The 49183-nt window shown below is 65.5% G+C and carries 47 protein-coding genes; 39 read left to right on the forward strand and 8 right to left on the reverse strand.

Annotated elements, in window-relative coordinates:
• The 3 genes from MLGJGCBP_RS32295 to MLGJGCBP_RS32305 all read left to right on the forward strand — a co-directional run.
• Nucleotides 1–635: carbohydrate ABC transporter permease (locus MLGJGCBP_RS32295; RefSeq protein WP_160100715.1), on the forward strand; the 635-nt coding region annotated here is incomplete at its 5' end.
• Nucleotides 635–1513: a carbohydrate ABC transporter permease gene (locus MLGJGCBP_RS32300; protein ID WP_124393969.1), complete on the forward strand. Its 879-nt coding sequence runs from the start codon at nucleotides 635–637 to the stop codon at nucleotides 1511–1513. The genes MLGJGCBP_RS32295 and MLGJGCBP_RS32300, both read left to right, overlap by 1 nt.
• 51 nt (nucleotides 1514–1564) lie before the next feature.
• Nucleotides 1565–2650: an ABC transporter ATP-binding protein gene (locus tag MLGJGCBP_RS32305; protein ID WP_160100717.1), complete on the forward strand. Its 1086-nt coding sequence runs from the start codon at nucleotides 1565–1567 to the stop codon at nucleotides 2648–2650.
• Nucleotides 2651–2672: 22 nt separating this feature from the next.
• Here the strand turns inward: MLGJGCBP_RS32305 and MLGJGCBP_RS32310 are convergent, their stop codons facing one another.
• Nucleotides 2673–3425, reverse strand: a complete 753-nt coding sequence (locus MLGJGCBP_RS32310; protein ID WP_160100719.1) for an IclR family transcriptional regulator — start codon at nucleotides 3423–3425, stop codon at nucleotides 2673–2675.
• Nucleotides 3426–3502: 77 nt separating this feature from the next.
• Nucleotides 3503–4876, reverse strand: coding sequence for an MFS transporter (locus MLGJGCBP_RS32315; RefSeq protein WP_160100721.1), 1374 nt, complete (start codon nucleotides 4874–4876; stop codon nucleotides 3503–3505).
• Nucleotides 4877–5248: 372 nt separating this feature from the next.
• Between MLGJGCBP_RS32315 and MLGJGCBP_RS32320 the strand changes: the two genes are divergently transcribed.
• The 7 genes from MLGJGCBP_RS32320 to MLGJGCBP_RS32350 all read left to right on the forward strand — a co-directional run bounded on the left by MLGJGCBP_RS32320 (nucleotide 5249) and on the right by MLGJGCBP_RS32350 (nucleotide 12886).
• Nucleotides 5249–6364: an acyl-CoA dehydrogenase family protein gene (locus MLGJGCBP_RS32320; RefSeq protein WP_160100723.1), complete on the forward strand. Its 1116-nt coding sequence runs from the start codon at nucleotides 5249–5251 to the stop codon at nucleotides 6362–6364.
• Between the two features lie 54 nt (nucleotides 6365–6418).
• On the forward strand, nucleotides 6419–7303 hold the full coding sequence (locus tag MLGJGCBP_RS32325; RefSeq protein WP_201453249.1) for an isocitrate lyase/PEP mutase family protein: 885 nt from the start codon (nucleotides 6419–6421) through the stop codon (nucleotides 7301–7303).
• Between the two features lie 266 nt (nucleotides 7304–7569).
• Nucleotides 7570–8814 carry a cytochrome P450 gene (locus tag MLGJGCBP_RS32330; protein ID WP_160100725.1) on the forward strand — a complete coding sequence of 415 codons (1245 nt, stop codon included), beginning with the start codon at nucleotides 7570–7572 and terminating at the stop codon, nucleotides 8812–8814.
• Between the two features lie 44 nt (nucleotides 8815–8858).
• The gene (locus MLGJGCBP_RS32335; protein WP_160100727.1) at nucleotides 8859–10094 is read left to right on the forward strand and encodes an NAD(P)/FAD-dependent oxidoreductase; all 1236 of its coding nucleotides are present in this window, start codon (nucleotides 8859–8861) and stop codon (nucleotides 10092–10094) included.
• A 14-nt stretch (nucleotides 10095–10108) separates the two neighbouring features.
• Nucleotides 10109–10480 (forward strand): 2Fe-2S iron-sulfur cluster-binding protein, encoded by a 372-nt coding sequence (locus MLGJGCBP_RS32340; RefSeq protein ID WP_160100729.1) that lies wholly within the window; start codon nucleotides 10109–10111, stop codon nucleotides 10478–10480.
• 71 nt (nucleotides 10481–10551) lie between these two features.
• Nucleotides 10552–11322 carry an SDR family NAD(P)-dependent oxidoreductase gene (locus tag MLGJGCBP_RS32345; protein ID WP_061042879.1) on the forward strand — a complete coding sequence of 257 codons (771 nt, stop codon included), beginning with the start codon at nucleotides 10552–10554 and terminating at the stop codon, nucleotides 11320–11322.
• A 94-nt stretch (nucleotides 11323–11416) separates the two neighbouring features.
• The gene (locus tag MLGJGCBP_RS32350; RefSeq protein WP_160100731.1) at nucleotides 11417–12886 is read left to right on the forward strand and encodes an NAD-dependent succinate-semialdehyde dehydrogenase; all 1470 of its coding nucleotides are present in this window, start codon (nucleotides 11417–11419) and stop codon (nucleotides 12884–12886) included.
• 70 nt (nucleotides 12887–12956) lie between these two features.
• On the opposite strand, the gene MLGJGCBP_RS32355 is transcribed toward MLGJGCBP_RS32350, so the two are convergent.
• The 3 genes from MLGJGCBP_RS32355 to MLGJGCBP_RS32365 form a co-directional block, all read right to left on the reverse strand.
• Nucleotides 12957–13733: a FadR/GntR family transcriptional regulator gene (locus tag MLGJGCBP_RS32355; protein WP_160100733.1), complete on the reverse strand. Its 777-nt coding sequence runs from the start codon at nucleotides 13731–13733 to the stop codon at nucleotides 12957–12959.
• Nucleotides 13734–13880: 147 nt separating this feature from the next.
• Nucleotides 13881–14495: a PaaI family thioesterase gene (locus MLGJGCBP_RS32360; protein ID WP_160100735.1), complete on the reverse strand. Its 615-nt coding sequence runs from the start codon at nucleotides 14493–14495 to the stop codon at nucleotides 13881–13883.
• Nucleotides 14496–14506: 11 nt separating this feature from the next.
• Nucleotides 14507–16132 (reverse strand): FAD-dependent oxidoreductase, encoded by a 1626-nt coding sequence (locus MLGJGCBP_RS32365; protein ID WP_201453250.1) that lies wholly within the window; start codon nucleotides 16130–16132, stop codon nucleotides 14507–14509.
• Nucleotides 16133–16332: 200 nt separating this feature from the next.
• Between MLGJGCBP_RS32365 and MLGJGCBP_RS32370 the strand changes: the two genes are divergently transcribed.
• Genes MLGJGCBP_RS32370 through MLGJGCBP_RS32380 form a run of 3 tightly spaced genes read left to right on the forward strand, consistent with a single transcriptional unit; the run spans nucleotide 16333 to nucleotide 19440 of the window.
• Nucleotides 16333–17406 carry a cupin domain-containing protein gene (locus tag MLGJGCBP_RS32370; RefSeq protein WP_160100739.1) on the forward strand — a complete coding sequence of 358 codons (1074 nt, stop codon included), beginning with the start codon at nucleotides 16333–16335 and terminating at the stop codon, nucleotides 17404–17406.
• Nucleotides 17403–18284: a fumarylacetoacetate hydrolase family protein gene (locus MLGJGCBP_RS32375; RefSeq protein ID WP_160100741.1), complete on the forward strand. Its 882-nt coding sequence runs from the start codon at nucleotides 17403–17405 to the stop codon at nucleotides 18282–18284. The genes MLGJGCBP_RS32370 and MLGJGCBP_RS32375 overlap by 4 nt, the downstream gene beginning before the upstream one ends.
• Before the next feature lie 16 nt (nucleotides 18285–18300).
• The gene (locus tag MLGJGCBP_RS32380) at nucleotides 18301–19440 is read left to right on the forward strand and encodes a 2-methylaconitate cis-trans isomerase PrpF family protein (RefSeq protein ID WP_160100742.1); all 1140 of its coding nucleotides are present in this window, start codon (nucleotides 18301–18303) and stop codon (nucleotides 19438–19440) included.
• 82 nt (nucleotides 19441–19522) lie between these two features.
• On the opposite strand, the gene MLGJGCBP_RS32385 is transcribed toward MLGJGCBP_RS32380, so the two are convergent.
• A complete protein-coding gene (locus MLGJGCBP_RS32385) occupies nucleotides 19523–20269 on the reverse strand; it encodes a dienelactone hydrolase family protein (protein ID WP_201453251.1) in 747 nt (248 codons plus the stop codon).
• Between the two features lie 192 nt (nucleotides 20270–20461).
• Here MLGJGCBP_RS32385 and MLGJGCBP_RS32390 point away from each other — a divergent pair, with 192 nt between their 5' ends.
• The 26 genes from MLGJGCBP_RS32390 (at nucleotide 20462) to MLGJGCBP_RS32515 (ending at nucleotide 47499) form a co-directional block, all read left to right on the forward strand.
• Nucleotides 20462–21715 carry a CaiB/BaiF CoA transferase family protein gene (locus MLGJGCBP_RS32390; RefSeq protein ID WP_160100746.1) on the forward strand — a complete coding sequence of 418 codons (1254 nt, stop codon included), beginning with the start codon at nucleotides 20462–20464 and terminating at the stop codon, nucleotides 21713–21715.
• Between the two features lie 20 nt (nucleotides 21716–21735).
• Nucleotides 21736–23106: an MFS transporter gene (locus tag MLGJGCBP_RS32395; RefSeq protein WP_160100748.1), complete on the forward strand. Its 1371-nt coding sequence runs from the start codon at nucleotides 21736–21738 to the stop codon at nucleotides 23104–23106.
• Entirely contained in the window at nucleotides 23099–24613 is a 1515-nt protein-coding gene (locus tag MLGJGCBP_RS32400) for an aldehyde dehydrogenase (RefSeq protein WP_160100750.1), read from the forward strand. Before MLGJGCBP_RS32395 ends, MLGJGCBP_RS32400 begins: the two co-directional genes overlap by 8 nt.
• Complete coding sequence (locus tag MLGJGCBP_RS32405; RefSeq protein WP_160100752.1) at nucleotides 24610–25101, forward strand: nuclear transport factor 2 family protein; 492 nt, start codon at nucleotides 24610–24612, stop codon at nucleotides 25099–25101. The genes MLGJGCBP_RS32400 and MLGJGCBP_RS32405 overlap by 4 nt, the downstream gene beginning before the upstream one ends.
• Before the next feature lie 192 nt (nucleotides 25102–25293).
• Nucleotides 25294–26907, forward strand: a complete 1614-nt coding sequence (locus tag MLGJGCBP_RS32410; RefSeq protein ID WP_160100754.1) for a class I adenylate-forming enzyme family protein — start codon at nucleotides 25294–25296, stop codon at nucleotides 26905–26907.
• 65 nt (nucleotides 26908–26972) lie between these two features.
• Nucleotides 26973–28106 carry a CaiB/BaiF CoA transferase family protein gene (locus MLGJGCBP_RS32415; protein WP_160100756.1) on the forward strand — a complete coding sequence of 378 codons (1134 nt, stop codon included), beginning with the start codon at nucleotides 26973–26975 and terminating at the stop codon, nucleotides 28104–28106.
• A complete protein-coding gene (locus MLGJGCBP_RS32420; protein ID WP_160100758.1) occupies nucleotides 28103–29347 on the forward strand; it encodes an acyl-CoA dehydrogenase family protein in 1245 nt (414 codons plus the stop codon). The genes MLGJGCBP_RS32415 and MLGJGCBP_RS32420 overlap by 4 nt, the downstream gene beginning before the upstream one ends.
• Nucleotides 29340–30131, forward strand: coding sequence for an alpha/beta fold hydrolase (locus MLGJGCBP_RS32425; RefSeq protein WP_160100760.1), 792 nt, complete (start codon nucleotides 29340–29342; stop codon nucleotides 30129–30131). The genes MLGJGCBP_RS32420 and MLGJGCBP_RS32425 overlap by 8 nt, the downstream gene beginning before the upstream one ends.
• 51 nt (nucleotides 30132–30182) lie before the next feature.
• Entirely contained in the window at nucleotides 30183–30935 is a 753-nt protein-coding gene (locus tag MLGJGCBP_RS32430) for an SDR family NAD(P)-dependent oxidoreductase (RefSeq protein WP_160100762.1), read from the forward strand.
• A gap of 22 nt (nucleotides 30936–30957) precedes the next feature.
• A complete protein-coding gene (locus tag MLGJGCBP_RS32435; RefSeq protein WP_160100765.1) occupies nucleotides 30958–31791 on the forward strand; it encodes an SDR family NAD(P)-dependent oxidoreductase in 834 nt (277 codons plus the stop codon).
• Between the two features lie 53 nt (nucleotides 31792–31844).
• Nucleotides 31845–32714, forward strand: a complete 870-nt coding sequence (locus MLGJGCBP_RS32440) for an enoyl-CoA hydratase-related protein (RefSeq protein ID WP_160100767.1) — start codon at nucleotides 31845–31847, stop codon at nucleotides 32712–32714.
• Between the two features lie 236 nt (nucleotides 32715–32950).
• Nucleotides 32951–33679, forward strand: coding sequence for a DUF5058 family protein (locus MLGJGCBP_RS32445; protein WP_160100769.1), 729 nt, complete (start codon nucleotides 32951–32953; stop codon nucleotides 33677–33679).
• 25 nt (nucleotides 33680–33704) lie between these two features.
• Nucleotides 33705–34442 (forward strand): hypothetical protein, encoded by a 738-nt coding sequence (locus tag MLGJGCBP_RS32450; protein ID WP_160100771.1) that lies wholly within the window; start codon nucleotides 33705–33707, stop codon nucleotides 34440–34442.
• A gap of 41 nt (nucleotides 34443–34483) precedes the next feature.
• On the forward strand, nucleotides 34484–35707 hold the full coding sequence (locus MLGJGCBP_RS32455) for an amidohydrolase (RefSeq protein WP_160100773.1): 1224 nt from the start codon (nucleotides 34484–34486) through the stop codon (nucleotides 35705–35707).
• Between the two features lie 193 nt (nucleotides 35708–35900).
• Nucleotides 35901–37172: an MFS transporter gene (locus MLGJGCBP_RS32460; protein WP_236581493.1), complete on the forward strand. Its 1272-nt coding sequence runs from the start codon at nucleotides 35901–35903 to the stop codon at nucleotides 37170–37172.
• 35 nt (nucleotides 37173–37207) lie between these two features.
• Nucleotides 37208–37504, forward strand: a complete 297-nt coding sequence (locus MLGJGCBP_RS32465; RefSeq protein ID WP_160100775.1) for a putative quinol monooxygenase — start codon at nucleotides 37208–37210, stop codon at nucleotides 37502–37504.
• A gap of 30 nt (nucleotides 37505–37534) precedes the next feature.
• Nucleotides 37535–38422 (forward strand): PaaX family transcriptional regulator, encoded by an 888-nt coding sequence (locus MLGJGCBP_RS32470; RefSeq protein ID WP_160100777.1) that lies wholly within the window; start codon nucleotides 37535–37537, stop codon nucleotides 38420–38422.
• Nucleotides 38423–38579: 157 nt separating this feature from the next.
• The gene (locus MLGJGCBP_RS32475; RefSeq protein WP_160100779.1) at nucleotides 38580–39461 is read left to right on the forward strand and encodes a hotdog domain-containing protein; all 882 of its coding nucleotides are present in this window, start codon (nucleotides 38580–38582) and stop codon (nucleotides 39459–39461) included.
• Complete coding sequence (locus MLGJGCBP_RS32480) at nucleotides 39458–39910, forward strand: acyl-CoA thioesterase (RefSeq protein WP_201453252.1); 453 nt, start codon at nucleotides 39458–39460, stop codon at nucleotides 39908–39910. The genes MLGJGCBP_RS32475 and MLGJGCBP_RS32480 overlap by 4 nt, the downstream gene beginning before the upstream one ends.
• Before the next feature lie 70 nt (nucleotides 39911–39980).
• Nucleotides 39981–40760: an IclR family transcriptional regulator gene (locus MLGJGCBP_RS32485; RefSeq protein ID WP_160100781.1), complete on the forward strand. Its 780-nt coding sequence runs from the start codon at nucleotides 39981–39983 to the stop codon at nucleotides 40758–40760.
• Between the two features lie 221 nt (nucleotides 40761–40981).
• Nucleotides 40982–42229 (forward strand): cytochrome P450, encoded by a 1248-nt coding sequence (locus tag MLGJGCBP_RS32490; protein ID WP_160100783.1) that lies wholly within the window; start codon nucleotides 40982–40984, stop codon nucleotides 42227–42229.
• 24 nt (nucleotides 42230–42253) lie between these two features.
• The gene (locus MLGJGCBP_RS32495) at nucleotides 42254–43492 is read left to right on the forward strand and encodes an NAD(P)/FAD-dependent oxidoreductase (protein ID WP_160100785.1); all 1239 of its coding nucleotides are present in this window, start codon (nucleotides 42254–42256) and stop codon (nucleotides 43490–43492) included.
• Nucleotides 43493–43503: 11 nt separating this feature from the next.
• Nucleotides 43504–43824 carry a 2Fe-2S iron-sulfur cluster-binding protein gene (locus tag MLGJGCBP_RS32500; RefSeq protein ID WP_160100787.1) on the forward strand — a complete coding sequence of 107 codons (321 nt, stop codon included), beginning with the start codon at nucleotides 43504–43506 and terminating at the stop codon, nucleotides 43822–43824.
• Between the two features lie 77 nt (nucleotides 43825–43901).
• Nucleotides 43902–44672 (forward strand): SDR family NAD(P)-dependent oxidoreductase, encoded by a 771-nt coding sequence (locus MLGJGCBP_RS32505; RefSeq protein WP_160100789.1) that lies wholly within the window; start codon nucleotides 43902–43904, stop codon nucleotides 44670–44672.
• Between the two features lie 50 nt (nucleotides 44673–44722).
• Complete coding sequence (locus MLGJGCBP_RS32510; RefSeq protein WP_160100791.1) at nucleotides 44723–46081, forward strand: MFS transporter; 1359 nt, start codon at nucleotides 44723–44725, stop codon at nucleotides 46079–46081.
• Nucleotides 46082–46092: 11 nt separating this feature from the next.
• Entirely contained in the window at nucleotides 46093–47499 is a 1407-nt protein-coding gene (locus MLGJGCBP_RS32515; protein WP_160100793.1) for an aldehyde dehydrogenase family protein, read from the forward strand.
• A 69-nt stretch (nucleotides 47500–47568) separates the two neighbouring features.
• Here MLGJGCBP_RS32515 and MLGJGCBP_RS32520 read toward each other — a convergent pair whose 3' ends face one another.
• The gene (locus tag MLGJGCBP_RS32520) at nucleotides 47569–48690 is read right to left on the reverse strand and encodes a CaiB/BaiF CoA transferase family protein (protein ID WP_160100795.1); all 1122 of its coding nucleotides are present in this window, start codon (nucleotides 48688–48690) and stop codon (nucleotides 47569–47571) included.
• Between the two features lie 28 nt (nucleotides 48691–48718).
• Nucleotides 48719–49183: AMP-binding enzyme (locus MLGJGCBP_RS32525; RefSeq protein WP_160100797.1), on the reverse strand; the 465-nt coding region annotated here is incomplete at its 5' end.

The following is a 49183-nucleotide window of genomic DNA, read 5'->3' on the forward strand; positions in this document are numbered from 1 at the left end:
GGCTCGGCCTGCTGCTCGCACTGCTGCTGGACCGCGCGTTCCTCGGCCGCGGCATCGTCCGTACCCTCCTCATCACGCCGTTCCTGGTGACGCCCGTCGCCGGTGCGCTGCTGTGGAAGACGACGATGTTCGACCCGGTGTTCGGCATCGTCAACTTCGTGCTCTCCCCGTTCGGGGTAGGGCAGGTCGACTGGGTCAGCAAGTTCCCGCTGGCCTCGGTGATGGTGAGCCTGATCTGGCAGTGGACGCCGTTCATGATGCTGCTGATCCTGGCCGGACTGCAGTCCATGCCCCGCGACATCCTGGAGGCGGCACGGGTGGACGGCGCCAAGCCGTTCGCGATGTTCCGCGAACTGACGCTCCCGCACCTGCGCCGGTTCATCGAACTCGGTGCGGTGCTCGGCGCCATCTACCTGATCAACACGTTCGACGCCATCTACATGATGACGCAGGGCGGGCCGGGCACTGCCAGCGCCAACCTTCCCTTCTACATCTACCAGCGCGCATTCCTCGGTTTCGACATCGGGCAGGCTGCGGCGATGGGCGTCATCGTCGTGATCGCGACGATCGTCGTCGCGACCCTGGCGTTGCGCCTGATCTTCAAGAGCTTTTCCGGTAACGAGGAGGCAGCGTGATGAGTACCGACACTGCGGCGGCGCCGGTGGAGTCCGCTCCCGCCGCCCCGGAGACGAAGCGGGCGCGCAAGCATCGCAAGTTCAGCCCGTGGAGTGTGGTCGCGTGGATCGTGGCCCTCGGGTTCTTCTTCCCGGTGGCGTGGATGGTCCTCACCGCGTTCAAGCAGGAGGGCGACGCCTACACGACTCCGCCGAAGCTGTTCTTCACACCCACGCTGGACCAGTTCAAGGCGGTCCTCGACAGCGGAATCGGTACGGCACTGCTGAATTCGGCGTTCGCGACCGCCATGTCGACAATCGTCGTGCTGGTGCTCGGTGTCCCGGCGGCGTTCGCGCTGTCACTGCGGCCGGTCCGCAAGACGAAGGACGCCCTGTTCTTCTTCATCAGCACGAAGATGCTCCCGATCGTCGCCGCGATCATCCCGCTGTACGTGATCGTCAACGACATCGGCCTGCTCGACAACATCTGGGCGCTGATCATCCTGTACACGGCGATGAACCTGCCGATCGCGGTGTGGATGATGCGCTCGTTCTTCCTCGAGGTCCCGGGCGAACTGCTGGAGGCCGCGAGCATGGACGGGGCGAGCCTGTGGACGTCGGTGCGCGAGGTGATCCTTCCGCTCGTGTCACCCGGCATCGCGGCCACCGCGCTGATCTGCGTGATCTTCTCGTGGAACGAATTCTTCTTCGCGGTCAACCTCACCGCCGTCCAGGCGCAGACCATTCCGGTGTTCCTCGTCGGTTTCATCACCGGTGAGGGCCTGTACTGGGCCCGACTGTCGGCGGCGGCAACGCTGGCGGCTCTCCCGGTCATCCTGGCCGGCTGGGTCGCGCAGAACAAACTGGTCCGCGGCCTGTCCTTCGGCGCGATCAAATGATCACCCCGGCAACCACTTCCCCCGACTTCGGTACCCACCAGAGGAGCAATCATGGCTGACATCGCGTACAAAGGCGCATCCTGCATCTACGAGAACGCCGACACGCTGGCGGTCGATACGCTCGACCTCGAGATCGAAGACGGCGAGTTCATCGTCCTCGTCGGACCGTCCGGTTCCGGCAAGAGCACGGCGCTGCGGATGCTCGCCGGCCTCGAGGACATCGACGAGGGCACCATCACCATCAATGGCAAGGACATGGTGGGGGTGCCGTCGAAGGACCGTGACATCGCGATGGTATTCCAGAACTACGCCCTCTACCCGAACAAGACGGTGGGCGAGAACATGGGCTTCGCGCTGAAGATGCGGGGCGTCGGCGTCGAGGAACGCAAGAAGAAGGTGGCCGAGGCGGCCAAACTCCTCGACCTCACCGACTACCTGGACCGCAAGCCCGGCAAGCTGTCCGGCGGTCAACGTCAGCGCGTCGCGATGGGTCGCGCGATCGTGCGCGAACCGCAGGTGTTCTGCATGGACGAACCGCTGTCCAACCTCGACGCCAAACTCCGCGTCCAGACCCGCACCCAGATCGCGGCACTGCAGCGCCGGCTCGGCACCACTACCGTCTACGTCACCCACGACCAGGTGGAGGCCATGACCATGGGCGACCGGGTGGCGGTCCTCAAGAACGGTAAGCTGCAGCAGTTCTCGGCGCCCACCGAGCTGTACGACCGGCCCACCAACGCGTTCGTGGCCGGCTTCATCGGTTCCCCCGCGATGAACCTGATGACGATGCCCATCGTCAGCGGCGGTGTGCGGCTCGGAAACTCGACGCTCCCGCTCGAACGCGACCAGCTGTCGGCACTGCACGCGGCCGGACTGGAGACCGTGACGGTCGGTGTGCGCCCCGAACAGCTCGAACTGTCGACCGGGGACGGCGGCATCGAGGTGATCGTCGACCTCGTCGAGGAACTCGGGAGCGAATCCTACGTCCACACCCACATCGCCGGGGACGGCACCCAACTCGTCGCCCGGTCACTGACCCGCACCCCCGCCCGGCTCGCCGACACCGTCTCACTGCGCAAGCGAGACGGAGCGGTGCACCTGTTCCACCCGGAGACCGGGAATCGGATCGGGGACTAGAGTCCGGGGATCCGCCCACGGGTCAATAGGGGGCGGTCAGGGTCCGGCTTATTCCCGCGGCGGCGGTGCGCATCGCCGCCAACTGGGACTGGGGGCTCTCGTCACGACTGCGGTACACGATGCTGAGGGACGCGACAACCTCGTGCTTTCGGCCGAAGACGGGGACGGCAACTCCCGTCCACCCCGGCCTGCCGTATCCGTCCGCGTAGACGAAGTGTCGTTGCCGGACGTCGGCGAGGAGTCGGCGAAGCTGGTCCGGGTTGGTCACCGTCTTGTCTGTGAGCCGCTCGAGGGGCCGGGACAACACTTCGTTCTGGTACTCCTGTGACGCGAAGGCGAGGAGGACCAGTCCCGACGATGATGCGTGCAGAAGGTGGCGTTCAGCGATGCGTCCGGCTTCCAGGGTCGTCTGGGCCGGTGCGAGTCGCTCGAGGAAGAGCGCTGATTGGCCGTCCAGTACCGCGAGGGTGACGACCTCGTGGACTGCGCTTTGCAGGTCGACCATGAAGGGCAGGGCGGCATCGCGGAGTCCTACCCCGCGATTGCCGTGGGAGGCGAGTTCCCACAGATGCAGCCCGATCTTGATGTCCTTGTCGGATGCGCGGTCGAGGAGGCCGTATTTCACCATTTCCGTGACGAGCCGGTACGTGGTGGGGATGGGCAGTCCGGCGCGGTGGGCGAGGGTACTGAGCGGCATCGACTCGTTGTCCCGGTCGAATGCTTCCAGCACCCTCGTCACACGGCTGATCAGGGATTCACCCTCGGTTCTTGACACAGCGATCCACCTCGGGCGCTCGCAGCCCGCGGTGTGAACGGCTGTCACTGCGTGGGGCTGATCCGATCATTCTTCGTTCATCGAGTCGGCTCCGCCTCCGCTACCTCTCGCTCCCTCGTATCGAGTGCGATGCCGTCGTCTTCGGACAATACTGCCATCTCGCTGGCATTCGGAAGGCCGAGCCAGCCGACGAAAAATCCGCCGATCGCGCAGATCATCACATAGAAGGCCGGTGCGGTGGGGGAGAACTCGGAGGCCAGCCACGTGGCGACCAACGGGGCGGTGCCGCCGAAGATTGCGAAGCCGAGGGCGTAGGGGAAGGCGCTCGCACTGGCACGAATGTCGACGGGGAAGAGTTCGACGACGGCGAGGCCGGCGGCGATCATTGTCGAGTACTGCAGCGTGGCGAAGATCGCGAGTCCAATGGTCGCGACGACGACTCCGTGGCCTGCCATGACGAAGGTGGGGTAGCTCCACGCTACGAGCCCGGCGGCGAGAGTCATAGCAAAGCGCTTCCGGCTGGTCCGATCGGCCAGTCTCCCGATCGGGAACACCGCAGCGCAAGCCACTCCGAGTGAGATGACGACGATGGCGTATGCGCTGGTCTTGCTGTGGCCCTCGAAGTGCATCAGGTTTGTCGCCATGTACGCGACGGTGATGTAGCCCGCGGTGGCCTGGAGGGCTACCCACAGGAAGAGTACGAACATCCTCTTCTTCGCGACCCGGAATGCCTGGACAAGTGGCGAACGGTGGCTGTTGTCATCACTCTTGATGACGTGCGAAATCTCTGCGGCGGCTTTGTACACGTCGGCGTCGTCGACCTTCATCCGGAGGATGAGTCCGACGATGCCGAGCGGGATTGCGAGAGCAAACGGTATCCGCCACACCCACGCGTTGATCTGTTCCGTCGATACCAGAGAACTGATCAACATTGCGGTGAGTGACGCGATCACACTGGCGCCGATGGTGGACGCGATGAGGGGAGTAGCGTTTCTGGCTCGGGTGGCTACTGGTGAGTGCTCCACGACGAGAACGAAGGCCGTGGTCGACTCGCCTCCGGTCGAGAATCCTTGCAGTAGCCGGCAGAGTAGGAGCAGTACCGGTGCAAGGATTCCTACTGCCGAGTAGGTCGGCAGCATGCCGATGACCGCAGTCGCGAGACTCATCATGAGAATCGAGCTGATGAGGACGGTCTTGCGTCCCCATCGGTCTCCGATGTGCCCGAAGACGATCGCGCCGAGAGGCCGGACGACGAACGACACCCCGAAGAGCGCGAAGGTCGACAGCAGACCGACCACGGGGTCTACTTCGGGGAAGAACAGCTGGGCGATGGTAACGGCGAAGAAGCCGTAGAGCGCGTTGTCGAAGTACTCGATGAAGTTGCCGATCGCTCCGGCGCGACGCACGGTGCGGATGTCGGTGGTCGGTCGGTGGTCGATGGGGGATGCCATGTGCCAACACCTCGTTCGGGGACAGGTGGGTGGGAGAAAGCCTGCGGTCATGAACAGAAGGGCGCGCCAATACTCGATCACGAGCGGTTGGGCGTGCGTGAACGCGAGTTCTGCGGGCGTCGGCCTGCGGTATGACCGCTGTCACATCTAAGCCGCGTCTTCTCGCGAAAGTCAAGAGCTGTGAATCACCGCGTCTGTGCGAGGTGGGTCGGAAGCCGAAATGCGCGTTCTCTCTATCTCCCTGCGCACGTGCGAATTTCCCCTGTGCGTACGAAGTGTCGGCGACTCCCGGGGTTGACCGAATCGATGACCAGATCTACCTTAAGGTAGAACCATTTATCGCGAGCTGGGAATCGAGAGAGGCCGACTGTCGTGGCATCCGTATTTGGCGAGGAACAGAACGAACTCCGGCGGGTAGTCCGGCGGTTCTTCGAAGAGAAGTCCAGCGAGGACGAGGTCCGGCGTCTCATGGAGACCGACGACGGTTACGACCGTCGGGTGTGGGCGCAGATGGCCGGGCAACTCGGTCTGCAAGGTCTCGCCATACCCGAGGAGTACGGCGGTTCGGGCTTCACGCAGCTCGAAATGTCGATCGTGCTCGAGGAAATGGGACGCGCTCTGGTGTGTGCCCCTGTTCTGTCGTCGGCCGTGCTCGCAGCGAACCTACTGCTCGAATCCCGTGACGAGGAGGCCAAGACCCGCCTGCTCCCCGTGATTGCCGACGGTTCGGTGATCGCGACGGTCGCGTTGGCGGAGAGCTCCGGGCGGTGGGACGGCGACGGTGTCGCGACCACAGCCGAGCGGGACGCAACCGGGTGGGCAGTGACCGGTGAGAAGCTTTTCGTTCTCGACGGCGGAACCGCCGACGTCGTACTGGTCGTGGCCCGAACGGACCGGGGCCTGTCGTTGTTCGAGGTGAGCGCCGGTTCGTCGGGGCTCACGGTGCGGCCGATGGACACCATGGACCGCACGCGTAAGCAATCGACGATGGTGTTTTCCCGGACGCCGGCCCGGCTGATCGGCGCCGAGGGCGGAGCGGCGATCGCCGTCGAGCGCATGCTCGACCTCGCAGCGGTAGCGGTTGCGGCCGAGGACGTCGGAGGCGCGTTGCGGCAGGTCGAACTGGCCGCCGAGTATGCGCGCACGCGTTCCCAATTCGGCAAGGTCATCGGCAGTTACCAGGCGATCAAGCAGAAACTTGCCGACATGCTGCTCTCGGTGGAGCTGTCGAAGGCGGCTGCCTACCGCGTCGCGCAGGTCGCCGTCGACGATCCCGCCACCCTTGCGGTCGAGGCGGGCATGGCCAAGGCCCTGTGCGCCGAGACGTACGTACAGATTGCCTACGACACCATCCAGATCCACGGGGGCATCGGCTTCACCTGGGAACACCCCGCGCACCTGTATTTCCGGCGCGCGAAGAGTAATGCGTCGCTGTTCGGCACGCCCGCGCACCATCGCGAGCTCGTCGCACAGCGGATGGGCCTGTGAGCTGCGACGCAAGACGTCGCGCCCCGATTTCGACGACACGAAGGAATTCGACAAATGGCTGAAACGACAACACAGCTCCTGCGGCGGCGGATCACGACGGGCCCGCTTCTCGTGGTTCCCGGCGCCGCGAACGCCCTGACCGCGCGACTCGTCGAGGAGGCCGGGTTCGAGGCGGTGTACGTGACGGGCGCGGGAATCGCGAATACCTTTCTGGGTCTTCCCGACATCGGGTTGGTGACATTGACCGAGCTGACCGCGCACGTTGCTGCAATCCGCGACGCGACCGACCTGCCGCTGATCGTCGACGCGGACACCGGATTCGGGAACGCTGTCAGCGTGCGGCGGACCGTTCGTGACCTCGAGCGGGCAGGGGCGGACGGAATCCAGCTCGAAGACCAGCTGTTTCCGAAGCGCTGCGGTCATTTCGGCGGAAAGCAGCTGGTCGGCACCGAGGAAATGGTGCAGAAGATACACGCGGCCGTCGACGCGCGGCGCGACGACGACCTCGTCATCGTGGCACGAACCGATGCTCGCGCGACCGAGGGTTTCGACGCCGCGATCGACCGTGCCGGCGCGTATCGGGAGGCAGGCGCTGACGTCACGTTCGTCGAGGCGCCGCAGACGGTCGAGGAAGTGCACGCCGTTCCGGAGCGTCTGCCGTGCCCGCAGCTGGTGAACTTCGTGGAAGGCGGGAAGACGCCCTTCGTGCCACTCGAGGACCTGCAGGGGTATTCCATCGCGTTGTTCGCGAACGCCGCGTTGCAAGGAGCGATCAAGGGCACCCTGCAGGTGCTCGACGGACTCCGGGCAACCGGATCGTTGGACGCCGTTGCCCACCAGCTCACGGGCTGGCAGGAGCGTCAGCGGCTCGTCGCGAAACCCTTCTACGACGCGTTGGAGGAGCGTTACGCGACGAGGTCTGCCGCCGTCTCGAGCTGACCGGAACGGTAGCCCTGCACATCGAATAGTTCGCACTACACCGGACCGCCGGGGCACTGCCCCGGCGGGATTCGGCGTGCCAAAATAGACCGCTGACCAGCACTTTTGCGGATATTTTCACTCAGTGAAAACGCTATTTGTGTCGCCGGTCACGCTTGCCAGTATGGAGACACGACTTGACGACCACCCGCCGCAGCGGCGCACACGAACGAAAGACGCTGCAATGACGGGCTATTCATTCTGCCTACCCCGAGGGAAGGACCACGATGCCGACAGGCTTGGAGAACCCCACACTTCCGCGGTACTCGCACGAACTCGACTGGCCGGACGGACTCGCGCCGTATCGGATCATCGACGAGGAGGGAACCCAGGGCGAGCCCTACGCGCACTACGCGTGGATGAGGAAGAACGCTCCCGTGCTGCGCGTCCGGCACGACGGGGGCGACGTCTGGATGGTGGCGCGGCACGAGGACGTGCGCCGGGCGATGCGGAAGCCGAAAGTCTTCCGCTCCCAGGTCAACGACGAGCAGCCGCTCGCGTTCCTGACCTTGATCGATGCGCCCGACCACACTCGCCTCCGCAAGGTCGTGTCCGCCGCCTTCACCCCCAAGGCGATTGCAGCCGTGGAGGACCGAGTCCGGGAGGTTGCAGCCGACAAGCTGGACGAGTTGATCGCGTCCGGCGGTGGCGAGGTGGTCGAGAACTATGCGCGACCGTTGACCATGGCGACGATCAGCGGGATCCTCGATGTGCCCATCGACGACCTCGCGAAGGTCGAACTGTGGTCGGACAAGATGTTCGTGTATTTCGCACGGCTGTCCCGCAGCGCCCCGGGCGATGACGACGACGAGGCCTACACGCTGCAGTTCTTCGACTACCTCCGCGACAACTTGCTGCGTCTCTACGACATCCGCAGCGAGTCGGTGGGTGGGCACATCGCCCGGATGTGGAAGGACGACGGACTGCTGTCGGAGAAGGAAGCCACCGAGCTGTGCGGGTTCATCTTCGTCTCCGGTTTCGAAACCACCATGCGGCTGATCGGCGGAGGGTTCCGAGAGCTGAGTTACAACCCCGACCTCCTCGGTCGCCTACGCGAGAACCCCGGAGATGCCGAGCGTTTCGTCGAGGAGCTCGTGCGGATGCGCGGACCGGTTCACCGCGCGGTCAGGCGAACGACGGAGGTCACCGAGATCGCCGGCGTCACCATTCCCGCCGACTCGATCGTCAGACTGCTCATCGCCTCGGCCAACCGCGACGACACCGTGTGGTCGCATGCGGACACTTTCGACATCGATCGTGATACCGAGGGCCACTTCGGGTTCGGCTACGGCGTGCACAGCTGCCTCGGTGCGCCCCTTGCACGGTTGGAAACGCGAGTGACGGCGGAGCTGCTCGGGCAGAAGGTTCGGTCCGTGTCGTTCGACGAGCCCAACGATCTCGTGTTCTTGAAGGGTAACAGCATGACGACCGGTCCGGAGACGCTGCGCGTGGACCTGATCGCCCAGTCGTAGTGGCGGTGCGTCCGTTCGGACCATCGAGGAGAGAGGAGTGCGCGGTGTCGGATAAACGGGTCATCATCATCGGTTCGGGGCATGCCGGGGTCCAGGCGGCCGCCCGCTTGGCCGAACTACACTGGGACGGGGGAATCGTCCTCGTCGACCAGGAGGAGACCGCGCCGTACGAGCGGCCCCCGTTGTCGAAGGAGATGCTGAAGTCGGCGGATCCGACCGCCCTGAGCCTGCTGCGCAAGGACACGTTCTACAGGGACAACAACATCGAACGGATCAGCGGCCGCCCGGTGCGGACAATCGACCGGGCCGCCCGACAGATCGAACTCGCCGGCGGGGTGCGGCATTCCTACCACCGGCTCATCATCGCCACCGGCTCGATTCCGCGCCGGCTCGATGTGCCCGGAGCCGACCTGCCGGGCGTTCACACCCTCAGCTCACACGCGGACGCTCTCGCCCTGCAGAAGGCGCTGACCGCTGGAAGCCGAGTGACGATCGTCGGGGCCGGCTACATCGGCCTCGAGGTGGCGGCAGCCGCCGCCGCGCGTGGATGCGACGTGACGATCGTCGAATTCCGGGACCGGGTCCTCAGCCGCGTGACGTCCGAGATCGTGTCCCGCCACTTCGAGTCGTTGCACAGGAGCAACGGAGCGCGTTTCGTCTTCGGTGCCGGCGTTCGGGCGTTCGAGGGCGACGGCCGGGTGCAGCGCGTAGTCACCTCCGACGGAACGTCATTGGACACCGACATCGTCGTCGTCGGCGTCGGCGTGGTTCCGAACCAGCAGCTGGCGGCAGATGCGGGTATCGCTTGCGACGATGGGATTCTGGTGAACCCCCACTGCCAGACCTCGGACCCCGAGGTGTACGCCATCGGGGATGTCGCGCGTTGTCTGCGCGACGGCGAGCCCCGGGGGCAGCGGCTCGAAAGCGTACAGAATGCCGTCGCCCAGGCGATCACCGCGACGAACCACGTCGTCTCGCAGTCATGTGAGGTCAAGACGGAAGTTCCCTGGTTCTGGACGGTCCAGCACGGTACCCGCCTGCAAACGGCGGGCCTGCGACATGAGAGCGACGACATGGTGGTGCGGGGCAGCGCATCGGCAGGCAAGTTCTCCGTGCTGTACCTGCGAGAGGGGAGACTCGCCGCCATCGACACGGTCGATGCGCTCAAGGACTTCGTTCCGGCGAAGAAGCTGATCGCGGCGGGCGCAGCACTCGACCCGGCCCGCGCCGCCGACCCTTCGATCAAATTAGCCCAATCACAGACCGATATTGCTCAGTGAGCGAGGTAACCGAAATGACCGACATCCGCCGTGCCGACGTCCTCGATCCCGAGGCACCCGATACTGCCGACCCGCGCATCGTGGTCATCGACCGCGACGGCGAACATCACCGACTCGACTGGGAGCCGGACCAGTCGCTGATGGAGGTGCTGAGAGACAACGGTCTCCCGATCCTCGCGTCGTGCGGCGGAACGGCGTCGTGCGCCACCTGCCACGTGTTCCTGGACCCGCAAGTCACGGCGGAACTCGGGGAACGCTGCGAAGACGAGCAGGAACTGCTGGAAGAGACCGAGAGTTTCGACACCGCGAGATCGCGGTTGTCGTGTCAGGTCGAACGGTCGACCGCGCTGGACGGAATCACCGTCACCCTCGCTCCCGAAGAGTGACCCGTCCAGGACCCGATCACCCACCGTGCAATCAGATCACCAACGTACAGAGAAGAACTGAGGTTTCGAGAATGCGACTACCGAACAAGCGCACGATCATCACTGCCGCTGCATCCGGCATGGGCAAGGCCGGCGTCGAACTGTTCGCCCGTGAGGGCGCGGCCGTCGCCGCGATCGACCGCGACGAGAAGGCGCTAAAAGAGGTCGTGGAAGCAGTCAATGCCAGCGGTGGGAAGGCGGCCGGCTTCGTCGCCGACCTGTCCGACAACAACGCCGTGCGCGAGTCGTTCGCGGAAGCGACGCGCTGGCTCGGGGGTCTCGATGTGCTGTGGAGCCACGCGGGAATCCCCGCTCCCTCGGAAGTCGAGAACCTCGACCTCGACGCGTACCAGCGCGCAGCGCAGCTGAACGTCACCCAGTCGACATTGCTCGCCAGCGAGGCCGTCACGGTGATGCGCGCGCAGCAGGGTGGATCCATCGTGTTCACCGCGTCGTCGTCCGGACTCGTCGGCTCCGCTCAGAGCCCGCTGTACTCCCTCTTCAAGGCCGGAATCGTGGGACTGACACGGGGCCTGGCCGTCAGGTACGCCACGGACGGTATCCGGGTGAACGCCGTGTGTCCGGGCATGGTGGCGACACCCATGCTCTACAACGACTTCATGACCTCCGACCCCCGGTTCACGGTTGAGGAGACCGAGCAGAGGTTCGTTTCCGCGATCCCGATGGGCCGCCCGGGTCAACCGCACGAGATCGCCCATGCGGCCCTGTGGTTGGCGTCCGACGACTCCTCGTTCGTCACCGGCGTCCCGCTGCCGGTGGACGGTGGCCTGGTGGCCCGCTGACCCGAGCAAACTCTGCCCCCATGCTGCCAGGGCGTGGGGTTGTCGATCCGTAGACCGCATCGCTCTCGATGCGACATGAAGGAGAAGTCATTCGATGACGATCACAGTGGAACAGGAACAAGCCGGTATCGCCGCGGTGCCGAAAGAGTTGTTCATCGGTGGGCAGTGGGTTCCGGCGACGGGCGGTGCCACCCTGGACGTATTCGACCCGTCGACCGGGCAGGTACTCTGCCAGGTCGCCGACGCCTCGGCCGAAGACGCGATGCGCGCACTCGACGTCGCCGTCGCGACGCAGCCGTCGTTCGCGGCCACCACGGCGCGGCAACGCTCGGACATCCTCCGGAAGACGTATGAGTTGATGCTCGAACGCGCCGACGAACTGGCCCTCATCATGACCCTCGAAGCCGGGAAGCCGATCGACGAGGCCAAGGCCGAGATCACCCTGGCCGCAGACTTCGTGCGCCACTTCTCCGAAGAAGCCGTACGGGTGACGGGGAACTATCAGGTCAACCCGGCCGGTGGCGGGCGGATGATCGTCACGCGCCAGCCCATCGGTCCGGCGATCCTGGTCGCACCGTGGAACTTCCCGATGTCCATGGGCGCGAGGAAGATCGCGCCGGCCATCGCGGCCGGATGCACCTGTGTCGTCAAGCCGGCCAGTGAAACCCCGCTGACGATGTTCGCGCTCGCCCAGTTGTTCCACGAGGCCGGCGTGCCCGACGGTGCAATCAACGTCGTCACGACGAAGTCGCCGCGCGAGGTCATCGAGCCGCTGATCCGATCGGGCAAGGCGCGGAAGTTGTCCTTCACCGGATCGACGAGCGTCGGCGTCCACCTGCTCGAACAGGCCGCGCAAAAGGTTCTGAAGACGTCGATGGAACTCGGCGGCAACGCGCCGTTCATCGTCTTCGACGACGCCGACATCGAGAATGCGCTCGACAGCCTCATGCTGACGAAGATGCGCAACGCCGGCGAAACCTGCACGGCCGCAAACAGAATCTACGTGCACCGTTCGGTGATGGACACCTTCGCCGTCAAACTCGCCGATCGGATGTCGGGATTCTTTTTGGGTCGGGGCGTCGAGGAAGGTGTCACCTTGGGCCCTCTCATCAACGAGAAACAGCAGACACTTGTCGACGACCTCGTCCGGGATGCCATTCAAGCCGGTGCCGAACTGGTCCTCGGTGGCAAGCGCCCGGATCGCCCCGGCTACTTCTTCGAACCCACCGTGTTGCGGGATGTCCCCGCAACGGCCAGGGTCACGCGGGAGGAGATCTTCGGCCCCGTGGCGCCGCTGATTCCCTTCGACACCGAGGAAGAGGTGATCGCATACGCCAACGACACCGACTACGGCCTCGTGTCCTACATCTTCACCGAGGACCTGCGACGCGCGATCCGGGTGGCGGAAGCAATGGAGTCGGGAATGGTGGGTCTGAACCAGGGCTCGGTGTCGAACTCGGCCGCGCCGTTCGGTGGGGCGAAGATGTCGGGACTGGGTCGTGAGGGAGGCAGCGAAGGCCTCGACGAGTTCCTGGAGACGAAGTTCATCGCCATGCAATTGTGAGTCGGCCGCTCGACCGCAGAGACTCGAGACCCACCCTGCGATCGAGCGGGGTGGGTCTCGAGTGGGTTTGTCAGCTCGACGCGTCGAGTCCGAGTTCTTTCGTTTTCTCGGCCTCGACCAGGACCTTCTCGAGCCGTTTCAGGTGTCGGGAAATTTCCGCGATCGCCTTGTCGGCGTCCCGCGCACGCAGATGGTTGAGGATGCGCCGACGGACTTTTGCGATGTCCTTACTGGGTTTGGGGCCGGCTCGATTGAGCCGCAAGTGCACAATCTGGGACAGCGAATCGGTCAGCATGACCAGCACTTCGTTGTGCGTGGCACTGGCGAGGATGTGGTAGAACTCCATGATCTGTGCGGTTCGCTCGAGACCGGCCTCGGTCTTGGACTGCTGCTCGGTGAACGTGATGTCGTCATCGAGTTTCTGGAAGTCTTCCTCGGTCGCGCGCTCGCAGGCCATCCGGATAATGTCGGACGTGAGGATGATTCTCGCCTCGAGAACACTCGCGTGGGACAGGGCTCCGAGCGAGGCCAGATCGGTGATCGCCCGGGACACGACGGTGGGATCGCCGGTCCGGATGAACACGCCGCCGGTCACCCCGAGTCGCGACTCGACCAGTCCCGATGCTTCGAGCGCGCGCAGCGCCTCGCGCACACTCTGTCGGGCGATCCCGAAGATCTGTGCCATGTCGCGCTCCGCGGGAAGTCGGTCGCCCGGCTTGAGCTGCCCTTCGGCGACCGCGTTGCGGACCTGCTCGTAGATGTACTCGAACCCGCGGCGCGTCTGGACCTTGGTGAAGATCGACGTGTTCTCGGCTTGGCGTTGGAACAGCGCAGCGGACTCAGTCATGTGCCCATCCTCGAATAAGTGGACCGAATGTTTTGACCATTGATCTCATTCTACCGACCCGCACGATCGCGAGGACCGAGCCCCGATTCCGCACCGTGCAGTTCCCTGACGGTGCCGAACCGGGGCTCGGAAGTTGCGTCGACGCTGTCATGTCCGAGGACGGGGAGACACCCACAGACCCTCGCCGCGGACACAGACGACGTCCCCGGCTTTGATCTCGCCCGCTGCGAACGTCTTGCGGCCGTCGATCTCGGTGACACGCCCCGTCATCGTCAGCTCTGTCCCGATGGGGAGGGCCTGCTCGTAGGTGATCGTGAGACTGCGCGTGAAGCTGACCGAGTCGAGACGGCTGCGGACGGCGTGCCACAGCACATGATCGAGCAGGACCGCCGCGTAACCGCCGTGCACACGCCCCCGCGGACCCTGGTACGGGAGCGACAGGGTGGTGGTCATCTCGACGAAGTCACCGTCGTGCTCGATGGCGACCAGGGGCGCGAGCGGATTGCGCCGGCTCGTGACCGGGTTCGTGTTGATCGTCGTATACCCCTTGGGGCTGACGAAGGGAGGGTCGGAGGGTGCGTCGGCCGCGTCGAGGAACGACGGATCCGACAATGCGGCCCGCAGACCGTCGACCTCCCGCGCGACGAGGTCGCGCAGGTCGTCACCGGTGCGGTCGAGAAGGCCGGACGCCAGCCGGCGGCAGACGTCGGCAGTGAACTCGGCCAGCGTGCTGTCCGCTCGAGATTCGACGAGGTCGCTCATCTGGTCGCTCCTCATTGCAGCACCAGCGCATGCTCGCGGCGTCCGGATACGCGGGTCAGGAGCGCGTCCGGGTCCTCGACCATGGTGTCGCCACGCCAGGAGACCTGACCGTCGGGGCGCACGAGTACCAGCGCTCGCTCGTACAACTCCGATGCCACGGGGTCGTCGATGTCGACGACCCGCAGTGGGACACCGGCCCGGTCGGCGGCGGCCTGCAACGGTGCCGAGTCCGCTGAGGGGTCGAAGCGGAGCAGGACGAATCCGGGGCCGAATTCGTCGAGGATCGATCGTGACGCGTCCAACCAGACGTGCGGCGCCCGGGATCCCGGCCGGGCGGAGGGCGCATAGCTGGACACCTGCATCGCCGGGAGCGGTGTTCCGTCCGGGACGATCACCGGGGACCCGTCGTACACGTAGCCGAGATGGATGCCGATGCTGTGCCACTCGCGTTTCATCATCTCGGTGTAGTGGTCGCCGAAGGCCTTTCGAGCCGCCCGCGTCTCCGGGGTGTCGTCGGGCGCGAAGATCCTCTGGTCGGGTGTCGTCAGACGCGGTTCGAGCATCCTCTTCAGGTTGTCACCGGCCTCCGTGATGTTGCGGACTGCGACCGGACGCTGTTCGAGTTCGTAGCTGTCGAGCAACTCCTCGCCACCCCAGCCCTGCAGTCGAGCGGCGAGTTTCCATGACAGATTGACGGCGTCGAGGATCCCGGTGTTCATGCCGAACCCCCCGGTCGGGGATGTGAGGTGGGCGGCGTCGCCGGCGATGAACACGCGTCCCTTGCGGTAGTTGTCCGCGACCAGTTGCCGCCGGACCCACGGAAGCATCGACAGGATCTCGAAGTCGAACTCGCGACCGACGGCACGGACGATCGCAGTGCGCATCTCCTCTTCGCTGATCTCGCGCTGCGTGCCGTCACCGATCAGGGAGAAGCGCCACTGATCGCGCCCGTCGATTGCGACGAGGGTGGCCCACGTGCCCTCCGGTCCGATGAAAATGTAGCGGTACGCCGGCGCCGTCGTGTGCAGGCTCGGAAGACCGGTGCACCTGATGATCGCATTGGACGTGTACGTCAGCGCGCCGTCGCCGCTCATCGCGATGTCGAGCGCAGTGCGTACGGTGCTGTCGCCACCGTCGGTACCCACGAGGTAGTCGGCGTCGATGTCGTAGACCTCGCCGGTCTCGCGCGCTTCGACCGTTGCGGTGACGTGGTCACCGTGATCGACGAACGAGAGCAACCGGGTGCGGTACCGGATGTCCGCATGCCCGGTGCTGTTCGCGAAGCGGGTGAGGACCGGATCGAAGAAGTTTTGTGGACAGCGCTCCCGGTGCTGGGGGCTCTGAGCAGGGGAGCGTTCGTCCTGTGGCGCGGCAAACGCCTCGCGGCCGAACTCGAACCCGTTGAGGTTCGTCACCCACGCGCAGTCCTGCACCTGGGCGCGGTTGTACCCGGCGGACTCCACATCGTCCACAATGCCCCAGCGTCGGCAGAACTCCATGGTGCGAATACCGACCATGTCCATCTTGGGCTGGAAAACGGAACCGTCGCGGGCCTCGACCAGCACGGTGTCGATACCCCGCCAGCCGAGATCGCCTGCGAGGGACAACCCCACGGGGCCGCCTCCGACAATCAACACGGGAACTCGTTTCGCCATGTGTCAACCCTTTCTTGTTAAGTGCGCGTCGTGAATTCGCTTGCGTAGCGAAAGATCGGCGACTAGTCCGAGTATGGTAGAACCATTTGGTCACGTCAAGAGAGCTGTTGTGAAACGACGTCGACCGCACTACCATCCAAAATGGTTCTACCAATACGGGCCGATGTCGCGAGGAGAACACCATGACGCACTCCCACACTGCCGTCGCCGGCGACGCCGACGAACGTCGTCGCCTGCGCGCCACCCTGGCCGAAGCCGGACTCCGGATCCAGCAGCCCGACGACCCGCCGCTCTTCACCCCGGCGCCCCAGTCGTCGATGGAGCCGATGCACTGGCGGTGGGCGGATCTGCTCGGCTATCTCGAGGAACTCGGCCGCGTGCTCGACCTGCGACCGGGAGGTGACCGCCGGACTCTTCGGCTGGCCAATCCCGGCCTCGAATACGGAACGACACCCACCTTCTGGGCGTCGATCCAGTACATCCGCCCCGGTGAGGTCGCCACCGCACACCGTCACACACCGGACGCGTTCCGGTTCGTCATGCACGGGAGCGGGTGCAGCACCACCGTCGACGGTGAGAACTACGAGATGAACGCCGGAGACCTGGTGTTGACGCCCGGGTGGGCGTGGCACGACCACGTGCACGCCGGTGACGAACCGATGATCTGGCTCGACGTCCTCGATGTGTCCCTCATGCGGAACCTGCACAACATCTTCTTCCAGCCCTACCCGGAAGAGACGCAGCCCGTCAGCCGTCAGCCGCAGAAGTCGTGGCAGGAGTACGGCTCCGGCATCCTCCGGCCGGTCGGACCGGCACCGAGACCGGCCGTCAACCCTCTGCTCGTCTACCCGAAAGACCAAACCGATATCGCGCTCGGCCGCGCACGGGGCCTCGACCCCGATCCTGCCGACGACGTCATCCTCGAATACCAGAATCCCATCGACGGCGGAGCGGCGTTGCCGTCGATGTCGATGAAAATTCAGATATTGCGCCCGGGCTTCTCCGGTGTGACCCACCGGCACAGCGGAAGCAAGGTCTACTGGGTGGTGGAGGGCGCCGGGACGACCGTCGTCGACGGCAGGCAGTTCGACTGGAACGCAGGCGACTTCCTGGCGATCCCGCCGTGGGCGGCGGTCCGGCACCTGAACGCACACTCCACCGAGGCGCGACTCTTCCGCGTCGACGACAGCCCGGTTCTCCGATATCTCAATGCGTACCACGAAGAGACGGTGCCGGAAACACAGGAGACACGATGAAACTGGCGAGCTTCGACGACTACCGCATCGGAATCGTCGCGGGGGACGACCTCCGCGACATCACCTCTCTGATCCCCGCGGAGTTCGACACCTGGCCGGAGCAGCGGATGAACTGGGTGATCCGGAACTGGCCCACGATTGCCGATAGACTGACGGACGTAGATGCGCTACCGACCGTGTCGATCGCGACCGTCACACTGCGGGGGGCCAACCCTGCTCCGCCGCAGGTGTTCGCGATCCCGGCCAACTATCACGCGCACATCGGAGAGATCGGGGAACGTGCGATCACCAAGGGCGGACGCACGGCCCGCGAGACCGGATTCTTTCTCAAGGCCGCCGGCTCGGTGAGCGGCGCCGGCGAGCCGATCGCGTTGCCGCCCGGCTCCGCCAGGCGCTTCGACCACGAATGCGAACTGGGCGTCATCATCGGCCGGCACGGACGCAACGTGCCACGGGAGGAGGCCATGAAATACGTCTTCGGGTACGCGTGTCTGATCGACCTGACGATGCGAATCGAACCGGGCCAGTTCGAGGAGGACCGGTCTTTGCGGAAGTCGTTCCGCAGCTTCACCCCGCTCGGTCCCTATCTGGTCACCGCGGACGAAGTGCCACCCCTCGACACACTGAGTTCCCGGCTGTCCGTCAACGGGGAACTGCGGCAGCAGGCAAGGCTGAAGGACATGATCATGCCGGTCGCCGAATCGATCGAGTTCATCTCGTCCGTCGTCGACCTGCAGCCCGGCGACGTCATCGCGAGCGGCACCCCCAAGGGCGTCGGCCCGGTCGCCGCCGGAGACGTCGTCACGATCGCGATCGATTCCGTAGGTGAAATGTCGATCGCCGTGGGGGAGTCCGAGCGCGCCCCCCGGCCGTTCTGAGCGAGGGGCCACCTGGATGTACACCGATTACCGCGCCGCCTTCATACGCGGCGGCACCAGCAAGGCACTGGTCTTCCACGAGCGCGACCTACCGGCGGATCGGGCGCAGCGTGATGCCCTCTTCCTTCGTGCGATGGGAAGCCCTGACCCCCACGGACGCCAACTCGACGGGATGGGTGGCGGATTGTCGTCGCTGTCGAAGGTATGCATTGTCGGGCCGCCGTCGGTCGAGGGGGCGGACGTCGACTACACGTTCGCGCAAGTTCAGATCGACCGGCGGGCGGTCGATTACGTCGGCAACTGCGGGAACATGGCATCGGCGATCGGCCCGTTCGCCGTGGACGAGGGGCTCGTGGCCGCCGAGGACGGCAACGCCACCGTTCGGATACACAACGTCAACACCGGCAAGGTCATTGCCTCGTCGTTCGATGTGAAGGCGGGCCGGGCGATCGAGCAGGGCGACTACACGATCCACGGTGTGGCGGGGACCGGGGCGCCCATCCGATTGGACTTCCTCGACCCCGGCGGCGCGGGTACCGGTTCGCTCCTCCCGACCGGGCACTCGACCGACGACCTGGTCGTGGACGGCGCGCCGGCGGTGTCGGCGAGTCTGGTCGACGCGGGCAACCCGGTGGTGTTCGTCGACGCGGCCGCGGTGGGACTGGACGGCACGGAGCTGCCCGAGACGATCGACGCCGATGATCGGCTCATGACCCGGTTGGAGGCGATCCGCCGCGCCGGATCGGTGCGCATGGGCCTGGCGGCCGACGAGCAGTCTGCCGCGCAGAACCGGATGACCCCGTTCATTGCCCTGGTCGCCGCGCCCCGGTCGTACACGACGCTCGCCGGCGACCGAGTCGACGAGAGCGACGTCGATCTGACCGTGCGCTTCCTGTCCAACGGGAAGGCTCATCGGGCGCTACCGCTGACAGGGGCGCTGTGCGCGGCGGTCGCGGCGCGACTGCCCGATTCGGTGGTTCACCGCCACGCGCGGACACCGCGGGACGGAGCGCCGATCCGGCTGGGCTCGCCCTCCGGAATCCTCGAGGTGAATGCCTCGGTTGCCGACAAGGGCCCGAACGCCCCGGTGCGGTGTGAGTTCGCGACGATCTACCGGACAACTAGGCGACTGTTCACGGGATGGGTGCGCGCCTAGCGGGCGCTCCGATCGCACCCGTGACCGATACGGAAAGGCCGCGGTGTCAGCGAATGTCGCTGCACACCGCGGCCTTTGGGGGCTACACCGCCGGTTCGCGCAGACGGGCGGACGTGCGGAGGAAATCGAGCGTCTGCGGCCACGACATCGCCCATGCATCGGCGTTGACCTGTTCGTTGTGCCGTCGGGAATCGCTGAACCCGTGCTTGGCTCGCGGATACAGATGGATGATCGTCGGTGCGTCGGTGTCCCTGCCCTGCAACGCCGCCTGCAGGCTCAGGAAGTTCTCGCGGGGGACCAGCGAATCCTTGCCCGGGTAGTGCACCATCACCGGGGCCGGGATGTCCGCTGCCGCCGCGACGGCGTCGATGCTGTGATGAGGCTGAATCTCGCCCGGCAGGGTGGGATGGTAGGCGACCACACTCTCGATTCGCGGATCGCGGGCGCCGAGAATCAGCGCGAATCGGCCACCGAGGCACCACCCGATCACTCCCACGGACGAGACGCCGTGTTCGGTCGTCAGGTAGTCGACGAGCCGCTGCTGTTCGTCGAGCACCGTCTCGTCGTCGAGCTGTGCGTGCAGCTCGTGCAGTTCCTCGAAGGGGGTGTCGTCGGAACTCTTCCCGTGCCACGGATCCCACGTGAGAGCGATCGCCCCTGTCTCGCCGGCGATCAGTTCCGCGAATTCCCGGACCTGTTCTCCGATCCCGGTGATCATCGGCAGCAGGAGCACGGCCGGGGCATTTCCGGAGGTTGCGTCTGCCGGTGTCACGAAATGTGCCCGAAGTCCGTCGACGGTGACGAATCGACTGTCGAAGTGGTGTGCCACGTATGTCTCCTCTCGCCCGCTGGTTGGCGCAGGCTGCGTGCGGTGTGGGTCGTGCGGTGAGGCTGCCCGGAAACTGCTGGTTGACAGACCTCGCGGAGTCGCCTCTAATGGTTCTACCATATGTCGCGCCTCGCTGTTGCGCATTCTCACCCGCGACCGGCGGCGCTTCCTCAACGATCTGTAGGGGTATCGATGACCATTTCGTCAGACCGCGACCACAACCCGCTCGGCGGACGAACCGAACGATCAGAAGGCCGACTTCCACTGTCCGGAGTGCGAATTGTCGATCTGTCACAAATCGGGGCCGGACCGTACGGCACTTCGCTTCTCGGTGATCTCGGCGCCGACGTCGTGAAGGTCGAGCCGCTCCAGGGAGACAGCTTCCGGTACGTCGACAGCGCCTTCGATCACGGCGAGAGCGCGTACTTCTTCGGCGTCAACCGCAGCAAGCGATCCATCGCCCTCGACCTGAAGAGCCGCGAGGGGCTCGAAGTACTCGAACGGTTGGTCCGCGACGCCGACGTGTTCGTCGTGGCATTTCGCCCGGACGCGGTGAAGCGGATGGGAATCGACTACGACACGCTACGGAAGATCAACGATCGTCTGATCTACTGTTCCATCACCGCATTCGGCGAAAGCGGCCCACGCGCGGATCAGCCGGGCATGGACATTCTCGCCCAGGCGCTGAGCGGCATGATGGGTGTGACCGGTGAGGTGGGCGGCGGCCCGGTGAAGGTGGGCGTCCCCATCGCCGACTTCGTCGGATCGTTCTTCGTCGGATTCGGCGTGTGCGCGGCGTTGCGGCTGCGCGATCAGACCGGCGTGGGCGACAAGATCAGTATCAATCTCCTCGATGGCCAGGTGGCGGCGTTCGCGAACTACATCACCGCCTACGACAAGACGCGCGTGCCGTTCAGGCCGCAGGGTGGCGGGCACCCGCAGTTGGTGCCCTACCAGCCGTTCCTCGGTTCGGATGACAAGCACTTCATCCTGGCGGTGCTCAACGACAAGTTCTGGAACAAGCTGGTGCCGATGCTCGACGAGTACGACGACTTCCGAGACCCCTCCTACACCACCAACACCCAGCGGATCGAGAACAGGGACGAGCTGTGCGGGCGGCTCCAGACGATCTTCAGCAAGCATCCGGCCGAGTACTGGCTGCGAAAGCTCGAGGAGGCGGGGGTGCCCTGCGGCCCGATCCATCGGCTCGAGGACGCTCTCGAAGACCCGCAGGTGCTTGCGAATCAGGCGGTCACCGAGCTGACCCACCCCGAGTACGGAACTTACAAGGTGCCGAACAATCCCATCCGGTTCGAGAATGCCGCCACCGGTCCGTGGGGATACGCACCGCGGCTCGGCGAGCACACCGACGAGATCCTCGGAGAAGTGGGATACCACGAGAACGAGATTCAGGCACTGCGTGACAACGGAATTCTGACGTCGTAGACCGAGAAACGGAGAAGCACGTGAGCGTTGAGACGACACCGGCAACGACAGATGCCAAACGAATCCGAGCGCGTGCGACGCGTGCGGGAGCGGTCGGCAATTTCATCGAGTTCTACGACTTCACCCTCTACGGGTTCTTTGCGATCATCATCTCGCAGCAGTTCTTTCCCGACTACAGCAGCCAGGCGGCACTCCTCGCAACATTCGGTGTATACGGTGGTGCCTTCGTCATGCGGCCGGTCGGCGCCATCGTCTTCGGCCATGTCGGGGATCGGTGGGGTCGCAAGCGGGCGCTGCTGATCGCCGTCGTGCTGATGAGTGCGTCGACCGCCGTGATCGGCCTCCTCCCGTCGTACGCAATGATCGGCGTCGCTGCACCGGCCCTGCTGCTCGCCTGCCGACTGACGCAGGCCTTCTCGGCCGGCGGCGAGCAGAGCGGAGCGTACGTCCTCGTCATCGAGCACTCACCCGTCGCCGAACGTGGCCGGAACGGATCATGGCTGGTCGTCTCGGTCATGGCCGGCGTCGCGAGCGGCGCGATCGTCGCCCTCGTCATGAACTTCGTGACGACGGCCGATCAAATGCAGTCGTGGGGGTGGCGGATCCCGTTCCTGATCGGCGCGCCACTCGGCGTCCTCGGCCTGGTCCTTCGGCTGAAGCTGCAGGAATCGGAGGCCTTCACCGCGGCGTCCGCGGAGGTCGCCAAGCAGGTCGGCCGACACGTTCCCCTCGTCCAGGCCTTTCGTACGGTCAAGAAGGAGATGCTGACGCTGTTCGCGTGGGTGGGACTGGTCTCGCTCGCCGGCTACATGCTGATCGGCTTCATGATCACCCTCATGGTCAAATTCGAGGGGTACTCGATGACCACCGCTCTGCTCGTCATGGTGCTCGGGTTCCTGATCGCCGCGCCCTTCGTGATGGTCCTGTGCCGGTGGTCGGACACCGTGACACGGAAGCGGTTCGCGATCACCCTCGCCGCCGGACTCGCGGTCTGGACTATTCCCGCCTTCGCCCTGATCGGCCACGGACCGGTATTCGCCACCATCGCAATAGCCGGGTACACGACGCTCCTGTACCCGATGAACCTCGCCGCGGGCTTCGCGGTCGTCGAACTGTTCCCCGTCGACGTCCGCGCATCGGCCAGCGCCCTGCCCTACCAAGTCGGTTTTGCCCTGTTCGGCGGTACCGCGTCCCTCATCGCCACCTGGCTGGTCACGAACTTCTCGGCCCTCGCACCCGCCTACTACGTGACGGCGGTCGCGGTCGTCGAAATATTTGTGGCGTGGTTCTGGCTCCCCAACGCGCGGGAGATGACGGTGGTCACCGAGTCCGACGCCGGAGTGCGGTCACTGCCCAAGACCTCCCCCGATCTCAGGAGTGACAATGCGTAGTACATCAGTGCCGATCGCACATCCCGACAGCTTGTTCGTCGACGGGAAATGGGTCCGCCCCGAAAGCGGCGGAGGCATCGACGTCATCGATCCGTCGACGGAGAAGGTCTACGTGCGCGTGGCGGATGCGACCGAGGCCGACATCGACCGTGCGGTCGCCGCGGCGCGGGCTGCCTTCGACGACGGTCCGTGGCCACGACTGACCCACGCCGAGCGGGCGGGATACCTGCGAGCGATGGGCGCCGCGTTACGTGCTCGGGTCGACGACATCGCGCAGATCTGGCCGAGCGAAATGGGCAGCACTCATGCGGTCGCCCACGCGTTCGCCGGCACCATCGGCGATGTCTACGACTACTACGCCGACCTCGCCGACACCTTCTCCTTCGAGGAGCGGTTCGACGATCCGCCGGGAGGTGGTCGTCTCGCGCTGCTGGTCCGGGAGCCGGTGGGTGTCGTGGGTGCGATCGTCCCGTGGAACGCCGCGATCAACATCATGGCGTACAAGATCGCACCCGCCCTGCTGGCCGGCTGCACGGTGGTCCTGAAGTCGTCGCCGGAGGCACCCGGCGCGGGGTACGTCATGGCCGAGATCGCCGAACAGATCGGATTGCCACCGGGCGTTCTCAACGTCGTGACCGCCGACCGCGGTCCCTCGGAGCGGCTGGTGCGTCACCCGGGCGTCGACAAGATCACGTTCACGGGTTCGCTGGCGGCCGGACGGCGAATCGCCGGGATCGCCGCCGACCGGATCGCGCGAATCACCCTGGAACTCGGCGGAAAGTCGGCCGCTGTCGTGCTCGACGACTACGACGTCGCGACCGCAGCCGCCGATATCGCCGCGTACGCCTGCTTCCTGACCGGTCAGGTCTGCTCGGCGTTGTCGAGAATCATCGTGACCCGTGGCCGGCACGACGAACTCGTCGACGCACTGGCCGCGGAGTTCGCGGGAGTGACCGTCGGTGACCCGTTCGATGCGGCCACCGGAATGGGACCGATCGCCACTCGGCGTCAGCTCGAGAAGGTGGAACGGTACGTCCACACCGGCGTCGCAGAAGGAGCGCGACTGGCGTTCGGCGGCGGTCGGCCCGCCGGTCTCACGCGGGGCTGGTTCTTCGAACCCACGGTCCTGGCGGAGGTGGACAACGCCGCGACGGTCGCCCGCGAGGAAATCTTCGGGCCCGTTCTCAGCGTCATCGCGGCCGACAACGAGGACCACGCGCTCGAGCTTGCCAACGACACGGATTTCGGCCTCAACAACTCGGTCTTCACGCACGACCCGGATCGGGCCTATGCCGTTGCGCGACGTCTTCGATCGGGCACGGTCGGGCACAACGTGTTTCGCAGCGACATGCGCATCGGCTTCGGAGGTTTCAAGCAGTCGGGAATCGGTCGCGAAGGCGGCGTCGACGGGCTGCGGCCCTTCCTGGAGAACAAGACCGTCGTCCTCGACGCGGTTCCGACGCACATTGCGACACTCGCCCCAGCTGACGACGGGAGTACCAGATGACCACGGTAGTGAACGGTGTGACCCTCGCATCGGAGCCCCTCACGCGAAACAATCGCGCGCGCAGCAATATCGACGTCGTCATCGAGTTCTTCTCGCTCTATCTCAGGGACAAGGAACGGTTCTACGCCCTGTGGGTCGACGATGAGCCCGAGGTACTGACGCCGTATGTGGCGAACGATGTGGCGACATGCCAGATCGGGTCGCACCGTGGATGGGCGGCGGTCAGGGCGTTCTGGGATCCGATTCACGACGATATGCAGGGACGCTTCGATTGGTACATTGACGGCGTCATCCCGGGTGAGGATCCGGACGTCGTCGTGGTGCGCTCGCACAGCGACGTCGATGTGCGGACTCGCGGAGTCTGGGGCGACAAGCACCTCAGCTACCAGGGGAGATACGTTCAGATCTTTCGCTTCGAGGACGGCAGGGTGAAGTCGTTCGAGGAGTACTACGACACCGCGCAACTGAACGCTGTCTACGGGGCGTAGGCGCCCGGAGCGCCTCGTCCGAAATGCCCGGCCGTGCATTGACAAGGAATGCCCGCCGCGGTAGTAATTGGTAGAACCATTTTAGAGCCCGTGCTCGGGTCACTGGACGTGACGCACTCGCATGGATGTGCGGCTCGCGTCGAATCCCCAAATCGGGCTTGCCAGGGCCCGGATCTTCGGAAGGAATCATCAATGAGTCTGGATACGGATCAGGCGACCAACGTCACGTGGAGCCGCGAGGTGGTCCGGGGCACGGTGCACGGCAGGCCGTCCCTGATGTACAAGGACAGGCCACGTCGTGTCCGCGACCTCCTCATCGAAGCGCGCCGCTGGGGTGACAGGGAACTACTTGTCCAGGGTGCACGGCGGCTGACCTTCCGAGACCACGAGCGCGCCGTCGCTGCGGTGGCGAACCGCCTGTCCGCATACGGAGTCGGCAAGGGCGATCGCGTGTTGCTGCTGGGCTTCAACAGTATCGAGTGGGTCGTGACGTTCTGGGCAATTCAGTCACTCGGAGCGGTTGCAGCCCTGGGTAATTCGTGGTGGAGCGACAACGAAGTGGATGCGCTCGTTCGCAAGAGCGAATCGAAGCTGGTCATTTCCGATCGCGAAATCCACTCCGCGCCGCGCATCGCCTTCACCGAGCTTCGCACCATCGTCGATGCCGGGGACCCGGCGGTACTCCCCGAGGTGCACGTCAGCGAGGAGGACCCGGCCGTCATCATGTTCAGCTCGGGAACGACCGGTGCCCCCAAGGGCATCCTCAAGTCCCAGCGCTCGATCATCGGAAACCTGCACAACCTGCTGGCCATGACGCGGCGACTCCCGAGCGAACTCACCGACGACCATCCCGGGACGACCAGTCTGCAGACGGTTCCCCTCTTCCATCTCGCGGGTGTCCAGGTGAGCTGCGGAACCCTCCTCCAGGGCGGAAAACTCGTACTGCTCGACGGTAAGTTCGACCCCGCCGATGTACTGCGCCTGATCGAGACCGAAAAGGTGAAGTCCTGGGGCAGCATCCCGACGATGGTGTCCCGGGTCCTCGACCATCCCGCCCTCGGCGATTACGACACCTCGACCCTCAGCTCGATCCCACTGGGAGGCTCGCCCGTCCCGGCCACGATGCGGTCGCGGATCGAAGAGGCGTTCCCCAACGTCAAGAAGCGGGTGGGGAGTCTCTACGGACTCACCGAGACGGGTGGGCTGCTCGCCGCGGGTGCCGGCGCGGAGATCGGCAGTCACGCCGGCCGGGTCGGAAAGGCCCTCCCGGTTGTCGAACTGCGTATCGCCGATCCCGACGAGAACGGCGTCGGCGAGATCCTCGGGCGCACACCCAACGTGCCCGAGGGATATCTCGGTGAGGGGCCGATCGAGGACACCGACGGGTGGATCCGCACGGGTGACCTGGGGCGGATAGACGACGAGGGCTACCTCTACGTCACCGGCCGTGTGAAAGAAGTGATCATCCGCGGCGGCGAGAACATCGCGTCCGCCAACATCGAGAACACCCTCCTGAAGCATCCGGCCGTGGCGGAGGCAGGCGTGCTCGGCCTACCGGACGACGACCTCGGCGAAATCGTCGGCGCAGTGGTCGTACCGCACGCCGACGCCGACCTGCCCACCATCGCGGCGCTCACGGAACACTGCAAGCAGCTACTTGCGCGTTACGAAATCCCGGAGCGGTGGTGGATCCGGCGCGAGCAGCTTCCGATGAGCGGAATCGGGAAGATGGCGAAACGCGATCTGGGACAGCAGTGGATCGATCTCGGCGCCGCCGACCTCGTCGACGAGCTCAGCGCAACCTGACTTCGGGCAACCCGTAATCACACCATGGCACCGCACACACCGGTGACGGAGGAAGAGAGGTCGAAGTGACCGGAACGCTGACGGGAGTGCGGGTCGTCGAAATGGGCGGCCAGGGCCCGGCACCGTTTTGCGCGATGCTGCTGGCGGACATGGGAGCGGACGTGATTCGCGTGGAACGCCCGACCTCCGATCCGGAGAAGACGCGGAAGCTGGACAGCTTCGGCCGCGGCAGGCGGTCGATCGTCGTGGATGTGAAAGAAGCCGCCGGTCGAGACCTCGTCCGGGAGCTCATCGACACCTCCGACGTGCTCATCGAGGGGAATCGCCCGGGGGTCATGGAACGACTCGGCCTCGGCCCCGACGACTGCCTGTCGACGAACCCCGGTCTCGTCTACGGCCGGATGACCGGGTGGGGGCAGAACGGTCCGCTGGCACAGGTGGCCGGGCACGACATCAACTACATCGCGGTCGCCGGCGCATTGGAGCCGATCGGGCGGTCCGGCGACGCGCCGGTCCCACCCCTGGCCCTCGTCGGAGATTTCGGTGGTGGCGGGATGCTGCTCGCAGTGGGTATCTGTGGCGCACTCGTCGAGCGCTCGGCGTCCGGCCGCGGGCAGGTCGTGGACGCCGCCTGCGTCGACGGCGCTTCGCTGCTGATGACCGTCGTGCACCACCTTCGGTCGGTGGGGCGGTGGGCGGATGACCGGGGCACGAACCTCTTCGACAGCGGCGCACCGTTCTACGAGGTCTACGAAACCCGCGACGGCGGATACGTATCCGTCGGCGCGGTGGAACCGAAGTTCTATGAGCAGTTGGTCGACGTTCTGCGGCTCGACCGGGACCAGATGTTCCCGCAATTCGATCGCAGCCAGTGGCAGAACCGCAAGAAGCTGCTCGCGGCGGCGTTCGCCGAACGCACCCGGGACGACTGGTGTGCGGTGATGGCAGAGGCAGAAGCATGCTTCGCGCCGGTGCTGTCGCCGGGCGAGGCCGCGACGCACCCCCATCACCGGGAACGCGATGCATTCGTCGACGTCGACGGATTCCTCGAACCCGCACCGGCACCGCGCTTCGGCCGGACGCCGTCACACGCTCATCCGCGCCCGAAACCCGGGCAGGACACCGACAGCATCTTGTCCGAGCTCGGCTGGGCCAAGGACAGAATTTCAACACTTCGAACAGCAGGGGTGATCGGATGACCATCGAAGCAGTCGCACAGAGCACAACGGCCACTCTCTCGCCGGCGGAGTTCGAACGCGAGGTCCTCGCGTTCCTGGAACGCAACGCACAGAGACGCGGTGGTGCGCGCGAGAAACTGAAATGGGGCGTCGGCGAAGACACGGGCGTGGACCTGTGGGAAGAGCCGGATTCGAAGGAAGAGCGGGCTCGACTCGCCGAGGCCCGGGACTGGCGCCGCACTCGGTTCGATGCGGGATTCGGTTGGCTGGACGGGCCGACGGAGTTCGGGGGCCGTGGTCTCCCGTCCAAGTATTCACGGCTGTACCGCCGGCTCGAACGCCAATTCGGCGTACCCGCCGACAACTACTTCAAACTCGATCATGTCGTCGGCCCCGTCATCTTGAAGTACGCGAACGACGCCACGAAGCGGGAGGTGCCCCGCGCTCTGCACCGCGGAGACCTGATGGCGTGCGAACTCTTCAGTGAACCCGAGGCCGGATCAGATCTGTTCTCCGCGCGCACCAAGGCGACCCGAGACGATACCGGCTGGCGGATCAGCGGGCAGAAGGTGTGGACCTCGGATGCACACCTCGCCGATGTCGGAGTGGTGTTCTGCCGTACCGGAACCGAGGCCGGAAAGTCCGGGTTCTCCGCTTTTCTCATCGATATGCACCAACCCGGGGTCAAGGTACTTCCCCTGAAGCAGATGACGGGCGGGGCTGCGTTCAACGAGGTCTATTTCGACGACGCTCATGTTCCGGCCTCGGGCCTGCTCGGCGAGATCGGCCAGGGATGGGACATCGTCCGCGAGATCCTCGCGCGCGAGCGCGCCGGAATCGGCGGCGGAATGGGGAAATCGGGCTCCGGCATCGCTAACGGCGAGCGGCTGGTCGAAATGGTTCGCGGTGTGGGCGTTTCGGAAGACCCCCTCGTCCGACAGGACCTCGTCAAAGCCATGACCGGCTTCTGGGCGGCCCGGCAACTCGGCGCCCAGGGGACGGACATGGTCGCCGCCCCGTTCCTGCGCAGTGATCCCGCCCCACTGGTGAGCAAGCTCGCGCTCAGCATCAATCTCCGCAGAGTCGCGGATTTCGTGAGCAACGTACTCGGTCCCAAGCTCGCCGCCGATACCGGCGAATGGGGCACCTTCTCGTGGAACTCCTTCGTCCTGGGAGAGCCCGGTGTGCACATCTTCGCCGGCACCGATGAGATCGTCCGGAATTCGATCGCGGAGAAGTCCCTGGGGATGCCCCGTGACTGATACCGCGCGGTGCCGGCCACCCCTGTACAACGCGACGCGGCCGAACGCCCACACGGTTCCCACATCGGCTCGCGTCGTCATCGTGCACGGATCGATGGACTCGTCGGCGAGCTTCGCGCGCGTCGAGGATCGGCTGCCGGACATGAATGTCACGCGATACGACCGGCGCGGATATGGACGGTCGAGGCACCCGGGCGACGACGCCCTCGATGTCGCCGGGCATGTCGAGGATCTTGTCTCCGTGCTGGGCGACGACCCCGCGGTCGTGCTGGGGCACAGCTTCGGTGGCGTCATCGCGCTCGCTGCGGCCGCGACGGCACCGGATCTGGTGCGCGGTGTCGTGGCCTACGAAGCACCCATGCCGTGGGCGCCGTGGTGGCCGGAAGTCCCGCTGCCGGAGAGTCTCGATTGCGATCGTGGGGAACTCGACCGGGCTGCACAGACATTCATGCGCAGGGCTATGGGCACGGAGCGATGGGACGAACTCCCGTCGGACAAGAAGGGGCCGTTTCTCGCCAGCGCACCGGTCTGGGCAACCGAACTGTGGTCAGCCGTTCACGGCATCCCCGCGCCGTACGACCCGGCGCGGATACGTGTTCCGGTCGTATCGGCCTACGGCACGGCGACAGACCCACGGCACACGCGTGCCGCCCGTGTCCTGGCCGCGGAAGTCTCCGGCGCGAAACTCGTGCAGATCGACGGCGCCGACCACGTGGTGCATCGACGCCGACCCGACGCACTGGCGGATCTCATCCGGCAACTCGATGCCGAATGTGCAGCCTGAAACACATCCGAACCCGCGCGACAAGCTACAGCTGAGGAAAGAAGAAACGCGATGCAACTGCGAAACAAGCGCATCATCGTCACCGGCGCCGCACAGGGTGTCGGTGAGTCCACGGCGCGAGCCCTGGCGCGAGAAGGCGCCAGCGTCGTGGCGATGGACGTCGACGAGGATCGTGTCCGCGCGACGGCACACTCGATTGCCGCAGAAACCGGTGGAGACACGACTTTTCAGGTTGTGGACGTCTCCGATCGCGGCCAGGTCTTCGACGCCGTCGCCGCGGCGGCGGATCGACTCGGTGGATTGGACGTGCTGGTCAACGTTGCCGGTGTGCAACGAGCCAAGCCTGCGGAAGAACTCGCGCCGGAAGACTTCGACTTTCTCCTGAACGTCAATGTGCGCGGCACCTTCTACACCAACCAGGCCGCTTTCACGGCAATGAAGGCCTCCGGTGGGGGACACATCATCAATTTCGGTTCCGATGCCGGTATGACTGCGATCCGCCAACTCGGCGGGTACGCGGCGACCAAGGGTGCGGTACATGCGTGGACCCGCACCATCGCCCTGGAGTTCGCCCAGCACGGGGTCCGCGCGAACATCGTCGTTCCGGCGATGAAGACCGCCATGACTCGCGCCGGAGCGAAGGAGGGACGTGCGGGCGTCTACGCCAAGGTTCCGCTGGGCGGCGATCTCGGAGATCCCGATCGCGACCTGGCCCCCGTCATGGTGTTCCTCGCCGGCGACGGATCCCGCTTCATGACCGGCCAGACGATCTGTGTGAACGGAGGAATCGGCATGGCGAGATAGCGCTTCCCACAAGGACACACCATTGCTGATTTCGCACGACGAACAGGAGAAGAAGAAAATGGGCATTCTCGATGGGAAGGTAGCCCTGGTAACGGGCGCCAGCCGAGGTATCGGAGCCGCCATCGCCGAGGAATTCGCGCGGGAAGGCGCCTCGGTGATCGTGACCGCGCGTTCGAGTTCCGAGCAACCGGGCAAGCTCCCCGGAACACTGGAGGAGACCGCCGACGCCATCCACGCGGCGGGTGGTGACTCGTTGTCGATCGTCGCAGACTTGACGAATCCGGAAGACCGGGAGCGCATCATGCGCGACAGCGTGCGCCGATTCGGCAAGGTGGACATCCTGGTCAACAACGCCGCCGTCACGTTCTTCCAGCCCGGCGCCGACCTCGCGCTGCGCCGACTCCAGTTGATGTTCGACATCCAGGTTCAGGCCCCCATGCACCTGAGTCAACTCGCACTCCCCGGTATGCGCGAGAGAGGTGAGGGCTGGATGCTCAACATCACCTCGAGCGAGTCACGCCATCCCGAGGTTCCCCCGTCGCGATTCAACGCCAAGGGAACAACTACCGGCTACGGGATGGTCAAGGCCGCCCTCGAGAGGATGACGACGGGCTTCGCCGCCGAGAATCTCCAGCACGGCATCACCGTCAACGCCCTGCGGCCGTCCAGGTTGGTGGCGACGCCCGGACCGGTGTTCCACGGCGTCCTCCAGGCGGACGACCCCGAAGCCGAGAGCCCCGATGTGATGGCCCGGGCCGCCGTCATCCTCTGTTCGGCGAGCCCGCACCGCATCACGGGCGAAATCGTCGAATCCGAGCACGTCCTGGAGCAGTGGCAGCCCGAATCTCTCGACTAGTCGAGGCCCGGCTCCTCGAACAACCTCCCGCACAAGGCAAGAGAAGGCAAACGATGGAACTCAAAGTCACGAAATACGAGATCGACGACCACGGGATCGCAACAGTGTGGTTCCACCGTCCCGGACGCGGCAACTCCTGGACGAACCTCATGAATACCGAGTACCGCTGGATCATGGACACTCTCGACAACGACCCCAAGGTGCGAGTCGTCGTGCTGACCGGCAGCGGCAACCAGTTCTGCGTCGGAGCAGACACCAAGGCCCTCAACTTCTACACCACGAGCACGGACGACTACGCGGATACCGTCGACGCGAGCGCGGCCGCGCAACCGGGGACCGGGGTGAACCCGGAGTTCGAGACCGACGTCATCTGGCAGTGGGGCCTGCGCGTACCGGTGATTGCCGCCATCAACGGTGCATGCGCCGGAATCGCAGCGGCCATCGCCAGCTTCTGCGACCTCAGGTTCGCCGCCGAAGGAATCAAATTCACGACGTCGACGCCTCGTCTCGGTCTTCCCGCGGAGTACGGCCTGTCCTGGATCCTTCCGCGCATCGTCGGCCTCACACACGCCGCTGACATTCTGTACACCGGACGAATCGTCTACTCGGAAGAACTCGACAAGATGGGCTTCCTCAACGGGTTGTTCCCGCGCGAAAACTTCATGGACGAGGTCTACAAGGTGGCCCGGATGGTTGCGACCCAGGTTTCTCCCGCCTCGGTCACCTCCGCGAAGCGGCAGATGTACGCGGACCTTCTGCACCTCGCACCCCGACAGTCGATCGACGGCTCGAAGGATCTCATCGGTCACTTCATGCGTCAGGGCGATTTCAAAGAAGGCATCGCCGCCTACAACGAGGGGCGACCGCCGCGGTTCGGCGACCCTGTGTTCGGCGAAAAGGTCGCTGCTTCGGGAGTTTCGTGACTGTATCGCCGCAGGAGAACGGCAAAATGCTACGAAGATATTACGCATCGCAATGTGAATGTTGACCTTTTCACTTCCCGGGCCTACTGTGACTCAGGTAACCAGCGCCTCGAGCGACTTCGGCGACGGCCTCGAGGCCGCCGCCCACCGGTTCCTCTCGTGACTGCCTGTCGGTGGCCGCGATCCCGCTTCGGACTGCCGGCCCAGCCCAGTCCTCCACTTTCCCTGGGAGATCCATGAACATTGCGAGTGGGGCATCCACGAACATCATGGCCGTCGCCAATTCGCCTGTGCTCTGGGTGGCGGTGGCCGGTATCTTCGCCATCATCGTCGTGCAGTCGGCGATCTACATCACCGCGGTCCGCAAGGTCGCACCGGTCGCGGGCATGTCCCCGGAAGACATGAAAGTCTCGTTCCGCTCCGGCGCGGTGTCGGCGATCGGGCCGTCGTTCGCGGTGTGTCTGGTGGCGATCGCCCTGATCGCGCTGTTCGGCACCCCGGCGGTGCTGGCGCGTATCGGCCTGATCGGCTCGGCCGCGTACGACGTGTCGGCGGCCAGTATCGCCGCCGACTCGGTGGGTGCGAAACTCGGCGCCGACAGCTACACCCAGAACGTGTTCGTCGTCGCGTTCTTCGCGATGAGCATCGGTGGGGTGATGTGGATGCTGTCCGCGCTGATCCTGACCCCGCTGCTCAAGCGTGGGGACGCGAAGATCCGGACGGTGAATCCGGCGTTGATGGCGGTGGTGCCGTCGGCGGCGCTGATCGGGGCGTTCGCCTCGCTCGGCTTTCAGGAACTGACCAAGTCCAGCCACCACATCGTGGCGTTCGCCGCCGCCGCGGCCGCGATGGGCCTGTGCCTGTTCGCCGCCCAGCGGTTCGGGAAGGGCTGGCTCCGTGAATGGGGACTGGGCATTTCGATCCTCGTCGCCCTCACCGTCACCTACCTCACCACCACGTCCTGACATGAGCACTGCGAAAGGTTCCCCGATGACCACAGGTGAAGCGGTGGCGGTGTCCACCGGAGAAGTCGAACTCGCCGAGTTCGACAAAACGACATCCCGGTGGGGGCGCATCACGATGAGCCTGGGGTTGCTCCTGTCGATCGGCGCACCCCTGTACCTGGTCTTCTTCGGCGGCGTCGACGTCACCGCGGGCCAGTTGTGGACGGCGTTCGCCGCGGTCGCCGGAACATTCTTCATCATCTGGCTGGTCGAGCCCCTGACCTACTTCCCGATCCTCGGTCCGGCCGCGATGTATCAGGCGTTCATGATCGGCAACATCGCCAACAAGCTGCTGCCGGCGGCGCTCATCGCGCAGACGAACATCGGGGCCAAACCGGGTACCAAGCGGGCCGAACTCGCGGCGGTCCTGGCGATCTGCGGTGCCGCGATGGTGCACTTGCTGTCCCTGGCGGTGTTCGTCGGGCTGCTCGGCACCTGGCTGATCACGGTGATTCCCGCCGACATCGTGGCCGTCACCCGTTCCTACATCCTGCCCTCCGTGCTGGGTGCGGTCCTGGTGCAGGCGATCGTGTCGATGAAGCAGCCGCGGGCCACCGTGATCGCGTTGCTGGTGGCCGCGATCATCACGTTCGTCGTGGTCCCGGCGATGCCGAGCCTGGCGCTGTCGTCCACCGCGATCGCGGTGATCGTCACCGCGGTCCTGGCCTGGTTCCTGCGGAACAAGAGCGACCGGGGTCCGGTCGCGCTCGCGACCATCGAGTAGACATCCATTTGCTACCGACATTTGATGCGAAAGTAGGTTCCATGACCGACATGCCGATCGCCCTCACCGACGAACTGCGGACGAAGATGCACGAGCTGTACCGGTATCTGCACGCCAATCCGGAACTGTCGATGCAGGAACACCAGACCGCGGAGCTGATCCAGAGTTCGCTCGTCGCCCTGGGCATCGACACCTTCGTCTGCGGCGGCACCGGAGTGGTGGGTGTGCTGACCAACGGCGTCGGCCCGACCGTCGCGTTCCGCGCCGACTCGGACGGGCTGCCGATCGCCGAGGACACCGGCGTCGACTACGCCAGCGCCGCGACAGGGCATCTCGACGACGGCACCGAGGTGCCGGTGATGCACGGCTGCGGCCACGACACGCACGTCGCCACCCTGCTCACCGTCGCCGAACTGCTCGCCGGGGCGCGGGAGGCGTGGGCGGGCACGATCGTGTTCCTCTTCCAGCCGGGTGAGGAAACCGCTGCCGGGGCGAAGGCGATGGTCGAGGACGGTCTGTGGGAGCGGGCACCGAAGCCGGAGATCGTGTTCGGGCAGCACGTCGGGCCGATGCTGGCCGGCACCGTGCACGTCACCAGTGGCGACGCGATGGCGATGGCCGACTCGTTGAAGGTCACCGTCTACGGTCAGGGCTCGCACGGATCCCAGCCGCAGAACTCGATCGACCCGATCATTCAGGGCGTCAACATGATCAACCGCATCCAGACGATCGTCTCGCGGGAGGTTCCCCCGCTGAAGCCGGCGGTCGTGACGGTCGCGACGTTCCATGCGGGGCTGAAGGAGAACATCATCGCCGACCGGGCGGAGTTCACGATCAACGTGCGCACCCTCGACCCGGAGGTGCGCGAGCAGGTCAATGCCGCGCTGCGCCGCATCATCTACGCCGAGGCCGACGCGTCCGGTGCGCCGAAGCCGCTGATCGAGGAGCTGTACACGTTCCCGCGGAACTACAACGACCCCGACGCCGCCGCCGCGCTCGTCGCCGAACTGCGGAAGGTGCTCGGCGAGGACAACGTCCTGCCGTCGTCGCCGATCATGGGGTCGGAGGACTTCGGTCTGCTCGCCGAGGCGATCGGGGTGCCGTCGGTCTACTGGATGTTCGGTGGCCACAGCGCGGAGACCTTGTCGAGTGGAAAGCCGGTGCCGGTGAATCATTCACCGTTCTTCGCCCCCGTCCCGGAGCCCACCCTGTCCACCGGTGTCCGGGCGGCGATGACGGCGATCCTGTCAAAGGTTGGGATCTAGGCCCTCCGGGCCCGTGCGCCTTTCTGGTTGTTCCCGCTACCGGAAAGGCGCACGAGCGGCGGAGCCGTGCCCACGACATGCTACGAATAATTTGCGTATCGCAACCGCTCTGTTGACCATTTCACTTCCCGGGCCTACTGTGACTTACGCAACCAGCGGAGTCCGGTTCGACAGTCCCGAAAGGATCAGCGCCGTGAAGAGTGATATCTCCCTCGACATGACCGAACGATTGGCCGTAGCTTCACCAGCGATCTCGCGGTATCGGTGGGTCGTCCTCGGTCTGTGCTGGCTGGCCCTGGTCCTGACGTCCGTCGACCGTTCGACGTGGGGGCCCGCCTCGGTGTTCGTCGGCGAGGACCTCGGAGTGCCACTGGCAAGCCTCGGATCTTTCGCAACGGCGTACTACATCGGGTATGTCCTGTCGAACGCCGGCAACGGCTTTCTCAGTGACCGGCTGGGTGGGCGGACGATCGTCACCACGTCCCTGGTCGGCGCCGGAATTTTCATGATGATCTTCGGGTCGACTACCTCGGCAACCGTCGGCATCGCGGTACAAGCGGTCGTCGGATTGTTCGCCGGCGCCGACTACGCGGCCGGCGTCAAACTCATCACCAGCTGGTTCCGCCCCGACGAGCTCGGGAAGGCAATGGGCATCTTCCTGTCCGCGACGTCGATCGGCGTCGTGGTAGCGAACTCGACCGTCCCCATGCTGATCGAACACTTCGCCTGGACAACGTCCTACCACCTCTTCGGCGCCCTCTCCGTCGTCGCCGGTGCAGTGTGCTGGTTCCTGCTCCGATCCGGCCCCGTGGATGTACGTGCCGCCGCAACCGATTCCGGGTCCACCCGCGCCGTGATCATGACGATCCTGCGCAACCGCAATCTCATGCTCGTCGCAGTCGCCGGTTTCGGCGGATGCTGGGGAACCTACGGATTCATCACCTGGTCGAACACCCTGATGATCAAGGGCCACTCGGTGACTCCCTCGACCGCGGGTTTCATTGTGGCACTCTTCGCCGCGCTCGGTGTCTTCGGCAAACCCCTCATCGGCATCGTCTCCGACCGTTTCAACGGTGCCCGGCGGGTTCCCGCCATGATCGTCCTCGGATGCTTCGCCATCACACTGCTCGTCTTCGGAATGCTCAGTACACCAGTCGGATTCCTGCTCGCCGCACCCTTCCTCGGGCTGTCCGCGTACTGCTACCTGCCCTTGCTCGTGGCACTGATCCCGCGACTCGTCTCCAGCCACGTCGTCGGCTCGTCAGCGGGTGTCACCAACGCATTCTGGAACATCGGCAGCGTGCTCGTCCCCATCACGGTGGGCGCCGTGTTCGCAGCATCGGGTAAATCGTTTCTGGCAGCGTTCGCGACACTCGCGGCCGGGCCTGTCGTGGCAATGGTCGCGTTGTACTTCGTCGACGAACGACCGAGCTCGGTGTCCGTCGTCGTCGACGCCAAGAGCTGACCGAGCACCCGTGTAGCGAGAAGGGAATCGACCACATGACCTACGTCGTCACCGTGAAATGGACTGCCAAGCCTGGTGAGGCCTCCGCTGTCGCCGCTGCGATCGACAAATTGATTCCGCCGACTCGCGCCGAGGAGGGGGTAATCCTGTATCAAGCACACCGAGACCCCCACGACGACCATAAGTTCTTCTTCTACGAGCAGTACGTCGACGAGGACGCGTTCCGCCGCCACGTCGAGTCCGAGCATGCGAAGACTTTCGGCGTGAACGACGCCCTGCCGCGCTTGGCGGAACGTGAGTTCACGACCTATCGAACGTGGGAGGACGGGTAGGTCGAGGGCTCCACGTGAGAAGGTGGGAGCATGACCGAAGCCGATGTCCAGTATCCGCAATCGAATGCGGCAGACCTCGAGGTCGCCGCGGGTGCTGGCGCCTTCGGCATCGGATCGGCCAGTGCGAGGTCCGCTCTCCTCACCATTCTCGGTGAGTTCGTCCGTCCCCGTGGGCAGGCGGTCTGGACGTCGGCGTTACTGCGGGCGCTCGCGGAAATCGGCGTGGAGCAGAAGGCGGCGCGCCAGGCGATCTCCCGGATGGCGCAGGAGGGCCTGCTCGTGTCCGAGCGTTCGGGCCGGCGGGTGCGGTGGTCGCTGACCGAGGAGGGCGCCACCTTGCTTCGAGACGGCGCCGACAGAATCTACGGGTTTCTCCGTGCACACCGGGAATGGGACGAGCGCTGGCTGGTCGTCACGGTCGCCGTTCCGGAGGCTCAGCGCAGTTTGCGGCATCGCCTGCGGACGCAGCTCACGTGGCTCGGAATGGGATCGCCGTCGCCGGGTCTCTGGGTAATCCCCGACGCGGGCAAGGAAGACGCCGTCCTGGCTGTCCTCGACGAACTGGGATTGCGGGCCAAGGCGTTTGCCTGGGTCGGCACGTGGGTTCCGGTCGATGATGTCCGGACTCTCATTTCTGCGGCGTGGGATCTCGACGAGCTGGCGGAGAAGTACCGTCACTTCACCGATTGGACCACGGGGATGGCACCGCTGACGTCGGCCGAGACCTTCGTCGCGCAGGTGGAGCTGGTGCACGAGTGGCGTCGCTTCCCATTTCTGGACCCGGACCTGCCTGCGTCGCTCCTGCCCTCCGATTGGCCTGCGGTGCGCGCGGTGGACGCGTTCGACGCGAGCCACGAGCGTTGGCACGACACCGCGCAGGCCCAGTGGGACGTGTGGGCCGAGCAGGAGGGCGGCTGATTCGCGCGCTCTGCGAGTAACGCGCTCGGCACTCAAGAAAAGTCTACAGAAGATTTGACTATCGCCAGAAATATGTTGACTATTGAGGTGCGCTCTGGAGAGCGCGTCGTGTGGCGGGTCGAACCTGTCGAGTCTCAGCTTCTGAAAGGAGCCGGAAGTGGCACCGTTGTCCGTGAGCGCACCTGATTTCGAAATCGGTCGACACCGCGCTCGCCACCCGGCCGAGGTACTCACCGGTTGCCGTGTGACGGCCCGCGGCGACGACTGGGCCACGGCCGCGATGGTCCTTCCCCGCTTCGCTACGGGACCGGACGTTCCGCTCGGCTGGTTGGGTGTGGCGGCCGACTCCGCGGCAGCCCAATCGCTCGGCCGCCTGTTCGCGCAGGGGCTCGACGTGCGCACGGTCGACCTGCGCCTCGACGCCGTCGGCCCGGTGCCCTCGCCCGGAACCGTGGTGACCGCGCGAGGCGATCTGATCTCGTCGAATCACCGAACCGGGTTGAGCCGTATCCGGATTCACGGGCCCGGCGACGCCGACATCGCGGTGGGAACCGCACGCTTCCTCGTCGTCCCCGGATCGCCACCCTCGCCGCCCTCGACCCCGACGTCGACGGTCTCGGAATCCGCTACCGGTGGTGTCCCGCTGCTCCCGTCCCTCGACGAGATCTTCGGCATCACGGACACGGCCCGGAACGAAAATTCCTCGGTGCTGACCGCCGAACTCGACCCGGCGCTGTGCAACAGGCACGGGGTAGTGCACGGCGGACTGCACGTCAGTCTGATCGACCACGCGATGCGCGCGCTGGTCGGTCATTCCGGAACCCACGGAGACCCGGGGGCTCCGGAGCTACTCGACCTCACGCTGGCGTACCAGCGTCCTCTTGCGCCACAAGTCGACGGCACGGTTCTGCTGTGTGCCACGGTCGAACGCCGGGGCCGGCGGATCACCACGGTGAATGCAATTCTGCAGACCTCGACGGGCCGGGTCCTGACCTCGGCGCAAGGTACCTTTCTGTCCGCTACCGAGGATCGCCCATGACCTACGACACCGATACGAGGTTCCCGCCACGATCGGCGACGATGTCCGCTCTGGTGGAGTGGTCCGACACCGATGCGGCGGGGCATCACCACAATTCATCGATCCTGCGGTGGGTGGAAGCGTGCGAGGTGCGGTTGTACCGCCAGTTGGGTCTGCTGGAGCATTTTCCGAGCATGCCCAGAGTCCAGCAAGTGGTGAACTACACGTCGAAGCTCTGGTTCGGCCAGGAGGTCACCACCACGGTCCGCATACAGGCGGTCGGGCGAACCTCGATCACCTTCGAATTCGACGTCTACGGAGAAGAATTCGACGGCGCGACCCGTGTCCGTGCCGCGCACGGCGCGTTCACCTCCGTGCATGTTCTCCCCACCGACACCCGTGCGACGCCCTGGCCGGACGATATTCTGAAGCTGGTGGATCCACATCGGGTCGCGCCTGCCGCCGTCTGACCAACACCGGTCGAAGCCGAAGGGACACGCACTAGACTGCACGTGTATCGGTCGGAGAGGTGTTGCGATCATGCCGGACAGCGGTGGAGACTCGGTGATCGGACGTGTGGTGCGTTTGCTCAGTGCATTCGACCGCAATTCGCGCTCACTACCGCTCACGACGCTCGCGAATCGTGCCGACCTTCCCCTCACGACAACACACCGGTTGGTGAACGAGCTGGTCAAACACGGTTTACTCGAACGCGCTCCCGACAAGGAGATCAGCATCGGGTTGCGGCTGTGGGAAATTTCCGCGCGCGGCTCGCACACGATGACGTTGCGTGAGGCGGCGCTGCCGTTCATGGAGGACCTCCAGACGATCCTGCGTCAGCACGTCAGTCTGGCGGTCTTGGACGCCGGATCGGTGTTGTTTCTCGAACGCCTGGCGAGTCCGGACTCGACGCTCGATGCCGGCCGGATGGCCGAACGGTATCCCCTACATGGATGTTCGACGGGACTTGTGCTGCTGGCATTTTCGTCACCGGAGTACCAGGCCAAGGTTCTGTCCGGGCCACTGGACAAGCTCACCGACCGCACCGTCACCGACCCGGTCCTGCTCCGCCGGATCCTGGCCGAGGTGCGCCAGCAACGCTTCTTCTACGCGGCAGGGTTCGGAATCGAGCGGTGGTCCGGCATTGCCGTGCCCATCATGGGCGAGCACGGCGCGGTGATCGCAGCGCTGACCGTAATCTACGCACGGGGCGAGGAGAACGTGTTGACGGCAATCCCCGCCATGCAGACTGTCGCCACCAGTATCGCGCGCGCCGTTGCCGGCACCCCGGTTGCACGCGTCGGTAACCGCAGCTCATAACACATTTTTGCACAAATTCTTCCGCCTACCGGAAGTGCTATTTGTGGCGTGCTTCACTCCTGGGAGCCTTGATGCAGCAGAGCACAGAAGCCGGAGCGAGAACAGGATCCTCTCTCTCCCGACGGCCACCTCGGCCGAGTGCTCACACCCAGACCGGACGACGGGCGCTCTCTTCGATCGATGCCCCCGTGTCCAACACCAGCTTCCACGAAAGGACGCCGATGTCTACCGTCACCGAGTCCACCGCGATCTCGCCCCCCTACTCTCACGAGTTGGAGTGGCCGACAGACCTTCCTGCGTTCAAGGTGATCGACGAGGACGGCAGTCAAGGTGTTCCGTATGCGCACTACGCGTGGATGCGGGAGCATGCCCCGGTGCTCCGCGCGCAGACACCCGGCGAGGACGTCTGGTTCGTCAGCCGGTACCAGGACGTGCGCAAAGCTCTGCGCGCACCCAAGGTCTTCTCCTCCCAGGTGACCGAACCGGTGCCGCTGACGTTCCTGACCCTGTTCGATGCGCCCAACCACACCCGCCTCCGGCAGGTGGTCGCACGCGCCTTCACCCCCAAATCGGTGGCGATGGTCGAAGACCGCGTCCGCGAGAATGCCGCCCGGTACCTCGACGAGATGATCGCGGCCGGCGGCGGCGAGGTGGCGACGTCGTACTCGATGCCGCTGAGCATGTCGACCATCAGTGCCATTCTCGACGTTCCGGCTGCGGACATCGACAAGATGAAGTTCTGGTCGGACGAGATGTTCACGTACTTCGCACGCGTCGCGCGGAATGCGCCGGGATCGGGCGAGGACGAGAAGAACACCCTGGAGTTCTTCGACTATCTCCAGGAGAACCTCGAGCGTCTCTACCGCGAGGACAGCGAGGCGGTCGGCGGTCACATCGCGCGGATGTGGAAGGAAGGGCTGCTCTCCGACAAGGAGGCCCGCGAACTGTGCGGGTTCATGTTCGTCGCAGGCCACGACACCACCACACTGTTGATGACGATGGCGTTCCAGGAATTCGCACACCATCCGGATCTCCTGGGGCGGATCCGGACCAACCCGGACGAGGCCGAGAAATTCGTCGAGGAACTTGCCCGTTTCCGCGGTTCGGTTCACCGCACCGTGCGACGCACCAAGGACGACGTCGAGATCGCCGGAACCGTCATTCCGAAGGGTGCGGTCGTTCGGCTGCTCATCGCATCGGCCAACCGCGACGAAACGAAGTTCCCCGGCGCGCACGAGTTCGACATGGACCGGGACACCGAAGGGCACTTCGGGTTCGGATACGGCATCCACAGCTGCATCGGTTCGCCCCTCGCTCGCCTCGAGCTGCGGGTGACGACCAAACTCCTGTCCTCTCGGCTCGAGTCGATCACGATCGATCCCGACCACGCGATCGAGTACATGCACGGCAACAACCTCACTGTCGGACCCGAGCGCATGCACGTCCTGCTGCATGCCAAGGGTGCCTGACCGGACCGCACGGAAGGCAGCACAATGTCCACACCCATCGTTGTCGTCGGCGCCGGGCACGCCGGTGTCCACACCGCGTCGCGTCTGGTCGAACTCGGATACCGTGGTGAGCTGATCCTGATCGACGAGGAAGACGGTCTCCCCTACGAGCGGCCGCCCCTCTCGAAGGACGTGCTCGCCAGTACGGAGTCGCATGAGCCGCCCGCGCTCCGGAAACAGGACTATTACGAGGACAAGGGAATCCGGCGAATCGCCGGGTCCGCGGTGACCGCGGTCGACCGATCCGCGCGGGAGGTCTGCCTGGCCGACGGCTCCACGATTCCCTATCACCGACTCATCCTGGCCACGGGGTCGCGGGCACGGACACTCGACGTTCCCGGCGCAGCGCTGCCCGGCGTGCAGGTCTTGAAGACCCGCGCAGACGGCCGCAATCTGAAGGCGATGCTGCGCCCCGGCGTGCGGTTCGTGATCGTCGGTGCCGGGTACATCGGGATGGAGGTCGCTGCGGCGGCAGTGAAATCCGGCTGCAGCGCAACCGTACTCGAGTATCAGGGTCGATCGATGAGCCGTGTTACGTCGGAAGATGTGAGTCGCTACTTCGAGGACCTTCATGTTGCGGAGGGAGTCCGGTTCGCGTTCGGTAGCTCCCTCGAAAGGATCGAGGGGTCGGACCGGGTCGAAGGCATCGTCACCAGCGACGGAGAGACGATCCCCGCAGACGTCGTCGTGGTGGGAGTCGGTGTGCTACCCAACCAGGACCTCGCCGAGGCGGCCGGACTCGACTGTTCCGACGGAATCGTCGTCGACGAGCACGCCCGCACCTCCGATCCCGAGATCTACGCCGTCGGCGACGTCACCCGTTTCACCTGCCCCCGCGAAGGTGTCAGCATGCGCCTCGAATGCGTTCAGAATGCAATGGCGCAGGCAGACAGCGCTGCTCGCCACATACTGGGTCTCGACGCCGCGGTCGCGGAGGTGCCGTGGTTCTGGACCGTCCAGCACGGTGTCCGACTGCAGACCGCCGGGGTGCGCTCGCCGGAAGACCAGGTAGTACGGCGCGGCGATCCTGCCGACGGCAAGTTCGCGGTTCTCTACTTGCGCGACGGTCGCCTGGCCGCACTGGACACGATCAATGCGCTCGGCGACTTCGCCGCGGGAAAGAAGCTCATCGCCGCCGGTGCCCGGCTCGATCCCGTACTCGCTGCAGACCGAGCGGTGAAGCTGGCGACCACCCGAACCGACGATCTCGCTACATCACGTTAGGAAATCACGACATGTCCAACAACATCACCGTCATCGACCGTGCGGGATCGCCCAGCCAGGTGGAGTGGGAACCCGAGCAGACCCTCATGGAAGCTCTGCGGGACAATGATTTTCCACTCCTGGCTTCGTGCGGCGGAACCGCGTCCTGCGCCACCTGCCATGTGTACCTGGAATCGGAGGTCGTCGCGGAACTCGGCGAGCGCTCCGAGGACGAGATCGAACTCCTCGAGGAAGCCGAAGGGTTCGACGCGGATACGTCACGACTGTCCTGCCAGGTTGCGCACGCTCAGTCGCTCGACGGAATCACCGTGACGCTTGCGCCGGAGGAATGACCGGATCGGCAAAGACCGACCGGCCCTTCGTGCGAAACGAACAACCGTGACAGACGAACAACTTTGAGGAGATGGCGATGAGATTGCAAGGCAAGCGTGTGGTCGTGACCGCGGCCGCGTCGGGAATGGGCCAGGCCGGGTGCGAACGGTTCGCGCGGGAAGGCGCCCGGATCGCGGCAGTCGACCGGGACGAAGCCCGGTTGAAGGAGGTGGTCGACGGAATCAACACGGCGGGCGGCAACGCACAGGGATTCGTCGCCGATCTGTCCGACGCCGACATCGCCGGGACCGTCGCCGACGACGCGATCGCATGGCTCGGCGGAATCGACGTGCTGTGGAGCCACGCGGGAATGCCCGCCCCCGGCGACGTCGAAACCCTCGACCTCGACGAATTCCGGACCGCCACGGACGTGAACCTGACGCAGTCGACGGTGATCGCGGCACGCGCGATCACGCACATGCGACAGCAGGGGAGCGGCTCGATCATCTTCACCGCATCGACCTCCGGACTCGTCGGGTCCGCACTGAGCCCGGTCTACTCCGCACTGAAGGCGAGCGTCATCGGTCTGGCCAAGGGATTGGCCGTGCGCTACGCGACCGATGGTGTCCGCGTGAACGCACTGTGCCCGGGACCGGTGGCGACTCCGATGCTGTACAACGACTTCATGAAGGTCGATGCACGGTTCTCCCAGGAAGAGAACGAGAAGCGTGTCGTCGCCGGTGTCCCACTCGGCCGTGCCGGTCAGCCCCGTGAGATCGCGGATGCCGCGTTGTGGCTGGCCTCGGACGAGTCGTCCTTCGTCACGGGGATCGCGCTGCCCGTCGACGGCGGCCTGACCGCACGATAGTCCGGCTGCGCCGTTCACTCTCTTCATTTCCCACTTCGATCGGACGATGTATGAGCACACTCGACGTTTCCGCGCACACGAGCGCTCCGGACAAGATCACCAAGGTCACCCGGGCCGGCGCGATCGGCAACTTCATCGAGTTCTACGACTTCACCCTGTACGGGTTCTTCGCAGTCACCATCGCCACACTGTTCTTCCCGCAGTTCGACAGCGTGGCGGCTCTGCTCTCGACGTTTGCCCTGTTCGGCGTCGCGTTCGTGATTCGTCCGATCGGAGCGGTCGTCTTCGGGCACGTCGGTGACCGCTGGGGGCGCAAGCGCGCGTTGATGATCGCGGTTCTTCTGATGAGCGCCGCCACCGCGGCCATCGGCGTGCTGCCGACCTATGCGGCGGTCGGCGTGGCGGCACCTGCACTCTTGCTCGTGTGCCGACTGTTGCAGGGCTTCTCGGCGGGCGGAGAGCAGAGCGGAGCGTTCGTCCTCGTAGTCGAGCAGTCCGCGATCGGCGAACGCGGCAGGAACGCCTCCAAACTCGTCGTGTCGATCGTTGCGGGGGTGTGCTGCGCCGCCCTGGTCGTCCTGGTCGTCTCGGCCCTGACGACCGACCAGCAGATGGCCCAGTGGGGCTGGCGTCTGCCGTTCCTCCTGTCGGCTCCGCTCGGCGTCCTCGGCTTCTACCTCCGCATGAGCATCGAGGACTCCCACGACTTCACCGCCGCCCGAGCGAACTCCGAGCCGGGAACGCCCGCGCCTCTCGCGCAGGCCTTCCGCACGGTTCGCCGCCAGATGTGCACCCTCCTCGGATGGGTCGCCATGCAATCCGTCGCCGGCTACATCCTGGTCGGATTCATGATGTCCTACCTCGTGAAGTTTCAGAACTACCCGATGTCGACGGCCCTGACGATCGTGGTCGTCGGTCACCTCGTGGGGATCGGGCTGATCGTCGGCATCGGCCGGTGGGCGGACCGCATCCAGCGCAAGACACTGGCGGTGTCACTCGCCGCGGCCCTGGCGATCGCGGTGGTGCCGGCCTTCATTCTCCTGCGGCACGGCGTCGTCGCCGCGACGATCGGAATCTCCTTGTACGCCACCACCGCGTACTCCCTGCTGATCGTGTCGGCACTGGCAGTCGTCGAACTCTTTCCCGTCGAGGTGCGGTACTCGGCCAGCGCACTCCCGTTCCAGATCAGCTACGCGGTGTTCGGCGGTGCCGCACCATTCGTCTCCACCTGGCTGGTCGCGGAGGTCTCCACCATCGCACCCGCGTACGCACTCGTGTTCTTCGGGATTCTCGGAATCGTCGTTGCGGCGATCGCGATTCCGAACCTGCCGACCCGCCCGGACGGCGGCGCCGACGGAACTGCGGCTGACTGCGAACCCGGTGCGGGCACAACCATTCACGCCAACTAGAGGAACTTTTGATGAACGACTTCGCCCTGCTGATCGACGGCGCTCTCGTGCCGGGCTCCACGGAGCTTCCGGTCATCGATCCCGCCACCGAGCAGACCTTCAGCGCGGTCCCTGCCGCCTCGCCCGAGCAGCTGGACCGGGCCGTGGCCGCGGCCGGAGCCGCACACCCGAGCTGGGCAGCTACCCCGGTCGACGAGCGGCGGCGGATCGTGTCGCAGATCGCCGACACCATCGCGCAGCACCGTCAGGAACTCGCCGGCATCCTCGTCCGCGAACAGGGAAAACCGCTCGCCGCCGCGTTCGGGGAGGTCGACACAGCGGTCGAGTACATCCGCTACTTCGCCGGCCTCACCCTCGAACCGGAAGTGATCGACGACAGCGAGCTGCGCCGGGTCGAGATCCACCGCGTTCCGGTGGGCGTGATCGGCATCATCGTGCCGTGGAATTTTCCCCTGCTCCTCCTGGCGTTCAAGCTCCCCGCCGCCCTGCTGGCCGGCAACACGATGGTCGTGAAACCCGCCCCGACGACCCCCGCGGCCACCCTCCACCTCGGTCGGCTCATCGCAGGCATCGTCCCCGCCGGTGTGGTGAACATCGTCTCGGGTGGCCCCGAGCTCGGCCCGCACCTCTCGGCGCATCCGGGACTGCAGAAGGTCAGCCTGACCGGTTCGACGGAAACGGGCAAGAAGGTGATGGCTGCGGCGGCGGAGCGCCTGACCCGGGTGACCCTCGAGCTCGGCGGCAACGACCCGGCGATCGTCCTGCCGGATGCCGACGTCGACGAGGTCGCCGAGAAGGTCTTCGACGCCGCCTTCGGCAACAGTGGGCAGATCTGTCGCGCGATCAAGCGAATCTACGTGCACGCGGATCTCTACGACCGATTCTGCGACGCACTTGCTGCCCGTGCGGCGAACGCGATCGTCGGCAACGGCATGGAACCGGGAACACAGTTCGGACCGGTCCAGAACCAGGCCCAGTTCGACCGCATCAAGGAAATCCTCGCGGACGCGGAGTCCGCCGGAAAGGTCATGCCCGGCGGAGGAGTCGTCGACGGTCCCGGCTATTTCGTGCGACCGACGATCGTCCGGGATATCGACGAGTCGTCACGCCTGGTCGTCGAGGAACAATTCGGCCCCGTGGTCCCGGTGATGCCCTACACCGACATCGACGACGTCGTGGCCCGCGCCAACGACAGCGAGTTCGGCTTGGCCGCGTCGGTCTGGTCGACGGACATCGACGCCGCCACCGCGATCGCTCACAGAATCTCGGCGGGAACCGTGTGGGTGAACAAGCACAGCGATCGGACGCCGGACGTACCCATCGCCGGCGCCAAGCAGTCCGGCATCGGCACCGAACTCGGTGTCCTCGGGTTGCTCGAGTACACCCAGATCAAGGTGATCAACGTAGCGCGCGGATAGCGATCCGGCGCCTCGAGCCCGTCCGGTCAGGGACTGATGTCCCGACCGGACGAGCTCGTTTCGGCGTGGCTACCGCACGTCCCACGACGCGAGCACGCTGCGGGAATCGTGGTCGCCGGGCGTGCACGGTGGTGTGACGGCGGCCGCCGGCGTTCGCGAAAACCGCGGTGCGGGAGCGGGCTGGCGGATCCCGGCGACGTCGACATAGGTTCCGCGCTCGCGGAGGTGATCGTCGTCGAGGGATTCGGTGAGAGACAGAACGGGCTCGACGCAGGCGTCGGTGCCCTGGAACAGGGTTGTCCATTCGTCCCGGGTACGAGTCCGGAACCGTGCCGCGATTCGGTCGCGGAGTTCGGGCCACGCCGACCTGTCCCGCCGAGAAGGCAGTTCCTCATCCGGCGCGAGAATCTCGACGAAGGCGTCGTAGAACTTCGGTTCGATCGCACCGACAGTCATGTGCTTGCCGTCGGCGGTCTCGTAGACCGAATAGAACGGGGTACCGCCGTCCATCAGGTTGGACTGCCGCCGGTCCGTCCACCGGCCGGCGTCGAGCATCCCGTACAGCAGTGTGCCCATATGCGCGGCGCCGTCGACGATCGCGCCGTCGACGACCTGTCCCCGGCCGCTGCGTCGGGTCTCGTGCACGGCCGCGAGAATGCCGATCACGAGATACAGTGCACCACCACCGAAGTCGCCGACGAGAGCGAGCGGGATCTGAGGGCGTTCCTCACCGCCGATGGCGTGGAGGAGCCCTGTCCCCGCGAGGTATCCGACATCGTGGCCGGCGGTCGCTGCCTTCGGGCCCTCCTGGCCCCAGCCGGTCATCCGGGCATAGACGAGCCGCGGATTGACGGCGTGCAGATCGTCGGGGCCGATGCCGAGCCGCTCGGCGGCACCGGGACGCGAGGATTCGATCACCACATCGACACGGCCCGCGAGTTCCTTCACGGTCGCGAGGTCGGCGTCGTCCTTCACATCCAGGCAGATCGACCGTTTCCCGCGGTGGAGGATCTGCGACCCGTCCCGCGGCGGGCGGTCGCGCGCTGCCGGTCGCTCGATGCGTACGACGTCGGCGCCGAGATCGGCGAGAGTCATTGCCGCGAACGGCGCCGGTCCCATACCCCCGAGTTCGAGAACTCGGAGGCCGGCGAGGGGACCGGTCGACCCGGTGTCTGGGGGAGGGGTCGTCATGGGAAGCGCCGATCTATTGGGTGGGTTGTCAGTTGTCGATCTCGATGAGGTCGGTGGCGCCGCGTTCGAGCCACATCGCTTCGACGTTGCGGCGGATCACCTTCCCGGACGCGCTGGTGGGGAGCATGTCGTTGCGCAGCCACCAGCGGGTGGGAATTTGGAAGCGGCCGAGCGTTTTCGCTGCGTGGGCGCGGAGGTCGTCGGTGCTGACCGGGATGCCGCGGCGGACGGTGACGGCGGCGGCGACCTGTTCGCCGAGTTCTGCGTGTGGCAGTGCCACCACGATCGCCTCGGCGACCGCGGGGTGGGTGGTCAGGGCGGCGGCCACGTGGGCGCAGGAGATGTTTTCCCCGCCCCGGATGATGATGTCCTTCGACCGGCCGCTGAGGTAGAGGTAGTTGTCGGCGTCGAGGCGGCCGAGGTCGCCGGTGTGCAGCCACCCGTCGGTGTCGACGAGGGAGTCCAGGTCGGGGTCGACGTACCCGCTCATCAG

This window comes from Rhodococcus sp. T7, assembly GCF_009872365.1.
Lineage (GTDB): Bacteria > Actinomycetota > Actinomycetes > Mycobacteriales > Mycobacteriaceae > Rhodococcus_F.

Bases quoted from the DNA above. Each gene is read 5' to 3' on its own strand.
- MLGJGCBP_RS32300 (WP_124393969.1), top strand. From the start codon at position 635: ATGAGTACCGACACTGCGGCGGCGCCGGTGGAGTCCGCTCCCGCCGCC.
- MLGJGCBP_RS32305 (WP_160100717.1), top strand. From the start codon at position 1,565: ATGGCTGACATCGCGTACAAAGGCGCATCCTGCATCTACGAGAACGCC.
- MLGJGCBP_RS32315 (WP_160100721.1), bottom strand. From the start codon at position 4,876: ATGGCATCCCCCATCGACCACCGACCGACCACCGACATCCGCACCGTG.
- MLGJGCBP_RS32325 (WP_201453249.1), top strand. From the start codon at position 6,419: ATGGCTGAAACGACAACACAGCTCCTGCGGCGGCGGATCACGACGGGC.
- MLGJGCBP_RS32330 (WP_160100725.1), top strand. From the start codon at position 7,570: ATGCCGACAGGCTTGGAGAACCCCACACTTCCGCGGTACTCGCACGAA.
- MLGJGCBP_RS32340 (WP_160100729.1), top strand. From the start codon at position 10,109: ATGACCGACATCCGCCGTGCCGACGTCCTCGATCCCGAGGCACCCGAT.
- MLGJGCBP_RS32345 (WP_061042879.1), top strand. From the start codon at position 10,552: ATGCGACTACCGAACAAGCGCACGATCATCACTGCCGCTGCATCCGGC.
- MLGJGCBP_RS32350 (WP_160100731.1), top strand. From the start codon at position 11,417: ATGACGATCACAGTGGAACAGGAACAAGCCGGTATCGCCGCGGTGCCG.
- MLGJGCBP_RS32355 (WP_160100733.1), bottom strand. From the start codon at position 13,733: ATGACTGAGTCCGCTGCGCTGTTCCAACGCCAAGCCGAGAACACGTCG.
- MLGJGCBP_RS32360 (WP_160100735.1), bottom strand. From the start codon at position 14,495: ATGAGCGACCTCGTCGAATCTCGAGCGGACAGCACGCTGGCCGAGTTC.
- MLGJGCBP_RS32370 (WP_160100739.1), top strand. From the start codon at position 16,333: ATGACGCACTCCCACACTGCCGTCGCCGGCGACGCCGACGAACGTCGT.
- MLGJGCBP_RS32375 (WP_160100741.1), top strand. From the start codon at position 17,403: ATGAAACTGGCGAGCTTCGACGACTACCGCATCGGAATCGTCGCGGGG.
- MLGJGCBP_RS32380 (WP_160100742.1), top strand. From the start codon at position 18,301: ATGTACACCGATTACCGCGCCGCCTTCATACGCGGCGGCACCAGCAAG.
- MLGJGCBP_RS32390 (WP_160100746.1), top strand. From the start codon at position 20,462: ATGACCATTTCGTCAGACCGCGACCACAACCCGCTCGGCGGACGAACC.
- MLGJGCBP_RS32400 (WP_160100750.1), top strand. From the start codon at position 23,099: ATGCGTAGTACATCAGTGCCGATCGCACATCCCGACAGCTTGTTCGTC.
- MLGJGCBP_RS32405 (WP_160100752.1), top strand. From the start codon at position 24,610: ATGACCACGGTAGTGAACGGTGTGACCCTCGCATCGGAGCCCCTCACG.
- MLGJGCBP_RS32410 (WP_160100754.1), top strand. From the start codon at position 25,294: ATGAGTCTGGATACGGATCAGGCGACCAACGTCACGTGGAGCCGCGAG.
- MLGJGCBP_RS32420 (WP_160100758.1), top strand. From the start codon at position 28,103: ATGACCATCGAAGCAGTCGCACAGAGCACAACGGCCACTCTCTCGCCG.
- MLGJGCBP_RS32430 (WP_160100762.1), top strand. From the start codon at position 30,183: ATGCAACTGCGAAACAAGCGCATCATCGTCACCGGCGCCGCACAGGGT.
- MLGJGCBP_RS32440 (WP_160100767.1), top strand. From the start codon at position 31,845: ATGGAACTCAAAGTCACGAAATACGAGATCGACGACCACGGGATCGCA.
- MLGJGCBP_RS32445 (WP_160100769.1), top strand. From the start codon at position 32,951: ATGAACATTGCGAGTGGGGCATCCACGAACATCATGGCCGTCGCCAAT.
- MLGJGCBP_RS32450 (WP_160100771.1), top strand. From the start codon at position 33,705: ATGACCACAGGTGAAGCGGTGGCGGTGTCCACCGGAGAAGTCGAACTC.
- MLGJGCBP_RS32455 (WP_160100773.1), top strand. From the start codon at position 34,484: ATGACCGACATGCCGATCGCCCTCACCGACGAACTGCGGACGAAGATG.
- MLGJGCBP_RS32465 (WP_160100775.1), top strand. From the start codon at position 37,208: ATGACCTACGTCGTCACCGTGAAATGGACTGCCAAGCCTGGTGAGGCC.
- MLGJGCBP_RS32470 (WP_160100777.1), top strand. From the start codon at position 37,535: ATGACCGAAGCCGATGTCCAGTATCCGCAATCGAATGCGGCAGACCTC.
- MLGJGCBP_RS32480 (WP_201453252.1), top strand. From the start codon at position 39,458: ATGACCTACGACACCGATACGAGGTTCCCGCCACGATCGGCGACGATG.
- MLGJGCBP_RS32485 (WP_160100781.1), top strand. From the start codon at position 39,981: ATGCCGGACAGCGGTGGAGACTCGGTGATCGGACGTGTGGTGCGTTTG.
- MLGJGCBP_RS32490 (WP_160100783.1), top strand. From the start codon at position 40,982: ATGTCTACCGTCACCGAGTCCACCGCGATCTCGCCCCCCTACTCTCAC.
- MLGJGCBP_RS32495 (WP_160100785.1), top strand. From the start codon at position 42,254: ATGTCCACACCCATCGTTGTCGTCGGCGCCGGGCACGCCGGTGTCCAC.
- MLGJGCBP_RS32500 (WP_160100787.1), top strand. From the start codon at position 43,504: ATGTCCAACAACATCACCGTCATCGACCGTGCGGGATCGCCCAGCCAG.
- MLGJGCBP_RS32505 (WP_160100789.1), top strand. From the start codon at position 43,902: ATGAGATTGCAAGGCAAGCGTGTGGTCGTGACCGCGGCCGCGTCGGGA.
- MLGJGCBP_RS32510 (WP_160100791.1), top strand. From the start codon at position 44,723: ATGAGCACACTCGACGTTTCCGCGCACACGAGCGCTCCGGACAAGATC.
- MLGJGCBP_RS32515 (WP_160100793.1), top strand. From the start codon at position 46,093: ATGAACGACTTCGCCCTGCTGATCGACGGCGCTCTCGTGCCGGGCTCC.
- MLGJGCBP_RS32520 (WP_160100795.1), bottom strand. From the start codon at position 48,690: ATGACGACCCCTCCCCCAGACACCGGGTCGACCGGTCCCCTCGCCGGC.